Below are 53766 nucleotides of genomic sequence, written 5' to 3' on the forward strand. Positions count from 1 at the left end.
AAGGCTTGCAAGGTCATCGTATTGCTGAACGCGGAAAAGCTTCCGGGCAAGGGCAAGGAAGTCTTCGAAGCCCAGCTCGAGAAGGTTTCGGATATCTCGCTGACCTTCGATCCCTCGCCATCTGAAGCAGCCGAGATCGGCATCAGTCAAAACATTCCCCTCCGCGACCGTTTGGTGCGGCATTGCGTAACGCTGTCGATCGTCAACATCCGCGTCATCAAGAAGATAGAGCGCCACGCCAAAAGACTCGGCGAGATACTTCTCGGCTATGATGAGAGGATCCTTGAGCAAGCGGTATCGTCGATGGCGCTTTACACCTTCTCCAAGTTCCAGCCCGATAGCGCGCCGTCGCTCGAATTTTTGGCAAAATTCAGCCGCTTTACTGGCCCTGCTGGGCATGCTCCCGAGGAATACGAAAAGTGGCGCGATGTATTGGTCGAATATGAATATTCATCGACGGATGAGTTTGACTTGAAAGTCATGGCCGGCGTCGAGCGTGGCTTCTTCGATGAGGCCCTGCTGAAGGCGGCGGCCGACGACCTGGCGTCCAATTTGAAGTTCAATGATCAGGGGGCTTCCGTCCAAGAGGCCTGGGCCAAATATCACGCCTCGTTCGACGACGACGCCGATGAGGTGCTCGACGGCTTGGACACGGCGTTTCGAGCCAACGCTAACGCGATCACGCCGCTTAATGCGAGTGGCGCGGTCCGGCTGTTTAAGGAGTTGGGGCGCGAAGAGCAGGCCAAGGCCTTGGCGCAGCACTATGTCGATAACCGCGACGAGCCGGCAGAGTTTTGGAACCTTGAGGACTACGCGTTCAAAGGCGATGTCACCGACCCGGACTTGATCGCAGCGTTTGCTGAGAAACACGCGTCGTTCGCGCCACCGGCACGGGACGCGGGCGACATCTTGATCCGGATTAGCCGCGAAAGCGGTTGGAACCCCACCGACGTGCAATTCCTCGCCAATATGAGCGCTGAAGACTTCGTGGCGCTTTTCAAGAGATTGAAAGGTGAAGACCTTCGAAGAGCCGTCCGTGAAGCTCTTCGATTCGCTAATCGGGGGGGTGTGGGAAGCCCGGAAGTCATAATCGCAACGCGGGCGAAGGAGGCGCTGAATCTGATCGCAGCGGAATCGCCGATAAATGCGAGGCGGGTTGCGCAACGCTTGGCGGAAGCCAATGGCGGCTAGGCAACAACGGGTCCGAGTTCCGCCCCGCTAATCGACGTCCCACTGGAACGCCGCGTCCAGCCAGTTCCCTAGCCGCCCATCCGGCCGCGCGAGGGCGAAGATGCTGTCCATCTCGGCCTCGGTCAGCTCGAAGTCCAGAATGTCGAAGTTCTCGGCGATGCGGGCCGGGGTCTTGGTGCGCGGGATGGCGATCACGCCCTGCTGGATCAGCCAGCGCAGGGTGACCTGGCCCGGGGTCTTGCCATGGGCCTGGCCTATGGCGATCAGGACGGGGTCTTCGGACACCTTGCCCTGGGCCAGGGGCGACCAGGCGGTGATCGAGGTGCCGTTCGCGTGGGCCGCCGCGATCAGGGTCTTCTGCGACAGATAGGGGTGGTACTCGACCTGGTCGGTGGCCAGGGGCGCGGCCGAAGCGGCCTGGGCCTCCTTTAACACCACCGAAGGGAAGTTGGAGACGCCGATGGCGCGGGTCAGGCCCTTGGCCTTCACCGCGTTGAGGGCTTTCACGGTCTCGGCCAGCGGCGTGTCGGGCTTGGGCCAGTGCAGCAGCAGCAGGTCGACATGGTCGACGCCCAGCTTTTCCAGGCTCTTCTCGGCCGAGCGCTGCAGGTCGCCGTCGGCGAAGTGGTCGATCCAGATCTTGGTGGTCAGGAAGATGTCGTCGCGCTTGATCCCGCTGGCGGCGATGGCCGCGCCGACGTCGCGCTCGTTGCGATAGATTTGGGCGGTGTCGATGTGGCGGTAGCCGATCTCCAGCGCCTGCTCGACCAGGGGCTGGGCCGTGCCGTTGTCCAGCTGCCAGGTGCCGAACCCGATCGCGGGCATCAGGACGTCGCCCGAACGGATGGCGGGAACAAGCTTGGACATAGGGAGAACTCCGAAAAACCGTCAGGCGGATATAGGCGCCGCTGGGCCCGACGCCAATCTGGCGCGGGCCCTGTGCAACGCGGTGAACGCCAGGGCGATCACCAGGAAGCCCAGAAACATCACGGTCATGGTCATCAGCACGGGCGGATAGCCCCGCTTGGCGACGTTCAGGAACGGATAGGGGTAGAAGCCAGTCAGGGCGCCGTGGGCCAGGGTCCAGGCGCCGTAGAGCGCCGGGATGCGCAGGGCCTTCGCCGCCGCGCTCCACCGCGCCTCGCCCACGCCGCCGCGCCACAGCCAGTCGACCAGGAAGAGGGCCGGGGTGAGGGTGTGCAGGATCGTCGAGGAGACGAGCCGCCAGAGCTTGAGGTCCCACAGGTGGGCCAGCATCGTGTGGTAGATCAAGGCGGTGATGGTCAGGTGGACGGCCAGGGCGATGCGCGTGGTCGAGGCCTCCGCCCAGCGCGCCACGCTGGAGGCCGGGGCGACCAGCGGCGCGGTCAGGGCGACGGCGGCCAGCACGTTGCTGACGATGGTGAAGTAGCTGAAGAACTCCACCGACTTCAGCGGCCCGGTGGCCCAGCTCTCGTTATAGATCATCAAGCCGTATTGCAGGGCGGGGCCCGAGCCGGCGACGAGCGCGATCAGGATGCGCCAGGCTTTCATGCGGTCTGTTCCTTCTCGGCGTCCCAGGCCTTCAGGACCTTCTTGGGCGCGGTGGATCGCCAATGGCGCTTGATCAGCCGCTCCACCGTGCCGGGATGAGCATGCGACAGGCGTACAAGAACGTACGGATAATTCCTGTAGTGATCGGTGAGGTAGAAGGTCTCCGGCTCGGCCTGGATCAGCATCTCGCGCTCGTCGAACGATACGCCGGGACAGACCAGGGTGTCGCCGTCCTCCTTCAGACGGGTCAGGAACTTGCCGTGCGCCTTGATCGACGGGTAGCCGTAGCTGGTCCCGTCGGCGACGCCGGGCAGGCTGAAGGCGAAGGCGCGGACCGCCTCGAAGGTCATGGCCATGGGCAAGTCCCCCAAGTGGGAAATGGACGCAAGCAGGACTATAGAAACAGGATGCAGCCCGAGAACACCCTCAAGACGCCGGTCCTGGTGCTGGGCGCGACCAGCCTGATCGGCCGCCACCTGCTGGAGCGGTTGCGGACGGCGGAGGTCGACCCCGTGGCGCTCAGCCGCCGGCCGCCGTCGGGCGACGCGTGCTGGCTGGACGCCGACCTGTCGGATCCGCATCTGGAGGAGGCCCTGCCCGGCGTGGCGACGGTGTTCTCGCTGTCGCCGATCTGGCTTTTGCCGTCGGCCCTGGCGGCCCTGAAGGCCAAGGGCATGGTCCGGCTGGTGGCCTTCTCCTCGACCAGCCGCTTCACCAAGCAGGCCTCCGACGTGCCCGAGGAGCGGGCTGTGGCCGCCAGCCTGGCCGACGCGGAAGCCGAGGTGGAGGCCTTCTGCGCCGAGCACGGGGTGGCCTGGACCCTCCTGCGGCCGACCCTGATCTATGACGAGGGGCGCGACGGCAATGTCAGCCGCCTGGCCGGACTGATCCGCCGGTTCGGGGTGCTGCCGCTGGCGGGCGAGGGCGAGGGCCTGCGCCAGCCGGTCCACGCGGCCGACCTGGCGACCGGAGCCCTGGCCGCCGCCGCCTCGCCCGCCGCCGAGGACAAGGCCTACGACCTGGTCGGCGGCGAGACCCTGCCCTACCGGGTGATGGCGGCGCGGATCTTCGAGGGGCTGGGCCGCCGCCCGGCCGTCCTGACCCTGCCGCCGATGCTGTTCGCGTTCCTGCTGAAACTGGCCTCGCCGTTCCTGCCCGGCGCGACGGCGGCGATGGGGACGCGGATGGGGCAGGATCTGACCTTCGACAGCGGGCCGGCGGTCAGGGACTTTGGGTGGGCGCCACGGGATTTTCGGCCGAGGTTTTGATCGGTTTCAGATCACCAAATTGTTGTCATCCCGGAAGCCTCGCAGAGGCTGTCCGGGACCCAGGGGCGGGCGCACCGCGGTGGCCCCTGGGTCCCGGCTCTCCGCTGCGCTGCGGCCGGGATGACAAGCTTTATGGCGTTGAATTGTCGGTCGCCGGCGTGTCCGCGTCGCTCAGCACCATCGCGAACGGCACCTGCGTCCCATCCCGGTCCACGAACCCGCTGACCACCTTGTGGTCGGTGTCCAGCACGCCCAGATCGATGTCCTCGGACGGGAACATCACCACCCGCCGGTCGCCGACGCAGACCATCAGCTCGAAGCCGTCATAGGCCCGCTGCGACATGCGTTTGAGCCGCGAATAATAGGGCTCGCGCTTCCAGGCCATCGGCTTGCCAGGATCGACCACCACGTTCAGCCGCTTGCCGTCGCGGTGGGTGTACATCAGGAAGCCGGCCTTGTCGGGCCGCCACGAGGCGTCCAGCTTGTCGGAGGTCAGCCACAGGCAGGTGAAGCCCCGGCACGGCGCGGGGCGGGCCTCGTAGTTACCGCAGCCGCCGCCCTTCTTGAAGTGGCCGCACCAAGTCCCAGCGTCCTTCTCCAGCTCGGCGATGTGCAGGACCTTGCAGCACATGCCGCAGTCGCCGCAGGCCTTGGTGATGGTGGTTTCTTCGCTCATGCCGGCATGGCCCGGACTTCGCCCAGGTCCAGGTCGCGATCGGGCAGGATCTCGTAGGCGCGGCGACCGACCAGCACGTTCAGCGCCAGGCCTCCGGCCGCGCCGCGCGCCGCCCAGGTCTTGAAGGTCGAATAGTAGGGCTCCCGCCGCCAGGCCTGGGGCGAGGCCGGGTCGACCTCGACGATCAGGGTCTGGCCTTGATGTTCGCGATGCAGGACGAACCGCGACCGGTCGGGCCGCCAGCGATCGTCCAGCCCCTCGGCCTTCAGCCAATAGCAGGAGAAGTCGGCGCAGGCCCTGGGCCGCTCGTCATAGACGCCGCAGCCGCCGCCCTTGCGGAAATGCTGGCACCAGCTGTGCGGGCGCTTGTCGATCGCCTGCACGCCCAGCAGCTTGCAGCAGAGACCGCAGTCCCCGCACGATCGCTCCGACATTCCGCGCCCCAATTGCTCCGGTGTCGGACGTATAGGCGCGGTCTGTGACGGTTTGATGCGAGGGGGCAAGATCCTCCCCCTTTGGGGGAGGTGGCCCAGAGGGCCGGAGGGGGTCCTCTCCGGTCTAAGCCGTTGAGGACCCCCTCAGTCGCTCCGCGACAGCTCCCCCAAAGGGGGAGCATCTAAAATCTACCCCTCGCTCCAGACCGCCAGCTCGTTCCCCGACGGGTCGGCGAAGTGGAACCGCCGGCCGCCCGGGAAGCTGAAGATCGGCTTGGTGATCACGCCGCCGGCCGCAGTGACCTTGGCTTCCATGGCCTCGATGTCGTGGGCGTACAGCACCACCAGCGGCTTGTCGGTCGAACCGTCCTGCGGGGTGGTGAAGCCGCCGTCCGCGCCCTGGCCTTCGAAGGCGGCGTAGTCGGGGCCGTAGTCGGTGAAGGCCCAGCCGAAGGCCTTCGTATAGAAGCCCTTGGTGGCCGGCAGGTCGGTCGCCGGCCACTCGATATAGTCGATCTTGCCGTCTTCACGCATGGTCGCGATCTCCAGGTCTGTTCTGCTAATGTTCTAGCTTGGCGACTAAGGCAGAGTCCAGACGCAGGTGCGCTTGACGGCCATGTCCTCCAGCTCGCGGGTGGTCTCGACCTGGTATTCGGCCAGTTTGACGAGATCGTCCTTGCGGAAATAGGTCCGGCCCGGATCGCCGATCAGCACCGTCGACCCCGCCGCCCGGCCCTGGCGCAGCCAATCCATCACCGCCTCGGCCATCGGCTTCTCGTAGCAGATGTCGCCCGCCAGCAGCACGTCGGCCATGGGCGGCGGGGCGTTCAGCAGGTTGACGTCGGTGAAGGCGATTTCGACGCCATTGACGCTCGCGTTCAGGCTGACCGCCGCCTGGCAGAAGCTGTCGATGTCGTTGGCCAGCACGCTTTTCGCGCCCGCCTTCATCGCCGCGATGGCGACGATCCCCGAGCCGGTGGCGAAGTCGACCACGGTCTTGCCGGCGACGATCTCGGGATGGTCGAGGATGTAGCGCGCCAGGGCCTGGCCGCCGGCCCAGGCGAAGGCCCAGAAGGGCGGCGGCAGGCCCAGCTCTTCCAGGGCCTCCTCGGTCAGCTTCCAGATCGGGGTGATCTCGTCGGCCAGATGCAAGGCCAGCTCCGGCGCATGCGGCGGCGCCTGGACGCGGGTGTTTTCGAGAATGAAGGCGCGGCGGCCTTCCAGCGTCTGGTCGATCATGGGGGGCTTAGAGCATCGCCGGAGCGGTGAGGCCAGCGGGGGCGGATCCTCCCCCTTTGGGGGAGGTGGCCCAGAGGGCCGGAGGGGGTCCTCAACGGCTTAGGCCGCGAGGGACCCCCTCAGTCGCTCCGCGACAGCTCCCCCAAAGGGGGAGCATCTATTTCCCCGACGCCGCCTTCAGCACCGTCAGATACCCCGGCGCGGTCAGCATCCCCTTCGTCAGGCCCTTCCGCTCCAGCAGCCGGTGCGCCAGGGGCAGATTCCAGCACGGGGTGTGCATGAACATGTGGTGCTCGGCGTGGAAGTTGACGTGGTAGGGCGCGATCAGGGCGCGTTCGAGGACGTTGGCCTTCGTCGTGCGGGCGTGGCGCATCGGGTCGGGCTCGTCCTTGGCCACCAGGGCGTGCTCGGCGATGTTGCGCAGGCGGGTGACCAGCGGGAACCAGGTGGCCATCGGCACGATCCACAGGGCCAGCCATGCCCACCACAGGCCCATCGCCGACAGCACGACCAGCAAGCCGAGATTCCAGAGCAGGAACGGCTTCTGCCGCGCCACCTCGCCGGCGAAGATCGCGCCCTTGGGAGCGTCGCCCTTCATCTTGCCCAGCAGCGGTCCGAACCGCTGCTTGAAGAAGGTCTGCCCCGTCAGGTCGCGGATGATCTTGCGGCGCAGGGAGCTGCGGGTGGTCGGGAACGGCGCCGACAGGACCAGGTCCGGGTCCTCGGCCTGCTGGGCGTATTTGTGGTGGGTCAGGTGATAGGGCCGGTAGCTGGCCAGCGACGCGCCGGTCGGGGCCGCGCACAGCCATTCGCCGACCCAGTCATTGACCTTCAGGTTCGGATGCAGGCCGCCATGGGCCGCCTCGTGCATCAGGATCGCCAGGCCCAGCTGCCGCGCGCCGATCAGCATCACGGCCAGAATGTAGGTCAGCGGATTGGGGAACAGCACGAACAGCGCGCCGGCGGCGACGATCACGGCCCAGGCGTGGGCCACCATCAGGAGGCCGCGCCACGAGGAGCGCGCCGAGATCCGGGTCCATTCTTCTGGCGAGAACAGTTCCTGGGGTTTGACGCGAGATGCGACGGCCATGGAACGATCATCGCACATTCAGATTAGGCCTGACAGGATGACCCGACGTCACAACTTCTGGAGAGCCGCATGCGCCGCCTGATCCCCGTTCTCGCCCTTGGCGTGGTGTTCGTCGCGGGCTCCGCGTCCGCCGCCAGCTTCAACTGCGCCAAGGCCCGCACGCCCGACGAAAAGGCGATCTGCGCCGAACGGGCCCTGAACGACAAGGACGTGCGGATGAACGAGCTCTACGGCATCAACAAGCGCACCCTGGCCATGGGCGGGCGCGGCGCGCTGATGGACTCCCAGCAGCAGTGGCTGAACGATCGCCGCAAGTGCGGGGCCAGCAAGGCTTGTTTGAACCGGGCCTATGACCGGCGGTTGTCGGACCTGGAGCGCAGCATGGAGCGGATCTATCAGAACGCGCCGTTCTGAGCTTATCCGCCAAAATAGCTTGTCATCCCGGCCGCAGCGAAGCGGAGAGCCGGGACCCAGGGGCAGCTGCGTTGCGTTGGCCCCTGGGTCCCGGACAGCCTCTGCGAGGCTTCCGGGATGACAAGAATTTTTGGATTCAGAACCGCGCCTCAGGCTTCCACGCCCCCGCCGCCAGCCCCACGAACAGCAACAACCCCGCGATGTTGTTGGACTTGAACAGCTTCAGCGCCCCGATCGGATCATCCACCCGCACCGCCGCCGCCTGCCGCGACAGGTGCACGGCGAACAGCGCCACCAGGGGCAGGAACAGCGCGCCCAGCCCGCCGACCCAGGCCGAGGCCACGGCCAGCACGAACGCCGCCGCGTAGAAGCTCGCCACGCCGACCTGCACCTTGTCGCCAAGACGCCGCGTCGAGGACTTCACGCCGGCCAGGGCGTCGTCCTCGATGTCTTGGATGGCGTAGATCGTGTCGTAGCCCAGGGTCCAGAAGATGCCCGAGGCATAGAGCAGGGCGGCCGACCAGGTCAGGCCGCCAATCGGGGCGAAGATGGCGACCGAATGTGGCGAGGCCAGCGTCATGAGACCGCCGACGACATGGTAAAGTGTCGGCGCTCCGCCATTGGCGGCCGCAAAGCCCAGCAAGACGCCCCAGTTGAATGTCAGGCCGAGCCACGCCTGGGGCCACCAAGTGATCCGCTTCATGAACGGATAGGCCGCCACCAGACCCAGCGACAGCACGCCTAACAGCAAGCACAGCGGATTTAGGCACAGCAAGATCAGGAAGCTGACAGCGCAGCAGCCGATCACGAAAGCCCAGGCCTCCTTGACGCTGATCAACCCCGCCGGGATCGGGCGCATGGCCGTGCGGCTGACCTGGGCGTCGAAGTCGCGGTCGACGATGTCGTTGAACGCGCAGCCGGCCGCCCGCATCAGGGCCGCGCCGACGAAGAAGGCGATCAGCAGGAACGGGTTGGGCCAGGTCTTCTGCTCGGCCCCGGCCAGGGCGATGCCCTGCCAGCCGGGCAGCATCAGCAGCCAGATCCCCGCCGGCCGATCGAAGCGGCCCAGCTTCAGCCAGGGGCGCAGCGGTTCGGGCGCGTGGCGGTCGACCCAGTTGGTCGCGGCGGCGTCGGGCAGGATGGCGGTCATGGGCGCAGGCTTAGCGCGGCGGCGCCGACGGGAAAATCCCAACTCTTTCGTTCAAGCCTGACCGTGGGCCGATCGCCATGCTGCCGTCGAACGTCGCCGTATAGGCAAATCCGATCTCGATCCGAAAAACGATCAATTGGATTTATCGAAAGGGCGCGGCCAAGGTTGCTTCACCAACGGCGGAGGGATGCCATGACCAAGATTATGACCACCACGGGCGGCGCGCCCATCGCCGACAACCAGAACTCGCTCAGCGCCGGCCCGCGCGGCCCGCTGCTGATGCAGGACTACCAGCTGCTGGAAAAGCTGGCCCACCAGAACCGCGAGCGCGTGCCCGAGCGGGCCGTCCACGCCAAGGGCTCGGCGGCCTATGGGACGCTGAAGATCACCAAGGACATCAGCCGCTGGACCAAGGCCCAGGCCCTGCAGCCCGGCGCCGAGAGCGAGGTGCTGCTGCGTTTCTCCACCGTGGCCGGCGAGCGCGGCGCGGCCGACGCCGAGCGCGACGTGCGCGGTTTCGCCCTGAAGGTCTACACCCAGCAGGGCAACTGGGACCTGGTGGGCAACAACACCCCGGTGTTCTTCCTGCGCGATCCGCTGAAGTTCCCCGACTTCATCCGCACCCAGAAGCGCCACCCGGTGTCGAACCTGCGCTCGCCGACGGCGATGTGGGACTTCTGGAGCCTGTCGCCGGAAAGCCTGCACCAGGTGACGACGCTGTTCAGCGATCGTGGCCTGCCGCAGAGCTATCGCCACATCCACGGCTTCGGCAGCCACACCTACAGCTTCCTGAACGCCGCCAATGAGCGCGTGTGGGTGAAGTTCCACTTCAAGACCCAGCAGGGCATCAGGAACTGGACCAACGCCGAGGGTAACGCGGTCATCGCCAACGACCGCGAGAGCGCGCAACGCGACCTCTTCGAGTCGATCGAGAAGGGCGATTTCCCGCGCTGGACCTTCTACGTCCAGATCATGACCGAGGCCCAGGCCGAGACGTTCCGCTGGAACCCGTTCGACCTGACCAAGGTGTGGCCGCACGCCGAGTATCCGCTGATCGAGGTCGGCGTGCTGGAGCTGAACCGCAACCCGGACAACTACCACGCCGAGGTCGAGCAGAGCTCATTCTCGCCGTCGAACATCGTCCCGGGCATCGGCTTCTCGCCGGACAAGATGCTGCAGGCGCGGATCTTCGCCTATGCCGACGCCCACCGCTATCGCATCGGCACGCACTACGAGGCCCTGCCGGTGAACCGTCCGCGCTGTCCGGTGAATCACTATCACGCCGACGGCGCCATGCGGTTCGACAGCCCGCCGCGCACCGACGCCTGGTATGAGCCGAGCAGCTTCGGCGGGCCGGTCGAGGATCCGTCCGTCGCCGAGCCGCCGCTGCCGATCCAGGGCGACGCCGACCGCTACAGTCATCGCGACGGAAACGATGATTATAGTCAGCCGGGCGACCTCTTCCGGCTTATGAGCACCGATCAGCAGCGCCAGCTGTTCGACAACATCGCCGCGGCCATGCACGGCGTGCCGGTCGAGATCCAGAAGCGCCAGCTGGTCCACTTCCACCGCGCCGATCCGGCCTATGCCGCCGGCGTCGCCCAACGCATCGGGGTCGCGTTCGACCCCGCCGCCCTCGCCGCCGAATAGTCGTCTCCCTCTTAAGACTGTTCGTCGGCGCGGGGAGGACGGCTTCTGCCCAGCCCGCCGTCCTCCCCCTTTGTTTCAGGAGTTTTCGATGTCCGACGCCCGCCCCAACGACCCGATCTCCATCGCCTTCCGCGCCGCCGGCTGGATGCTGCTGATCCTCGGCGCGGCGCTGGGCGTGGTGGCGCCGCATCCCGTCACCACCACGGTCTGGACGGCCGCTACCCGCGCCTTCGCCCGGGGCGGGGACGCCGGCATGGTGCTGCGCCTGATGTCGGCGACCAAGTTCGGCCCGCGCATCCGCCGCCAGCTGGAGCGCCCGGCGGCGAGCCGCATCGGCGGGGTCTGCGAGGCCTGAGCCTGTCCAAGGGCGAGGCTCCCGCGCTCCGCCTGTTCGCGTGACGGTTTCTTCGCACGACGCCCGCGCTCGACCGCGCTTTTCGCGGCTTGATACGACGCACGCGGGATGGCGGAGGAGCCGGTCACTTGAAGACGATCGTCATTACGGGAAGCAGCCGGGGCATCGGCTTTGGCCTGGCCAAGGCGTTTCTGGAGCGCGGCTGCCAGGTCGTGATCTCGGGCCGCAACGTGGCGGCGCTGAACAAGGCCCTGACCGAGCTGTCCCCGCTGGGCGCGGTGACGGGCATCGCCTGCGACGTCAGCAAGACGGCCGACGCCGAGGCGCTGTGGGCCGGGGCGACGGCGAAGTTCGGCAAGGTCGACGTCTGGATCAACAACGCCGGCATGGTCACCCCGCGCCTGCGCCTGGACCAGGTGGACGAGGCCGACATCGACGCTGTGGTCGCCACCAACCTGATGGGCGTCATCAAGACCACCAAGGTGGTCATGAAGCACATGCTGACCCAGGGCGACGGCTGCATCTACAATTTCGAGGGCTTCGGCAGCGACGGCATGAGCTCGCCGGGCCTGACCCTGTACGGCGCCACCAAGCGGGCCGTGACCTACTTCACCAAGTCGATGGTCAAGGAGTTGGCCGACACAAGCGTGCGGATCGGCACGATCAGCCCCGGCATCGTCGCCACCGACCTGCTGCAGTCCGAGATGAAGGACTCCACCGAGGCCGAGCGCGCCAAGTCGATGAAGCTCTACAACATCCTGGGCGACCGGGTGGAGACGGTGGCGCCGTTCATCGCCGACGGAGTGCTGAAGTCGCACGAGACGGGCGCGCCGATCCGCTGGCTGACCATGCCCAAGGCCATGGGCCGGTTCATGACCGCCGGCTTCAACAAGCGCGACATCTTCTCGCCGGCCTGAACGACAGGCTAGGGTGGCGGCGATGAGCGCGCCGCCCCGTCCCGATCGCAAGCCCCGTCGCCGGCGCAAGCTGACGCGCGCCGAGCGCTGGGCCCTGGACGGCCTGGGCGGCGCCTTGGTCGCGACCGGGACGGTGGGGATCGTGGTGCCCGGCATGCCCACGACGGTGTTCTGGATCGGCGCGGTGCTGTGCTTCCTGAAGACCCGGCCCCTGATGGTGCGCCCGCTGCTGCGCACCCCGGTGGTGGGCCCGGCGATCATCGGCTTCCTGCGCTGGCGCCCGTTCGGCGGCGGCGCCAAGCGCTAGCGGGGTCGCCTCCGGGCTTCAAAACACCTATCTAGCGCCCACCATGAGCGACTTCATCGACGACGAGGACGAGGCGGGCAACCGCAAGCGGGCGCTGTCCAACGGGCAGGTGCTGGGCTTCATCGCGCGCTTCTGGCTGCGTCGGAAGGGCCTGTTCCTGATGGGCGTCGGCCTGACCCTGGCGGCCATCTGTTTCGACCTGGCCCTGCCGTGGGCCTCGGGCCGGGTGATCGACACCGTGTCGGGCGGGCCCAAGGCCCTGCCGTCGCCCTGGACCGCCTGGGCCTGGTTCGTCGGCGTCTATCTGGGCTTCTCGCTGATCCGCAACCTCGCCATGCGGTTCTGGATCCCGCTGGCCGCCCGCAACATGGAAGAGATGACCAACGAGGGCTTCGCCAAGGTGCAGGCCTTCTCGTCGGACTGGCACGCCGACAGCTTCGCCGGCGCGACCGTGCGCAAGCTGACCCGGGCCATGTGGGGCTATGACAGCGTCACCGACGCGGTGACCATCTGGCTGGCGCCCAGCCTGGTGGTGCTGGTGGGCCTGTCGATCAACCTGATGATCAGCGAGCCCCTGGCCGGGATCATCGCCCTGGTGGTGGTCGCCGCCTATGTGGTCGTCAACGTGGTGGTGACCACGGCCTATGTGCGGCCGGCCAATCTGCGATCCAACGCCCTGGACTCGAAGATCGGCGGGGCTTTGGCCGACGCCGTGACCTCCAATCCCACCGTCAAGAGCTTCGGGGCCGAGCGCCGCGAGAGCGCCCGCATCGCCAAGGTCACGGCGCAATGGCGGGTGGCGGTGATGGTCACCTGGCACAAGTTCACCAATGTCTGGCTGGGCCAGAACCTGCTGCTGGTGGTGCTGCAGGGCGGAGTGACGGCGGCGATGATCCACGCCTGGACGCAAGGCCGGGCCAGCCCGGGCGACGTCGGCTCGGCGATGATGGCCTTCATGCTGATGAGCGGCTACCTGCGCAACATGGGCGAGAACATCCGCATGCTGCAGAAGGGCCTGGACGACACCGAGGACCTGGCCGCCTGGGAGCGCCTGGCGCCGCAGATCGCCGACGCGCCGAACGCGCCCGACTTCCAGCCCGGCTCCGGCGCCATCGCCTTCGAGGACGTGACCTTCCGCTACAACGTGGCGGGCGCGCCGCTGTACGATCATTTCTCGCTGAAGATCGCGCCCGGCGAGCGGGTGGCCCTGGTCGGCCCGACAGGCTCGGGCAAGTCGACCTTCGTCAAGCTGATCCAGCGGCTACACGACCTGCAGGGCGGCCGGATCGTCATCGACGGCCAGGACGTCTCAGCCGTTGGGCAGGGCTCCCTGCGCCGGGCCATCGCGGTGGTGCCGCAGGATCCGGCCCTGTTCCACCGCTCGTTGCTGGAGAACATCGCCTACGGCAAGCCCGACGCGACGCGCGAAGAGATCGAGGACGCGGCCCGCCGCGCCCACGCCCACGACTTCATCCAGCGCCTGCCCAAGGGCTACGACACCCTGGTCGGCGAGCGTGGCGTGAAGCTGTCGGGCGGCGAGCGCCAGCGCGTGGCCATCGCCCGCGCCTTCCTGGCCGACGCGCCGATCCTGGTGCTGGACGAGGCGACCTCGTCACTGGACGTCGAGACCGAGGCCGAGGTCCAGGTGGCCGCCGAGGCCCTGATGGCCGGCCGCACCACCATCGTCATCGCCCACCGCCTGTCGACGGTGCGCGGCGCGGATCGGATCCTGGTGTTCCAGAAGGGCCGGGTGGTGGAGGAAGGGCGGCATGCGGAGCTGAAGGCGCAGGGCGGGGTGTATGCGCGGTTGAATGCGGTGAGTGAAGGGGTGGGGTAGCTCCTTCCCCTCACGGCAAATCAGCTTGTCATCCCGGCCGCAGCGAAGCGGAGAGCCTCTACGAGGCTTCCGGGATGACAAGATTTGGGTTTGCGAACAGGTCTGGATTACTTCCCCGGCTTCAGCCCGCTCATCAGCCCCGGCGCCTCTACCGCGCACCCGGCCGTGAACGGCGTGAAGGCCAGCCGCAGATCCCCCACCAGGATGTCGCGCCGGGGAACCGGGTCGGCCATGCGCGCGGGGCCCGCCTTCAGCGCCTGCTCCAAGTCCGTGCCGCTGCAGCGGGCCGAGGCCGTGCCGATCTTCTTCCAGCTGTCCTTCGGGAACTGTTTGAGCACGTCGAAGCTGCCGCCGTTCGAGAACAGCACCTCCTCCTTGCCGTCGTCGTCGACGTCCAGCAGCACGGCCGAGCAGACCGTGTCGGGATAGATGCAGACCGAGTCGCCCTCCGACGGCGTCCAGTCCTGGCGCAGCAGGGTGTCGGGCAGGGCGCGGCCGGCTGGATAGACCGTGGTCTTGGTGAAGCGCGGGCGCGCGCTGATCGGCGGGCGGACGCTCCAGGCCAGGGCTTCGGCGGCTTCCTTGGCGATGGCGGGGTCCTGGCCGGCTTTCAGGGTCTCCAACGCCTTACGGCCATAGCGACCGCCGTCGAAGCGCAGGAAGGCGTAGTCGAACGTGTCGGCCCCGACCTTGCCGTGTGTCAGCCGCTTGACCTGGTCGCCCACCGACAACCGGGCCGGATCGGCGATCGGCGTGAAGAGGGCGGTCAGCAGGGCCAGGCTGACGAAGGCCATGATGACGTTGGTGCGTCCCAGGCCCTTCATCCACACGGTCTTGCGGAAGGCGGCGATGGCGTAGCCCACCGCATAGCCCAAAGCGACCAGCACGAAGGCGGCGGCGAACACCCGCTCGGGCGTCAGGCCGTGCTGGCCCACGCGCAGCGAGAGGCCATAGGCGGCCAGCAGGGCGATCGGGATCAGCAGCAGGGCGGCCAGGCGTCCGGCCCAGCGCAGCACGATCGGCGGCGCCTCGTCGCCATCCTGGTAGGCGGCGTTGATCAACACGATCAGGTGGGCGGCGGCCGTCAGCAGCAGGGCGGTGGCGGCGCGGGTCTTCCACAGCGGCTCCAGGCCCGTGAACGGCAGGCTGGCCAGGAAGGCCGCCGCGATCAGGGCCATCAGCGGCAGCAGCCAGGCCAGCAGGGTTAGGGCCACGGTCCGCACGCCGCGCACGAGGCTGGAGCGCACGTCGGTCAGCTGCACGGCGGCGGCGAACATGGTGGTGGTGGCCGGGAAGGCGAAGGCCGGCTCGGCGATCAGCTTCTGAAACGCCTCGATGCCGATCAGCTTGAAGAGGGCCGAGCCCAGGAACAACAGGATCCAGAACACGCCCGTGAAGCCGGCCGACAGGGCCAGCTGCACCCCGTGCATCCAGGCCGCGTCAAAATAGCCGTGATAGCTGGCTAGCCATTTGCGCTCGGTGTCGGCCGGCTGGATCAGGTGGTGGGCGATAAAGAGGCCGCCCGCGATGGCCAGGAACACCGGGGCGTCGGGCATGACGTCCGGCGTCGTGGCTCGCCAGGCGCCGTGGAAGGCCAGATAGGCCGCGAAAGCCGCCGCGCCCAGGCTCCAGGCGATCAGGCTGGTCCGCCGCATCGCGCCCAGGCCCGCCAGGATCACGAACGGCGCGAAGAGGGCGGTCAGAACCAGGGGCGCGAACGCCGTCGGCTGGGTGGCGGGCCAGGCCTTGATGTCCTCGGCGTGGCTCAGCAGGTACAGCGCCACGCCCTGGACCAGGCCGACGGCCAGCCGGACGCCGGTGGTGAAACGGGCCGATTGGCTCGCCGTCTGGTCCATCGCTCGTTCCCCGCGCAAGCTCCGCGCGCTCGGACAGGATCACGCCTGGGCGCCGTTGTGAAGCTGGCGTCTATGCTCTAGCAATTTCCGCCTCATTACGGGGGTGTGCATGCGTAATTCATTCAAGGCCGCGCTGGCCGGCCTGGTCCTGGCGTCCGCCTTGGGCGTTGCGGGCGGCAGTTTCGCCCAGGACGCCAAGGGCGGCGACAAGCCTCCAGCCATCGACCTGCCCGCCTTCCCGGGCGACAAGTCGGTCAAGCAGACCACGACGGTGGGCGGCAAGACCATCGCCTACACCGCCACCGTCGGCGCCCTGCCGGTGCGCGACGAGAAGGGCAAGAAGGTCGCCGAGGTGGTGTTCACCGCCTACACCCTGGACGGCCCGCGCGATCCCAACCGCCCCCTGACCTTCGCCTTCAACGGCGGTCCCGGCGCGGCCTCGGTCTATCTGAACTTCGCCCTGGGCCCCAAGCGCGTGCAGTTCGGCGCCGAGGGCGACAGCCCGTCGGCCAACGTCAAGCTGGAGGACAACCCCGCCAGCTGGATGGACTTCACCGACATCGTTTTCATCGACCCGGTCGGCACCGGCTTCTCGCGGTCGCTGGTCAGCGAGGACGAGACTAAGAAGCGCTTCTATGGCGTGAAACAGGACATCGACTACCTGTCGCGCATCGTCTTCGACTATCTGGTCAAGACCGACCGCCTGGCCTCGCCCAAGTACATCGTCGGCGAAAGCTATGGCGGCTTCCGCGGCCCGCGCCTGGCCTACACGCTACAGACCGATCTCGGCGTGGCCGTGAAGGGCGTCGTGCTGGTCTCGCCGCTGCTGACCAGCGCCGGCCGCCAGGGCCAGGAGGTCTCGCCCCTGCCGTCGATGTGGACCCTGCCGTCGATCGCCGCCGCCAAGCTGGAGCGCGACGGCAAGCTGTCGGCCGACAATATGAAGGCGGTCGAGGACTACACGCGCGGCGAATACATGGTCGACCTGATGAAGGGCTCCGACCCCGCCGCCCTGGAGCGCCTGACCACCAAGGTCTCGGCCATGACGGGCCTGGATCCCAACTATGTGCGCCGCGCCGGCGGCCGGCTGGAGACGCAGTCGTTCCTGCGCGAGGTGTTCCGCGACAAGGGGCGCCTCGGCAGCCGCTACGACAGCAACGTCACCGCCCTGGACCCCTTCCCGAACGCGCCCGAGCAGGAGGTCAACGACCCGATCCTCGACGCGATCATCGCCCCGACCACCAGCGCCATCGTCGACTTCACCACCCGCATCGTCGGCTGGAAGCCGGAAGGCCGCTACGACGCGCTGTCGGACGTCGTGAACCGCAACTGGGATCGCGGCCGAGGTCCGGACACCGAGTCGGTCACCGACCTGCGCAAGATCGTCTCGGTCGATCCGAAGCTGAAGGTGCTGATCGTCCACGGCTACAACGACCTGTCGTGCCCGTTCTTCGCCTCGCGCCTGATCGTCGACGCCATGCCGGCCACCGTCGCCGGTCGCGTGACCCTGTCCAACTATCCCGGCGGCCACATGTTCTACAGCCGCCCCGACAGCGGTCAGGCGTTCCGCAAGGACGTGATGGCGCTTTACGGCGTGAAATAGGCAGCAAACTAAACAGGCTGAACTGTTGCCCAATCGCCTGCCATGCTGACAACATCGGCAGATGCACCGCTCAAGAAAATTCTACGATGCCGTGACTACCCTTGTCACGGGCGGGGTTTTTACGGTCGGAGCGGCCGTGATGGGCACTCTCCAGTATTTTGGAATTGAGCCTCCTCGTTGGGCGTGGGCCATTTGGCTGGCGCTCATGAGCCTTTTGCTTGTTGCTGTCATTTGCACGGGTGCGCATTTGGTCTGGGCATGGCTTCGATCAAAGGGAGTCGGAATGTTCGCGATAGGTCTAATGGCGATAGGCGTGATGGCCTTTGTTGGCGGCCTCATGCTAGCCGCCCGTCAGTGGATACCCGAAAAGCAACCCTCACCTGCGCCAGCCGCCGCCGCTGTTTACACAAAGGCCGCCCCCGCTGCGCCTAATGGCGAGCCTACTGCTGTGATTGCTGCATCGGCCGGTCCACTTGATCGTCCTATCGCCTATGAACCTGCAGGCGTAAGCCTCGCTGAAGGGCAAGTTACTGCGTTCAAGTTCGGCGTCGTAAATAACGCCACAACCCTAATGAGCGTCCGCTTGGTGGGCGGAGAATTGCGAGTTGGAGGTCAGGTGGTCGGCCGCGTAACTGGAGGTCGCCCGGTCATGCTGGGCAATAAGCAAACGGCTTTCTGGCAGATCACCGCATCGGGCCCCAAAACGGTAGTGGAGGAGGCGAAAGAGTATATCGCAGCATCCGTGACCAGCACCTTGGGCAAGCCCGTCCCGCTTCCGCCGGCTTCCACAGGCTCCGCGACTGTCGAGATTTCCTATGACAACGTGCCCGCAAAAGGCGTGCGTCGCTCAAAAATCTCTTATAATTTTCCCACCAATGTTGGCGGTTACAGTACAACTGTAAATGGGCAGGAAGAGTTTTAATCCTCCACGCCAGAGATTGGTTGAGCGCTTGAGAAATCGGCGCGCAAATCCATGTAATATCGGGGAGTGGCGGCTTGTTGCCGCTACCGCGCCAGCCGCCCATCCGTCAGCGCGCCGACCTCGAACGGGAAGATCACCTCCGGATCCGGCTTGGCGATGCCCTTGAGCAGCTTCTTGTCGCCCGAGGCATGCAGCAGCCAGCGGATGACGTTCAGCCGCGCGGCCTTCTTGTGGTCGGCGCGCACGCAGATCCACGGCGCCTCGGGGGTGTGGGTGCGGATCAGCATGTCGTCGCGGGCGGCGGTGTAGTCGTCCCATTTCTCCTGGGCGACCTTGTCGAGCGGGCTGATCTTGAAGGCCTTCAGCGGATCGTCGGCCCGCGCCCTCAGGCGCTCGGCTTGCGTCTCGCGGCCGATATCCAGCCAGAACTTGCCGTAGCGCATGCCGCTGTCGACCAGCATGCGTTCGAACGAGGTCACGTCGTTGAGGAACTGGTCCTGCTGGGCGGCCGTGGAGAAGCCCATGACCTTCTCGACCCCGGCCCGGTTGTACCAGGAGCGGTTGAAGATCACCGCCTCGCCGCAGGCCGGCAGCCATTCGACATAGCGCTGGAAGTACCACTCGCTCTGTTCGCGGTCGGTGGGCTTGGGCAGGGCGACGACGATGGTGTTGCGCTTGTTCAGGTGCTCGGTGATCCGGGCGATCGTGCCGTCCTTGCCGGCGGCGTCGCGGCCCTCGAACACGGTCAGGATCTTCCAGCCGTCCTTGATGGCCTTCTGCTGCAGCTTGATCAGGGCCAGCTGCAGCTGGGCGAGTTCTTCTTCGTACTCGGCGGTTTTCGTCATTCGGGGAGCCTACCGCCAGATCCATCAGTTGCGCTAGAAGAGCCCATGATCCGTCTTTTCGTTCCGCAAGACCTGGCCCCCGGCTACGGCGTCATCCTGACCCTCGAGCAGTCGCGCTACCTGACCTCGGTGATGCGCCAGGCGATCGGCGCCCAGGTAGCGCTGTTCAACGGCCGCGTCGGCGAGTGGACCGCCACCCTGACCGAGACCGGCAAGCGCGGCGCGCTGCTGAAGGTGGATGAGCAGGTGCGGCCCATGAGCCTGGGCCCCGACCTCGACCTGGTCATCGCCCTGGTCAAACGCGGCCGGGTGGAGACCATCGTCGAGAAGGCCGCCGAGCTGGGCGTGCGCCGGGTGCGCCTGACCATCACCCGGCGGACAAACGTCGATTTCGTCAAGCTGGGACGCCTGGACGCCATCGCCATGGAGGCCGCCGAGCAGACCGGCCGGCTGGACGTGCCGTCGGTGGAAGATCCCGAAAAGCTCGACAAGATTCTGGACGGCTGGGACCCGGCCCGCCGGCTGGTGTTCTGCGACGAGGGCGGCGACGCCCTGCCGGCCATCGCGGCGCTGAGCGGATCGTCCGCACCGGCCGCCATCCTGATCGGCCCCGAGGGCGGTTTCGCGCCGGAAGAACGCGAGCGGCTGCGGAGCCTGCCCTTCGTCACGCCGGTGTCGCTGGGCCCCCGCATCCTGCGCGCCGACACCGCCGCCATCTCGGCCCTGACGCTGTGGCAGGCGGCGGCGGGCGACTGGCGCGGGAACGAAAGCTAAGCCTCGCCTCTTGAGGTTCACGCAGAAAGCGCCCAATTGCGCTTCTCGACAGTATGCGGCCGGCGTGGGGAAATGGGCCTCTCCCTGCTCGTAGCGTATCCGATCTTGGGGAGAGACGGCTGATGGCCGACACCGCTAGCCTGCAGGAGCGTCCGCTGACGCTCGACGAACTGACCGCCTATTTCGCCTCGGGCTCCAAGCCCAAGGACGCCTTCCGCGTCGGCGCCGAACACGAGAAGTTCGGCTTCTATCTCGGCTCGCACGCCCCCGTGCCCTACGAGGGCGACAAGGGTGTCCACGCCCTGCTGACGGGGCTTCAGCGCTTCGGCTGGAAGCCGGTCATGGAAGGCCCGACCATCATCGGGCTGGAGCGCAACGGCGCCAATGTCAGCCTGGAGCCGGGCGGCCAGTTCGAGCTTTCCGGCGCGCCGCTGCTGACCATGCATGACATCTGCGAGGAGACCGGCCAGCATCTGGACGAGGTCAAGACCGTCGCCGACGAGCTGGGCCTGGGCTTCGTGGGCCTGGGCTTCTCGCCGGTCTGGACGCGCGAGCAGGTGCCGGTGATGCCCAAGGGGCGCTATGTCATCATGCGCAACTACATGCCCAAGGTCGGCGGCCTGGGTCTCGACATGATGCTGCGCACCTGCACGGTGCAGGCCAATCTCGACTTCTCCAGCGAAGCCGACATGGTCGCAAAGTTCCGCATGAGCCTGGCCCTGCAGCCGATCGCCACGGCGCTGTTCGCCAATTCTCCGTTCACGGAAGGCAAACCCAACGGCTTCCTGTCGGCCCGCGCCAACGTCTGGACCGACACCGACGCCGACCGCACGGGCCTGTTGGATTTCGTGTTCGAGGACGGCTTCGACTTTGAGCGCTACGCCCGCTACGCTCTGGATGTGCCGATGTATTTCGCCAAGCGCGGCGACAAATATATCGACCTGGCCGGCCGCAATTTCCGCGACTTCATCGACGGCAAGATCCCCGAACTGCCGGGCGAGCGCGCCTCGATCAAGGACTGGGCCGACCACACCACGACCCTGTTCCCGGAAGTCCGCCTGAAGACCTATCTGGAGATGCGCGGCGCCGACGCCGGCCCGTGGAGCAGCCTGTGCGCCCTGCCGGCCCTGTGGACCGGCGTGTTCTATGACGACGCCGCCCTGGCCGCCGCCTGGGACCTCTGCAAGGACTGGACGCCGGAAGACCGCGCCGGTCTGCGCCGTGATGTTCCCAAGCTCGGCCTCAAGGCGGTGGTCGCCGGCCGCACCGCCCAGAACGTGGCCAAGGACTTCGTCGCTATCGCCAAGTCGGGCCTGAAGAACCGAGCCCACCTCAACGGCGGCTTTCTGGACGAGACTATCTATCTGGGTGAGCTGGAAGAGATCGCGGCCTCGGGCCGTACGCGGGCGGACAAGCTGCTGGAGCTCTACCACGGTGAGTGGAAGGGCGATGTGAGCCGGGTGTTCACGGACTGCGCTTACTAGCGCTCTTTCGTCCAACAAAGCTTGTCATCCCGGAAGCGCCGCAGGCGCTGTCCGGGACCCAGGGGCCGGCGCATCGCGGTTGCCCCTGGGTCCCGGCTCTCCGCTTCGCTGCGGCCGGGATGACAAGTCAGGTTTGGGCAAGGCTGTCCAAGCCCCCTTGGCCCAAGCGACCTAAGCTGAACTCCCCACCCGGAGCTCCGCGCCATGCCTGCCTACCCCCGCGACCGCACCGCCCTGCTGTTCGTCGATCCGTACAACGACTTCCTGTCCGAAGGCGGCAAGCTGTGGCCCCGCATCGCCGCCACCCAGGGCGCGGCGGGCCTCCACGACCACCTGAAGGCCGTCACCGCCGCCGCCCGCGCGGCCGGCCTGCCGGTGGTGATCGTGCCTCACCATCGCTACGCGCCCGGCGACCTGGACGGCATGCTGCACCCCAACCCCTACATCCAGGGCAGCGCCAGGGCCCTGGTGTTCGAGAAGGGCGGCTGGGGCGGCGAATGGCACCCGGACTTCGCGCCGCAACCGGGCGACATCGTCGTCAAGGAGCACTGGTCCAGCGGCTTCGCCGGCACCGATCTGGACTATCATCTCAAGCAGCGGGGGATCACCCACGTGATCCTGATCGGCCTGGTCGCCAACACCTGCATCGAGGGCACGGGCCGGGCGGCCTCGGAGCTGGGCTATCACGTCACCCTGGTGCGCGACGCGACGGCGGCGTTCTCCGACGCGGCCCTGCACGCGGCCCACGAGATCAACGGCCCGACCTACGCCCACGAAATCCTGACGTCAGAAGCGGTCATCGCCGCCCTGGCCTGAGCGGGAAGGCGGGTTTCGCGGGCGGCCGACTCCGGCTAAGAACGGAGCATGAACTTTTCCGACCCGTTCCTGATCCTCGCCGTCGTTTTTGCCCTGATGGCCGTCGCCGCCGGCCTCTGGGCCTTGGCGGCCAGCAAGCGCGCCAGCGCCGCCGACGCCCGCGCCTGGCAGCTGAACGAGCGCCTGGTCCAAGCCGACGAGCGCGCCCGTCTGCTGGAAGACCAGGCCGCCACCCAGGCCGAGCTGATCCGCGCCCAGGCCGCCCAGCAGGCGACCATGACCGCCAACACCGTCGCCGAGGCGCTGATCAAGCGGGCCGACGAGAACTTCAAGAGCCGCGAGGCCCTGTCCCAGGCGCGGCTGGAGGCCCAGCTGAAGCCGGTGGCCGAGACCCTGGCCAAGTTCGAGGCCCAGGTCACCGCCGTCGAGAAGAGCCGCGCCGAGGAGACCGGTGGGTTGAAGGCCCAGATCGCCGCCCTGATGGAGGCCTCGACCGCCACCCAGTTCGAGGCCCGCAAGCTGTCGGCCGCTCTGCGTCGCGGCGCGGGCGTCCAGGGCCGCTGGGGCGAGCAGACCCTGCGCAACGTTCTCGAGGCCGCCGGCCTCAACAAGCGCTTCGATTTCGAGGAGCAGTTCAGTGTCGACACCGACGAGGGCCGCCGCCGGCCCGACGTCAAGGTGCGCATGCCCGGCGCGGCGGTGTTCGTCATCGACGCCAAGTGCTCGCTGAACGCCTTCCTCGAAGCCCAGGAAATGACCGAGGAGGGCCTGCGCGAGGCCGCCCTGGTCCGCCACGCCGCCAGCGTGCGGGCCCACATGACCAGCCTGTCGGCCAAGACCTACTGGGACCAGTTCGCCGCCGAGGGCTCGCCCGACTTCGTGGCCATGTTCGTACCCGGCGACAGCTTCCTGGCCGCCGCCCTGGAGCGCCTGCCCGACCTGATGACCGAGGCGATGGACAAGCGCGTGCTGCTGGTCACGCCCACCACCCTGTTCGCGCTGTGCAAGGCCGTCGCCTATGGCTGGCGGGTCGAGGACCAGGCCAAGAACGCCGCCAACATCGTTGCGGTGGGCCGCGAGCTCTACAAACGCGTGGCGGTGATGGGCGCGCACGCGGGCGCGGTGGGCAAGGCGCTGGAAAGCGCGGTGGGCAAATACAACCAGTTCGTCGGCTCGCTGGAGAGCCAGGTCCTGACCCAGGCGCGCCGGTTCGAGGACCTTTCCGTCGACCACGAAGGCAAGGAAATCGCCGAACTGGCGCCGGTGGAACAGGGCGTTCGATCCCTGACCAAGCTGGCCCCTCAAGCGGGAATGGGACAATCCCCCACCTTGACGGTCGGAAATGAGACCCTTACCTGACACCTATCATGGCTATCCGTCGCATCCTCACCGTCGATAACGCCGCCGACATGGCGGTTCTCAAGCAAGTCTCCACGCCCGTGGCTGTCGTCGACGACGCCCTGCGCGCGCTGATGGATGATATGCTGGAGACGATGTACGACGCCCCGGGCATTGGCCTGGCCGCCGTGCAGATCGGCGAGCCGATCCGCGTGATCGTCATGGACCTGGCCCGCGAAGGCGAGGAGCCGACCCCGCGCTACTACGTCAATCCCGAGATCCTGTCGGCCTCGGAAGAGACCCAAGGCTACGAAGAGGGCTGCCTGTCGGTCCCCGAATACTACGACGAGGTCGAGCGTCCCTCGAAGGTGACGCTGCGCTATCTGAACTACCAGGGCGAGACCGTCGTCGAGGAGGCCGAGGGCCTGTTCGCCGTCTGCGTCCAGCACGAGATGGACCACCTGGAAGGCGTGCTCTTCATCGACCACCTGTCGCGCCTGCGGCGCGACCGGGCGATCACCAAGGTTAAGAAGTCGCGCCGCGCGGCCTAGCTTGTTTTTTTAGATGCTCCCCTCTTGGGGGAGCTGTCGCGGAGCGACTGAGGGGATCCTCAACGGTCTAGGCCGGAGAGGACCCCCTCCGGCCCTCTGGGCCACCTCCCCCAAAGGGGGAGGATCTGGGCCCTAGCTACCGCGTCGCCTCGTGCACTTCCTTCTTGGTCTTGTCGCCGGCCTTCTCGGCGCCCTGCTTGATGTCGTGACCGGCGTCCTTGGCCGCGTCGCCGGCCTTCTCGCCCGCTTCCTGCATCTTGTCGGTCGCCTCGCCGGCGGCTTCCTTCAGGTCGGCGCCGGCTTCCTTGGTGCTTTCCTTGATGGCCGTGCCGGCTTCCTTGACGTCGGGGTCGTTGGCGATGGTGTGGGCGGCGTCCTTGATCTCGGAGGCGGCCGCCTTGGCGCCTTCCTTGACCTCGGTGGCGTGTTGGTCCGAACAGGCGGCCAGCGACAGGGCGGCGGCGCAGACGGCGAAAATCAGGGTGGAACGCATGGTGATGCTCCTGGAAGATATGTCGGCTGAACAACGGTCGCCCAAGGCCAAGGTTCCGAGTCCGCTTTCCGCTCGCCTTCCCTTGGCGGCTCCGGACCGCTAAACCGCGCCCATGCGCATCGCTTTCCTCGGCACTCCCGATTTCGCCGTCGCCTGCCTGGCCGAACTGGTCGCCTCGGGCCACGAGATCGTCTGTGTCTATTCCCAGCCGCCGGCCCCGCGCGGGCGCGGCCAGGACCTCAAGCCCTCGCCGGTCCACGCCTTCGCCGAAGGCCTGGGCCTGCCGGTCCGCACGCCCGTGTCGATGAAGACCGCCGAGGAGATCGAGGCCTTCAAGGCGCTGGATCTCGACGCGGCCGTGGTGGTCGCTTTCGGCCAGATCCTGGTGCGCGAGGTGCTGGAAGCGCCGCGCGAGGGTTGCTTCAACCTCCACGCCAGCCTGCTGCCCCGTTGGCGCGGCGCGGCCCCGATCCAGCGCGCGATCATGGCCGGCGATGCGGTGACCGGCGTCCAGGTGATGCGGATGAGCGAGGGCCTCGACGAGGGGCCGATCCTGATGTCCGAGCAGGTGCGCATCGACAAGCTCGAGACCGCCGGCAGCCTGCACGACAAGCTGGCGCAGGTGGGCTCGCGAATCCTGCCCGTGGCGCTGGGCGCCATCGAGCGCGGCGGGGCCCGCGAGACGCCCCAGGCCGAGGAGGGCGTAACCTACGCCAAGAAGATCAAGTCGGCCGAGGCCCGCATCGACTGGACCCGTCCGGCCGCCGAGATCGATTGCCACATCCGCGGCCTGTCGCCGTTCCCTGGCGCGTGGTTCGAGGCCCCGTCGGACAAGGGCCCTGTCCGTGTGAAGGCGCTGTTGTCGCGCGTCGAGGACGAGAGCGGCGCGCCGGGCGAGGTGCTCGACGACGCCCTGCTGATCGCCTGCGGAGCCAATGGGGAGGGAGGCGCGATCCGCCTGCTGAAGGCCCAACGCGAGGGCAAGGGCGCCCAGGACGCCAGCGACTTCACGCGGGGCTTTCCGCTGCCCGCCGGCACGATCCTGGCCTGATGCCCCGCTACCGCCTCCTCGTCGAGTATGACGGCCGCGCCTATAACGGCTTCCAGGCCCAGGCGACCTTACCGTCGGTGCAGGGGGCGATCGAGGCGGCGGTGAAGGCGTTCTGTGGCCAGGAGCTGCGGATCGCTGCGGCGGGCCGTACCGACACCGGCGTCCATGCGACGGGCCAAGTCGTACACGTCGATCTCGAGCGCGACTGGCCGACCCAGACGGTTATGAACGCCCTGAACGCCCACCTGACCCGCGAGGCGGTCAGCATCCTCGACTGCGAGATCGCGGAGGGCGACTGGCACGCCCGCTTCTCGGCCAATGAGCGGCGCTATCTCTACCGCATCCTCAACCGACGCGGTCCGCCGGCGCTCGACAAGGGCAAGGTCTGGCATGTGAAGAAGCCGCTGGACGCCGAGGCCATGCACGCGGCGGCGCAGGCGCTGGTGGGGCTCCATGACTTCACGACCTTCCGCGACATGCACTGCCAGGCCAAGTCGCCGCTGAAGACGTTGGACGTCGCGCGGGTGAGCCGGGTGGGTGAGGAGGTGCATCTGTCGTTCGAGGCGCGGTCCTTCCTGCATCGGCAGGTGCGGTCGATGACCGGGACGCTGGTCGAGGTGGGGATCGGGCGGTGGAGCGCGGCGGACGTACGTGAGGCGCTTGAGGCCAAGGACCGCACGGCCTGTGGGCCGGTGGCGCCGGCTGATGGGCTTTATCTGGTGGGTGTGGGGTACTAGCCCCCTCCGCGCTGCGCGCTCCTCCCCCATAGGGGGAAGATGATCTTATCCGCCCCCTATGGGGGCGGACGGCTGCGCAGCAGCCCGGTGGGGGCCAGTGTTCAGCCTAATCCACCAGCTCCGCCGGCGCCTTGCCGCCGTTCTCCGACAGCTTCTTGATCACCTGCTTATGCAGCCAGATGTTCATCGTCGCGCTGTCGCCCTTGTCGCCGGTGAAGCCCAGCTCGTCGGCCAATTCCTTGCGCTCGGCTAGCGAGCTTTCCATCCCGACCAGCTTCATCAGGTCGACGATCGAGTGTCGCCAGTCCAGCTTCTGTGGATTGTTGGCCGCCAGATCGTCCAGCACGGCGGTGACGTCGACCGGCTGAGGCGCGGACTTCGGGGCCGGCGCGGCGGCGGTCGGAGTCGGCGTTTGGGTGGGCGTAGGAGCCGGGGCGGGCGCGGTCTTGGGCTTGTGGCCGAAGATCTTGCTCATGATGTTGCTGAAGATACCCATGTCGCGCTCCTGAAGGTCTGGAGCCGATCAACGCGTCGGAGTCCGCGCGGTTCGAAGCTAGAGCACCGAACAGTTCGTTAGCTGTGCGAAAGCTTCCAGCGCCGATGTTCCGACCACGGAGGTTCCAAACCGGTCCAGCTCCGGCGACCACACGGTGATCACGGCCTTGCCCGGGACCACGGCGACAATGCCGCCGCCAACGCCGCTCTTGGCGGGCAGGCCGACGCGGTAGGCGAAGCTGCCGACGCTGTCATAGATGCCGCAGGTCAGCAGCAGGGCGTTCAGCCGCCGGGTCAGGCGGTCGGGGAAGATGGTCTCCTGGATCACCGGCGAGAAGCCGCCGGCCGCAAGGGGCAGCATGGCGCGGGCCAGCTGCCGGCAACTCATGGTCAGGGCGCACTGGCGGCAATAGGCGGCGACCACGGCCTCGGGGTCGTGGGTGATGGTGCCCTTGCCGCGCATCAGGTTGGCGATGGCGCGGTTCTGGTGGGCGGTGGCGAGCTCCGAGGCGGCGACGGCTTCGTCGATCTCGACCGCTTCGTCAGCGAGGAAGCTGGCGAAGCCCCGCACCAGCGCGGCGGGGTCTTTCACCGTGTCCAGCAGGTGGTCGGTGATCGCCAGGGCCCCGGCGTTGATGAACGGGTTGCGCGGCACCCCGGCCTCGGCCTCGAGCTGGGAGAGATGGTTGAACGGCGTGCCAGACGGCTCCTTGCCGACCCGCGTCCAGACCTCGTCGCCGAAGCGGTTCAGCGCCAGGCCCAGGGCGAAAACCTTGGTGATGCTCTGGACCGAGAAGCCCTCGTCGGCGTCGCCGATCACGTGCTCGCCGCCGTCGATCGTGCGCACGGCCATGCCAAACTTGTGGCCGGGCACGTCGGCCAGTTCGGGGATGTAATCGGCCGGCCGGCCCTTGCCGAAGTGCGGCTTCACCAGCACGGCCACCTCGGCCAGGACGTCGTCGATCGAAAACTCGTCCATTTTCACTCCGTCATCCCCCGACCTGTTCGGGGGACCCAAGCCGGGTTGAGCACGTCACGGAACGCCGCTTGGGTCCCCCGGATGAACCTGGGGATGACGGCGGGGTCTAGGCGAAGGCCTCGAAATAGCGTCGGATCAGGGCGGTGTAGGCGTCGGCCAGGTAGCGGATCTCCTCCACTGGAACGCGCTCGTCGACCTGGTGCATGGTCGAGCCGACCAGGCCGAACTCGACGACAGGACAAAGGCTGCGGATGAAGCGCGCATCGCTGGTGCCGCCGGTGGTGGACAGCTCCGGCACACGGCCGGTGGCCTCGCCCACCGCGCCGACGATGACGTCGGTAAAGGGGCCCGGCTCGGTCAGGAAGGCCTCGCCGCTGATCTTGCACAGGGCCTCGACGCGGCCAGAGAAGCCCTCCGCGGCCTCGCGGCACTCGGCCTCGATCCAGGCGGCCAGGTCCTTGCCCTGGTGGGCCGGGTTGAAGCGGATGTTGACCCGCGCCCGCGCCGTGGCCGGGATGACATTGGTGGCGGTGTTGCCGACGTCGACGGTGGTGACTTCCAGGTTCGAGGGCTGGAAGCCGGTATAGCCGTCGTCGAGCACCCGGCTCTGCAGGCGGCTGAGGATATCGATCAGGACCGGGATCGGATTGGCGGCGCGATGCGGATAGGCGACGTGGCCCTGCACGCCGTCGACGGCGATCCAGGCGTTGATGCTGCCGCGCCGGCCGATCTTGACCATGTCGCCGAGCAGGCTAGCCGACGTGGGCTCGCCGACGATGCAGTGGTCGATGATCTCGCCCTCGGCGGCCAGGGCCTGGACGACCTTGACCGTGCCGTCCTCGGCCACGCCCTCCTCGTCGCCGGTGATCAGGAAGCTGATCGCGCCGGGCGTTTCGGGCATCCGCGAGACGGCGGACACGAAGGCGGCGATGGCGCTCTTCATGTCGACCGCGCCGCGGCCGTAAAGTACGCCGTCCTTGATCTCGGCCTCGAACGGACCGGCCGTCCAGGCGGCGTCGTCGCCGACGGGCACGACATCGGTGTGGCCGGCGAAGCAGAGATTGGGGCGGTCGGTCCCGCGCTTGGCGTAGAGGTTCTCGATCTCGCCGAACTTCATGCGGCGGCAATCGAAGCCCAGGCCTTCCAGCTGGCGCTGCAGCACGTCCATCGCGCCCTCATCGGCCGGTGTCACCGACGGACGGCGGATCAGGGCCTGGGCGAGGTCGACGGGGTCGATGCTGACGGAAACGGGCGCGGGGCTGGTCATGATCCTGCGTTTAGGCTTCCCTCCGCCCTGACGCAAACCAAGCAAGTCTCTTCCCCGGATTCCCATGCCCAAGATCGATATCGACAGCGCGCCCACCCGCTTCGGCACGGCCTATCCGCCGCCGTTCGACGCGCCGTGCCTGGAGCGCCAGCGCTGGAAGCTGGGCGACGCCGCGGGCCTGACCCAGTTCGGCGTCAACCTGATGCGCCTGCCGCCGGGCCAGTGGACCAGCCAGCGTCACTGGCACACCGCCGAGGACGAGTTCACCTGGGTGGTCGAGGGCGAGGTCGTGCTGGTCGAGAACGACGGCGAGACGGTGCTGCGGGCCGGCGACTGCGCGGGCTTCAAGGCCGGGGTCGCCAACGGCCACCACATCCAGAACCGGTCCGACAAGGTGGCGGTGCTGCTGGAAATGGGCACGCGCGCGCCGGAGACTGACGGCTGCGACTATCCCGATATAGACCTTATCCTGCGCGAGGGCGAGGAGACGTATCGGCGTCGGGATGGGACGCCGTATGAGGTCGAGGGCGGGCGGAAGCGCTGAGTCTTCTTAGTTCGAACATCCCCGCGAAGGCGGGGACCCAAACGGGATTGGCCGGCGGCAGCACCATGATCCGAACGTCAGCTTGGGTCCCCGCCTTCGCGGGGATGTTCGATATATAGAGTTCATGATATGTTCTCATGTCGTCGGCGGGAGGCCAGACCGTGAGAGACATGCAGTTCTGCGTTTATCTGCTCGCGAGCGGTCCCTACGGAACGCTCTACTGTGGACATACCGACGATCTCGTTCGTCGTATCTGGCAGCACAAGGAAAAGGTCTACAAGGGCTTCGCCGCCAAGTACGGCGTCGACCGGTTGGTCTGGTATGAGGCGGGCGATACGCGCGAAGGCGCTTTCGTCCGTGAGCGGCAGATCAAGAAATGGAATCGCGCCTGGAAAATCCGCCTGATCGAGGCTGAGAATCCGACTTGGGCGGATCTGTATGAGACGCTGATCGGCTAGCCGCTAGCCGATTGCGCTCATCCCCGCGCTGGCGAGGATGAGCGCGTGCATGAGCCCTAGTCCCGCAGCAGGTCGTTGATGCTCGTCTTCGACCGGGTCTGGGCGTCGACCGTCTTGACGATCACAGCGCAATACAGCCCCGGGCCGCCCTTCGGGTCTGGCAGGTTGCCCGGCACCACGACGCTGTAGGGCGGGACCTTGCCGATGTGGATCTGGCCGGTCTTGCGGTCGACGATCTTGGTCGAGGCGCTGATGAACACGCCCATCGACAGCACCGAGCCTTCGCCGACGACCACGCCCTCGACGACTTCCGAGCGGGCGCCGATGAAGCAGTTGTCCTCGATGATGGTCGGGTTGGCCTGCAGGGGCTCCAGCACGCCGCCGATGCCGACGCCGCCCGACAGGTGGACGTGCTTGCCGATCTGGGCGCACGAGCCGACAGTCACCCAGGTGTCGACCATCGTGCCTTCGTCGACATAGCCGCCGATGTTCACGAACGACGGCATCAGGATGACGTTCTTGCCGACATAGGCGCCGCGACGGACGATGGCGCCGGGTACGGCGCGGAAGCCGCCGGCCTCGAACTGCGGGGCTTCCCAGCCGTCGAACTTGTTGGGGACCTTGTCCCACCACGGGCCGACGCCGCCGCCCATGGCGCCGGCGCGCATGACGGTGTTGGGGTTGAGGCGGAACGACAGCAGCACGGCCTTCTTCAGCCACTGGTGGGTCACCCACTCGCCGTCGATCTTTTCCGAGACCCGGGCCTTGCCGCTGTCGAGCAGCAGCAGCGATTCTTCCACCGCTGTGCGGACGGGGCCGGTGGTGGCGACCGAGACGCCGTCGCGGGCCTCCCAGGCGGCTTCGACTTCGGTTTGCAGGTCGGAAAGGCTGACGGTCGTGGTCATGGCTAGGCTTCCTTCAGGCGCGCCGAGGTCAGGAACCCGGCGAGGTCGTGCGTGCGATGATGGACGAATTCGGAGGTCGAGGCCGCCGCGTGGGCGCCGACCAGGATGGTGGTCATGCCCAGGCGCGCGGCGGGGACGAGGTTCTTCTCGCTGTCTTCGAAGAAGGCCGTGACCGGCGGATCGATGTCGTGGCGCTTGGTGATCTTGTCGAAGGTGGCCAGAGCCGGCTTCGGCACATAGTCGGCCGTCTCGATGGCAAAGACGTCGCTGAAGAGATCGCGCAGGCCCAGATGGGCCAGCACGCGCTCGGCGTGACCTTCGGAGCCGTTGGTGAAGATCAGACGGCGGCCGGGCAGGCGGTCTATGGCGTCGCGCAGGGCGATGTCGGGGACCAGGCGATCCATCGACACGTCGTGCACCTCGTCCAGAAACGCCTTGGGCGCCATGCCGTGGTGGGCCATCAGCCCGGCCAGGGTGGTGCCGTGCTCGGTGTAGTACTTCTTCTGCAGCGCCCGGGCTTCCTCGCGTGGAAGCCCGGTCTCGCGCTCGACGAAGTCGGTCATCCGCCCCTCGATCAGGGCCATGTATTCGCTCTCGGCCGGATAGAGGGTGTTGTCGAGATCGAACAGCCAGGTGTCGACGTGGGTGAGGTCGGCGCTCATTTCGAGATGAGCGTGCCCGCGCCGTGTTCGCTGAAGAGCTCGACGAGCATGGCGTGCGGACGACGGCCATCCAGGATGACCACGGCCTCGACGCCCGACTCGACGGCGTGGATGGCGTTTTCCAGCTTGGGGATCATGCCGCCGCTGGCGACGCCGCTCTCGATCAGGCCGCGGGCCTCCTCGATCGTCATCTGACGAATGAGCTCGCCGTTGCCGTCCAGCACGCCCGCAATGTCGGTCAGCATCAGCATCCGCTTGGCCTTCAGCGCGCCCGCGAGCGCGCCGGCGACGGTGTCGGCGTTGATGTTGAAGGTCTGGCCGGCTTCGGAGACGCCGATCGGGGCGATCACCGGGATGTAGTCGGTTTCCGACGACAGCAGGGCCTGGATGATGTGCGGATCGACCTTGGTCGGCTCGCCCACGAAGCCCAGGTCGACGACCTGTTCGATATTGCTGTCAGGGTCGCGCTTGGTTCGGGTCACCTTCTCGGCGGTGATCAGGCGGGCGTCCTTGCCCGACAGGCCCACGCCCCGGACATCGGCCTCAGCGCCGGCCAGGGTGATCCAGTTGGCGATTTCCTTGTTGATGGCGCCCGACAGCACCATCTCGGCCACTTCCATGGTCGCTTCGTCGGTGACGCGCAGGCCGTCGATGAAGGTCGACTTGACGCCGGCCTTGTCGAGCATGCGGCTGATCTGCGGGCCGCCGCCGTGTACGACCACGGGATGGACGCCCAGCAGCTTGAGCAGCACCGCGTCGGCGGCGAACACCTTGGCGACCTCTTCCTGGCCCATGGCGTGACCGCCGTATTTGATCACCACCGTCTCGCGGTCGTAGATCTGGATGTAGGGCAGGGCCTCGGCCAGGGTCTTGGCTGTGGCCCAGCCGGCTTCCTCGGCGGCGTCGGTCAAGGTGGCTGATCCTGTACGAAAAGGGCGGGTCTCGATAGCGGACCCTGCCCCCCCTGTCATCCTAAAGCAGCGCGCGAAGGCTCAGCTTGGCTTGACGTCGAAGCGCCATTTCATGACCAGCACCGCCGACGACATGGCCAGGCAGGCCAGGTTCGAGGCGACCACCGGCCAGGCCTGGATCATGACGCCATAGGTCGTCCAGCAGGTGAAGCCGGCGACGGTGGCGAGATAGGTGCGCAGGGACACCGAAGAGGCGTCCTTCTCCTTCCAGATCTTGAAGATCTGGGGCGCGAAGCTGGTGATCGAGAGCAGGGCGGCGGCGACGCCGACCGCGACGGCCGCGGGCGAAGCCGCCATGGTCAGCCGGCTTTCGGCATGGCGTCGTTCAGACCCCACAGCTCGGCATAGGCCGGCGACAGGGTCAGGCCGATGGGGACCGGCCCCGGAGCCTGGCCTTGGCGCATGCAGATGGTCAGATATTCCAGAGCCGTCTTCACGCCATGGCTGGAATAGGGCTTGCCGATCACGCCGCAGGCCCCGGCGTAGTCGTCGGGCAGGCGCTTGACGTTGGCGGTCATGAACAGGGCCACCGCACCGCAGTCGTCGTGAATCTTGCGGGCCACCTCGACGCCGGTCGGGCCGTCGCACAGGTGGACGTCGACCAGGGCCAGGTCGGGATGGAGGTCATGGGCCAGGGTGACGGCCTCGTCGGAGCTCATGGCGTGGCCCACCGAGTGGCATCCGGCCTCCTCCAGCAGGAACTCCAGCTCGACGGCGAGGAGAACCTCGTCCTCGACAATCAGAACGCCGAGCGGTTGCTCGTCCATGACTCATCCTCACCCGAGACCTTCAGGGGCGCGCGCCGTTAACGGGCAAGTTGATCACGACGCGCGTACCGGGCTCCGCGTCGGAGGTCTCGGTCTTCGCCTTCAATTGCTGCGACAGCAGCTGGATGATGGTGAGCCCGAAACCCGACGTGTTCGCCGTACTTGTCCTACCAACGCCGTCATCGGTGATTTCGATCCGAAAATCGCCGTTGGCGCGCTTGATGCCCACGAAGATCCGTCCGGCGCGGTTGTCGGGGAAGGCGTGGCGCATGCAGTTGGACAGCAGTTCGCTGATCACGAGAGCCAGCGGCGCGGCCTTGGCGGCGGCCACATCCACCCGCTCCAGGTCCAGGCTGAACTCGATGTTGTCGCGCCCCGAGGAGCCCATCACGTCGGCCACCAGGTCGCGAACGAAGGCCGAGACGTCGAAGCGCTCGACGTCGTCGCTCTGGAACAGGCGGCGGTGGACGGTGGCGATGGCGTTGACCCGGTCCAGCATGCCGCGCATGGCCGCCTTGACCCCGGGATCGGACACGCGGCGGTTCTGAAGCAACAGCAGCGAGGAGATGAGCTGCAGGTTGTTCTTGACCCGGTGGTCGACCTCGTGGAGGAGGGCGGTCTTCTGCTCCAGCGCCTGGGTCAGCGCCTGGGTGCGCTCTGCGACCAGCTTCTCCAGGTCGTGCCGGGTGTCGCTCAGCGCGAACTCGTTGTGCTTCTTGTCGGTGACGTCCAGCTGCGAGCCGAAGAAATATGTGATCGCGCCAGCCGTGTCGCGGACCGGGCTGAGATAGAGTGCGTTCCAGAACGACGAGCCGTCCTTGCGATAGTTCAGCACCTCGCAGGCGATGTCCTCTCCGGCGGCGATCGCGGCGCGGATCATGGCCAGGGCCTCGGGATCGGTGTCGGGGCCCTGCAGGAAGCGGCAGTTGCGCCCGATCACCTCGTCGCGGCCATAGCCCGTCAGGCGCAGGAAGGCGTCGTTGGCGAAGATGATCGGATTGTCGGCCTGGCTGGCGTCGGTGACGATCATCGCCATCCGCGTGGCTCGGATCGCCGCAGCGAAAGGGTCTTCCGCACCGTGGCCGGCGTCGAGAGCGTCGGCGGCGCGGCGCGATTGCAAAAGGTCCGTCATTCGATAGCCCGACCCGGCATGTACATGGCCCCCCAGTTCGCGGCTAACGCGCCATGCCGCGCGTTGTTCCTGCTTGTGTCGGCTTCCCAACATTGACTCCAAAACAGTCGCGGCGTGAACCCCGGTCGGGATTCACGCCGCTTGGGCGAGGCGGAAAGGGGAGCAACCGCCTCGCGAGCCGATCAGGCCGCCGAGGCCTATTTCGGCTGGTAGATCTTGTCGAACAGGCCGCCGTCGGCGAAGTGCGTGGCCTGCGCCTTCTTCCAGCCGCCGAAGGTGTCGTCGATCGTCACCAGCGGGATGCTCTTGAACTTGCTGGCGTATTTCGCCGCCGCCGCCGCGCTGCGCGGGCGGTAGTGGTTCTTGCCGATCAGGTCCTGGGCCAGCGGGCTGTAGAGGAAGTTCAGATAGCCCTCGGCGGCCAGGCGGGTCTTGTGACGGTCGACGTTCTTGTCGACGATCGCCACCGGAGGCTCGGCCAGGATCGAGATCGACGGATAGACGATGTCGAACTTGCCCGGCAGTTCTTCCTGCGCAAGGTAGGCCTCGTTCTCCCAAGACAGCAGGACGTCGCCGATGCCGCGCTGGGTGAAGGTGGTGGTGGCGCCGCGCGCGCCGGTGTCGAGGATCGGCACGTTCTTGAACAGCTGCTCAAGGAAGGCCTGCGCCTTGGCCGGGCTGCCGCCCGGCTGCTTCAACGCCCAAGCCCAGGCGGCCAGATAGTTCCAGCGGGCGCCGCCCGAGGTCTTGGGGTTGGGGGTGATGACATCGATGCCGCCCTTCACCAGGTCGCCCCAGTCCTTGATCTTCCACGGGTTGCCCTTGCGGACCAGGAACACGATCGTGGAGGTGTAGGGCGTGGAGTTGTTGGGCAGACGCGACTGCCAGTTGGCCGGCAGCAGCTTGGCCTTGGCGGCGATCTCGTCGATATCGTAGGCGAGAGCCAGCGTGACGACGTCGGCCTGCAGGCCGTCGATCACCGAGCGGGCCTGCTTGCCCGAACCGCCGTGGCTCTGGTTGATGGTCAGGGTCTGGCCGACCTTGTCCTTCCAGTACTTGGCGTAGGCGGCGTTGATGTCCTTGTAGAGCTCGCGCGTCGGGTCGTAGCTGACGTTCAGCAGGGTCAACGGCTTGGCGCCTTGCGCCTGGGCCTGGCCCGCCAGCAGGGCCGGAGCCGCGAAGGCCGCCGCGCCTGCGCCGGCGGCGCCGATCACGCCGCGGCGCGTGGGGGTCTTGGGGTCGTGGGTCATGACGGATATCTCTGCTGAGAGGTTTGTCTTGGACACTGGAACGCTCAACCAGGCTTGTAGATCTGGTCGAAAACGCCGCCGTCGACGAAGTGCCGGGCCTGGGCCTTGGCCCAGCCGCCGAACTGCTCGTCGATGGTGACCAGCGGGATCTTGGGGAACTTGCCGGCGTACTTGGCCGCCGCCGCGGGATTGCGCGGGCGGTAGTTGTTCTTGCCGATCAGGTCCTGGGCCAGCGGGCTGTAGAGGAAGTTCAGATAGCCTTCCGCCACCAGGCGCGTGCCCTTGCGGGCGGCGACCTTGTCGACCACGGCGACCGAGGGCTCGGCCAGGATCGACATCGACGGATAGACGATGTCGAACTTGTCGGGGCCGAACTCCTGGCGGGCCAGGTGGGCTTCGTTTTCCCAGGTCAGCAGGACGTCGCCGATGCCGCGCTGGGCGAAGGTCGTAGTCGAGCCGCGCGCGCCGCTGTCGAGGATCGGCACCTGCGAATAGAGCTGCTTGACGAAGGCCTGGGCCTTGGCGTCGTTGCCGCCGGGCTGCTTCAGGGCCCAGGCCCAGGCGGCCAGATAGGCCCAGCGCGGGGCGCCGCCGGTCTTGGGATTGGGGGTGATGATGTCGACGCCCGGCTTGATCAGGTCGCCCCAGTCGCGGATCTTCCACGGGTTGCCCTTGCGGACCAGGAAGATGATCGTCGAGGTGTAGGGGGCCGAGTTGTCGGGCAGGCGGCCTTGCCAGTTTTTCGCGGTCAGGCCGCGCTTGGCGATCTGGTCGATGTCGTCGGCCAGGGCCAGTGTGACTACGTCGGCCTGCAGGCCGTCGATCACCGAGCGGGCCTGCTTGCCCGAACCGCCATGGCTCTGGTTGATGGTCAGGTCCTGTCCGACCTTGTCCTTCCAGTACCTGATGTAGGCGGCGTTGATGTCCTTGTAGAGCTCGCGGGTCGGATCATAGCTGACGTTCAGCAGGGTGATCGGCTTGAGCGCCTTGGCGTCGGCGGCCAAGGCTTGCGAGGCCAGGGTCGGCGCGGCGACGGCGGCCGCTCCGGTTGCGCCAAGGACGCCCCGACGCGTCGGCTTGTTGAAACTGCGGGTCATGGGGGCGTCCTTGGGTCAGGCTTACTGGCTTAGAAGGCGTACTGGCTGCGGACGTTGATCACCTTGTAGTCCTGACCGGCCTGGGCGCCGGCGGCGTCACGGCGATCGACGCTGACGTCCAGATAGTCGAGCGAGAACTTGGTCACCGGGTTGGGGAACCAGTTGAGGCCCACCGAGGCGATCGTCTGGTCGCCGCCGCGCACGCGGTCGGCCGCCAGGGTCGAGTACTCGTGGTGGTTCAGGTCAGAGACCGAGTAGCGGCCGGCCAGTTCCCAGGCGCCCCATTGGCCCTTGCGGGGATCGAACGGCTTGTCGACGGCGGGCGCGTCGAAGGCGAAGTTGTTGACGTTGTACTTGCGGGCCTCGCCGGTGATGACCCACGAGCCTTCGACGTACCAGGCCTTGAACTTCGGATCGCTGACGCCGGCGGCCGGGTTGCGGCGGTCCAGCGCGATGTCGAAATATTCGCCCTCGATGAAGAAGTTCTTCTTCTGGGCGGCCAGTTCGAAGCCGTAGTGGCGCGCGCCGGTCGAGTCGATGGCGCCCGAGGAGATCAGCTGGGTGGCGTCGACGCGCAGTTCCGGACGGTCGGTGACGGTGACGCTGTAGGGGCCGCCCGCCACGGACTGGGCCGGGGTGGCCACCAGGCTGGCGTTGGCGCCGACATGGACCAGCCAGTCCAGGCCCTTGAACGGGATGAACGCGACGCGGCCGACATAGCCCAGCTGCTCGTCGGTGGTGGCGGCGTCGCCGGCCTTGGCGCCGGTGATCGCGCCGGAGATCAGGTAGCGCTCGCCCACGGTCTGGACCTGCAGGCCGATGCGCTTGTCGGCGCCGGCCAGGCCGCGCGACAGCTCCGACGGCGACGGACGCTCGGGGAACAGCGAGCCGTTGGTCGAGGCGACGTCGGCCAGGCCGACGTTCGGGGCGAAGGCGCCGACCTTCACCTTGAAGGGCGCATAGTTGTACTGCAGCCACAGCTCCTGCAGCGTGCCGGCGCCGTCGGTGCCCGCGCCGCCGAACTCGAGCAGGACGGAGTAGTCGAAGTTCTTGAAGGCCTTGCCGTCGACGCCCAGGCGGGCGCGGCGGAAGTTGGTGCCGCTGTTGAGGTCGCGGCCGTTGGTGACCGAGGCCGGGACCGGCTTGTCCTGATAGTACTGGGCGGCGTCCAGCTGCATCACCGCGTGGATGTTGGCGCTGAAGGCGCCGTCGCCCGAGGCGATGGTCGGCTTGCCGCCGGCGATGCTGACGGTGGTGGCGCTCTGGGTGGCGCGGACGTCCTTGAGGCTGGCGGCGGTGGCGGCCTTCAGGTCGGCGATCTGGCCCGACAGGGCCGCGAGCTGGGCTTCCAGCGCGGCGATGCGAGCCTCGGCGTCGGTCTGCGACGCGGCGGTCTGGGCGTTGGCGGCCCCCGCCATCGTCATGAACGAAACGCCGGCGACAAGCGCGGTGCGCAGGGCTTTCTTGGTGATGGTCATGGTCTTCCCCTCTCGGCGTCGCGTTGGGCGCCGACCTGTTGCGGATAGGGAAGACGATTATTCCTAGTTATTAAATGGAGATTAGGAAACGCGGCTTTGAGTTTTTCTAGAGGCGTGGCGAAGCGTCGCAGCCCGTGCGCGAATCCCGTTCAATTCCAAAGAGATAAAAGGTTGCCAAAACCTTTAGGCGCTCCGTGTCCGGAGCAAATGGCCCGTTTGGCCAGGGCGGGCGGGCGTCGAAACGCCCGCCGCGCGGGTCGTTAGAACATCGCCCGGCCGGCGAGGCGCAGGTTGTAGCGCTTCTGTTTCTTGGCCGCTTCCACGCCGCCCTCGAGGGCCAGGTACGACATCGGGGTGCCGGCCTTGAGCGAGAAGCCCAGGGTCGCGGCGCCTTGCTTGTCGTCCAGGGCGGCCAGGGTGAAGGGGTTGCCGCCGGTGAAGCGGGCGGTGGTGTCGCCCACCTGTCCGGCCAGGGTCTGGCGATAGCCGACGCGCACTTCTGGACGCCACCAGACGTCCTTGCCGAAGTCGGCGCCGAAGGCGATGCCGAACTCGCCCGACAGGTTGCTGGAGGTGCGCTCCTCGACCGTCAGGTCGAAGCCCGCGCCGCCGCCCTTTTCGGTGCGCTTGCCTTCACGCAGCCAGACATAGTCGATACGGCCTTCCGGACGGGCGTAGTAGCGGCCGAACTTGGCCTCGTAGGCCGCGCCGCCGAACAGGTTGGCGGTCGCGCCGCCCCAGCGGGCGCTGTTCTTAAGCACCAGGTCGGCCACGCCGTCGCCATTGGCGTCCGGGGCGATGAAGCGACGGTCGCCGTCGAACCAGCCGTAACCCGCGCCGCCGCCGGCGTTCATGATCCAGCCGCCGACCGAACGCCGCCAGTAGGCGCCGCCCTGCACGAACGAGGCGGTGGTCTGCTCGCCCACCTTGGCGACGGTGTCGTGTTCCTCGACGTTCACATAGGCCAGGGTCAGGCCCAGGGCCCCGCCCGCGTCGCCCATGGCCTCATAGCCTGCGACGAAGCCGAAGGCCTGGTTGTCGGAACCGGCCGTCTCGCCCTTGTCGCGGCGGACCAGCGAGTTGATTTCCTGGATCCAGATGCTGTCGGGGCCGTAGCGCTCGCCCTTGTCGGGGCGGACGGCGGTGGCGGCCGAGATCATCTGGTTGGCCGACTGCAGCGACGCGAACAGACCCTCGCCCTGGTCGGGCAGCATCTGGTCGTACAGGTTCAGGAACCCGTCCTTGGCGTTCTGGGTCAGGAAGCTGCTGGCCAGACTGCTGTCGGCGCCGAGGGCCGCAAACACCGCGTCATAGGCCGAGGCTTCCGAGCGGTTGAAGCCGATCTCGGCGGCCGTGCGGCGACGCACGTCGATATAGACGTTGTTGGTGTCGGCGCGGCTGGTGGCGACGTAGAGGTAGGGCGAGTCCGCCAGCAGGGCCTGGCCGATCGAGCCGACGGTCAGGGTGCCGGCGCTGATGACCGTGTAGGAGGTCGGCTGCTTGACCAGGCTGGTCAGGCGCACGCCCAGCTCGGCGCCGCTGGCGATGTTGGCCGCGCCCGAGACCACCAGCTTGGTGTTGGTCCCCGCGGCCGCGTCGGCGGTGAACAGGATCTTGCCGCCCGAGCCGACATTGAGGCTGGTGGCGTTGATCGTGGCGGCGTTGGAGAGGCCCAGGCTGCCCTTGCCGACGGTGATGTCCAGCTTGCCGTCGGTGTCGGTCAGGGCGCCGAGGAACAGCGAGCCGCCGTCGACGACGAAGGTGTCCTGGCCGGCGCCGAACGACAGGTCGCCGATCATCGAGCCGTTCATCAGCTTGAAGGTGTCGGCGCCCGAGCCGAAGCGCACCGCGCCGACGATGGCCGGCTCGTCCGCGTCGTCCACGCCGTCGCCGTCGGCGTCCGCGTCGGCGACGCCGTCGGCGAGGTCGTCGCCGTCGTTGAGGCCGGTCTGCACCAGGGTCACGCCCGTGGTGTTGCGGCTGACGTCGATGGCCACGGCCTTGCCGGTCACCGTCTCGTTGGAGGCGAGGAGGTCGGAGTCGTCGGTGTCCAGCTCGTCGTCGGTCGGCACCACCGAGGCGATGATCTTGCCGTTGTTGATCAGGCTGGTCAGGCTGCCCGAATAGTCGATCACGCCGTAGGCGTTGCCCTTTTCGCCAGCCAGCGTGCTCGAGATCGCGCCGTCGTTGCGGAACGTGCTGGCGGTCGCGCCCGCGTCGATCGCGACGCCGCGCGAGTCGAACGCGCCTTCAGAGATCGAATAGGTGGTGACCGAGCCCTGGTTCCACAGCGTCGGGGCGTTGGCGCCTGCGGTCAGGTGGACGCCCGTGGAGTTGGCCTCGTAGGCGGTGGCGGCGATGGTGGCGGTCAAACGCGCGCCGTTGGCCAGGGTGGTGGTCTGGCCGGTCGCGCCGCCGATCTGGATCGCCGAGGCGGCGACCCCGTCATACACGCCGTTGGCGTTGACCGCGCCGCGCACGATCAGGCCGTAGGCGTTGTCGCCCGTGCCGACCGCGCCGATGGTGATGGCCTTGGTGTCCGAGCCGACCAGCAGGGCCGGGGCGCCGCCGAAGACGTTCAGCGACGACGTGCCTTCGCTGGCGTCGGCGACGCCGTCGCCGTCCTCGTCGGTGTTGGCGGTGTCCTTGTCGGCCGGGGGGGTGTCCAGCAGCACGCCGCCGGTGACGCTGGAGGCCACGCGGACGGCCGGGCCGCCCTGCAGCAGGTCGTCGGCGTCGAGCTTGTTGCGGTCGGCCAGCAGGCTGGGCCGCGAGGTGTAGCGATAGCCGGTGGCCGTGACGCCGCCCTGCACCACGAAGGCGCCGGTGATGTCGCCGCCGATGTCGACGCCGACCGCGTTCTTGCCGGTGGCCGAAACGCCGCCGTTGACCGTGACCTTGCCGGTCACCGGGGCGGCGACCTTGATGGCCGTGCTGTTGTCGCCCAGGACAGTGATCGAGCCGCTGGTGGTCAGGTTGCCGATCAGCTGGCTTTCCAGTGAGATGCCGGCCGAGTTGTTGCCCTCGATCGTGATCGCGCCGGCCGCGTCGTTGATGATGTCGCCGGTGAAGGCGCCCGGACCGGTCAGGCGGATGCCGAAGCGGTTCGAGCCCGTGGCGAACGCGCCGTCGATATCGCCGTCCGAGTCGGTGTCGGTGGGGGTGTAGTCCTCGGTCAGCGAAATGACGTTGGAGTTGGTCACCGAGCCGGTCTTGCCGCCCAGGATCAGCACGCCAGTCGAGTCGTTGACGCCGACGGTGGCCAGGGTCCCGAGGTTGGTGACCTTGTTGTTGCTGTCGAGGGTGATCATCGGCCCGGCCGTGGTCGGCTTGATCGAGCCGTCGGCGGTCACCTTGATGTCGTCGGCGGCCGCGCCCGTCGCCGTCGACGTCGAGATCGGCGTCGTACGGGCGGTCGAGACCGAGGTTTCAGCCGAAGCGCCAAACGCCAAAGCCAGGATAGGAGCGGCTGCGACTGTCGCGACCAGGACCTTGCGCTGCATTACGTACGATACCTCGGATAAGAACCCAGACCCTAACTTGCGTCACGTTGCGGCGAAATTGCGGTGAGCGACGCCGGCGACATTCATTAGGGCGCCAACCGTCTATCGCATGGCGTATCAGGGCGCCATATCTGGTTCGTCGAATCCCCCGCGGCGAGAATCGAGGCACGGGTCCATGTCGCCCGCGAAACATTCCCTTCTGACCGCTCCGCGCGCTCTGGCGAGCGCCGCCGCGCCTGTCCTGATCGGGCCTGGCGCGATCCTGGCCCTGGCCGCCGTGGGCGCCGCCCAGCCCGGTCCGGCGGTCGCCGCGGCCCTCGCGGCCGGTGTCGGCGGTCTCTATCTCAGCGCGCGCCATCGCCAGGCCGCGGCCATCGAGGCCCGGCCGACCGCCGCCCTGGCTCCGGTCGCGGCCGCCAACGCGCCGCCCTACGCGACGATTCTCGAGCGCCTGCCCGACCCGCTGATGGTGATCGCCGCCGAGGAGGCCGACGACCTGACCGGCCGCCGCTTCGTGTTCGCCAACGCCGCGGCGCGCGAGCTTTTCCGCATCCAAGGCGACGGCGCGCTGCTGGTCACGGCCGTGCGCAATCCCGGCGTGCTGGAGGCGGTGGACGAGGCCCTGTTCGGCGGCATCGAGCGCGCGGTCGAATACGAGACCGGCGGGGCCCAGGGCCGCGCCTGGATCGCCTACGCCCGGCCGTTGGAGGACAATCCCGCCGGCTCGCGCCAGGCCCTGCTGGTGCTGCGCGACGAGACCGACGCCCGTCGCAGCGAGCGCACCCGCGCCGACTTCCTGGCCAACGCCAGCCATGAGCTGCGCACGCCCCTTGCCTCGCTGTCGGGCTTCATCGAGACCCTGCGCGGCCACGCCAAGGAGGATCCGGTCGTCCGCGACAAATTCTTGGGCATCATGCAGGCCCAGGCCGAGCGGATGTCGCGGCTGATCTCCGACCTGATGAGCCTGTCGCGCATCGAGCTGAACGAACACATCGCGCCGCTGGGCCGGGTGGACCTGGCCATGGCCACCATCGACGTCATCGACGCCCTGGGCCCGCAGGCCAAGGAGAAGGCGGTCGGCTTCGATCCCGTCCTGCCGCCGCGCGGCGCGGCCGTGGTCGAGGGCGACCGCGACCAGATCATCCAGGTGATCCAGAACCTGATCGACAACGCCATCAAGTACACCCCGCGCGACGGCGTGGTGCGGGTCGAGCTCTATCCGGGGCTCAGCGCCGATTCGGCCGCCGCGCCACGCGATCCGGCGGCGGCGCGGATGTCGCTGCTGACCCCCGACCACGCCGCCGGCGAGCGCTACGCCACCCTGCGGGTCACCGACCGTGGGCCGGGCCTGGCGCGCGAGCACCTGCCGCGCCTGACCGAGCGCTTCTACCGCGTCGAGGGCCAGAAGAGCGGCGAGCGCTCGGGCACGGGCCTGGGCCTGGCCATCGTCAAGCACATCATGAACCGCCACCGCGGCGGCCTGACGGTGGAAAGCATCCAGGGCGACGGCGCGACCTTCGGCGTCTACCTGCCGATGGCCAAGGGCGTGGCGGAAGTCGAGACGGTGGCGGTGGCGTCGACCGAGGCGTAGGGGGCCGCCCTAGGGCTCATCGCCATTCAGCCGACCGAGACCACATGACCTGATCTTCCTAGGCACAAGGCCTAAGGAAGAAAGGTTTAAGGAAAGACCGTAACCGCGTCGCGATCCTTAAGGTCGATCCGGCTCTAGGCGAGCCGCGCCGCCAGCCAGATCGTCGAGGCGACCAGGGCCCCGCCGCCCAGGGCCCACCGGACCCTGTCGCCCAGCGGCCGGCCCCGGATGGCGAAGAAGAGCGGGGCCAGGGCGCAGACCAGCGCCACCTGCACCAGCTCGACGCCCAGGTTGAAGCCCAGGGTCGCGGCGATGACCTGGCCGGTAGTCAGTGACAGGGCGCTGATCGCCCCGGCGAAGGCCATGCCGTGCACCAGGCCGAAGCCGCCCGCCACCCAGGCCTCGCGCCGAGGGAAGATCGGTCGCAGCGCGTGCAGCGCCGAGATCCCCACCGACAGGGCGATCAGCACCTCGATTCCCCGGCCCGACGGCGGCAGCCAGCCCAGCGAGGCGGCCAGCAGCGAGGCCGAGTGGCCCGCCGTGAAGGCGCTGACCCGCGTGAAGGTGGCGACCAGGGCGCGCCGGCCGTCGGCGACCGGCCTCCAGCGCCGTTTTTCCGCATGCAGGGGCGCTGTCAGGATCAGGGTGATCAGGAACAGCAGGTGGTCGGCCCCCTCCAGGATGTGGCGGGCGCCCAGCCAGACCATGCTGATCCAGGCCGGCCAGGCCGGCGCGTCGGCCCGGTCGATCCGCAGGCTGCGGGTCTCGGCCCGCAGCGCGCCGACCAGCCGGGGATGCTGGGGAAGCACGTTGCGGTCCCAGTCCTGCTCCAGGCTGACGACCGCCTCGTGAGTGGCGATCTCCCGGACGATCACCTCGTAGTTCAGCACCAGCGCGGCGGGCGGTGGTCCGGCCGGCGGGGTCAACTCGACCTCGACGTTCCATTCGTCGGCGGGCGATCCGGTCTCGCGCAGGTTCAGCACCTTGACGGTCCATGGCGCGCCGTCGGGCGAGCGGGCCCTGACCCTGTCGGCGACATAGGCGCGGACGGCCGGGGCCGACAGCGCGGCGGGCGCGTCGCCCTTCGACGAGGGGATCAGCCCAGCCTGGGCGAACGCGACCTCCAGCCGGTCGGCCGGCAGCTTCAGGTGAAGCCGCCACGATGTGGTCAGCACCCGCACCTGCACGAACGACTTGGGCATTTCGTGGGCCGAGGCCAGGCCGCCCAGCAAGACGGTCCAGGCGGCCAGGGCGAGGATGATCGCCGCCAGCAGCGGCTTGGCGCGCGGCATCCTAGAAGGTGAAATTGCCACCGTAGTCCATCGTCTTGTCGCGCCAGATGCTGTGATAGTGGTTGGGGCTGAAGACGACGCCGCTCTGGACGCTGAACTCGATCCACACGCGGGGGCCGTCGATTCGCACGTACGAGCCGCGCGTCGACAGGTCCGAATAGGAGGCCCAGGCGATATAGGTCGAGGCCAGGGCCGCGTCGGTGGTGTAGGCGGCCGCCTGGCCCGTGCCGTTGGCGTCTCCGGCGTAGCTCTCGATCGCGGCCTTGACTAAGGCCTGCTGGCTGGCGCTGAGGCTCGACACCGCCAGGCCCGACTGGGTGCTGGGGAACTGACCGTCCTTCTGGGGCGGGACCAACAGGTCGTCATAGGCCTGGGACAGCTTGGCGGAGGCCAGCTGGCTGGAGCTCAGCCCATTGAGCATGGCCTGCAAGGCGTCGTGCTCGGCGCCCATGGCCGTGTACGAGGTCCCGCCATAGGTGAAGGTCAGCGGTTCGACCCCGACGAAGTTCGGCGTCATGCTGACGAAGTCGCCTTTCACGCTGGCCAGGAACGTATAGTGGTGGCCGGTGAACTCCAGGATCCAGGGGCTGGTGGTCGACGGCGTTCCCAGGAACGAGATATAGTAGAGGTTCTCGCCATAGCCGGTCGCCGCCGTGGCCAGGTAGCCGTCGGCTGCGCGCAGGCCCTTCATGGTGGTCTGGCCCTGGCTGGTCAGCGCCGCGTTGATCAGGGCCTCGGCCGCCGCCTTCTGGGTGGTGCTCAGCGAACTCAGCGCCAGGCCATGCCGCGTCACGAAGGTGGTCGGGAGGTTCGACCAGTACTTGGTCGCGTTGTCCGAGGTCAGGCTGTAGCTGACCGCCGCCAGCTCGGTGCTGCTGAGCGTGGCGCGGAAGGCGTTCGACAGGCAGACCAGCTGGGCGCCCTGGGTGGTCTCCGCGCAGGCGGACGACGAGGCGCTGCTGCTGGAGCTCGAACTGCTGGAGCTGCTTGAACTGGAACTGCTGCTGCTGGAGCTGCTCGACGACGAGGATGATCCGCCGCCGCCTCCGCAGGCGCTTAGCGTGGCGACCAAGGCTAGGCCGACGACCGCCGCGGTGACGCGATCGGCGCCGGTCCGGGCCGGCGAACGCTCGATGTTCATGTGATCTCCACGGTCACGATTGACGCCCCGTCGTGATCGGTGACCGTTGTTCTTTGCGCTCGGATTGCCGCCCGGTTACGTTCCTAGGCATCTGACGTGACAAACCTTTCGCCCGGTTGAGCTTGCCGTCCCGGCCACTGTCGTCAAACTGTCATCAATCCGTCGCATAAGCACAGCGCCGGGCGGGCATAGCTCGACCGGGGCGGGACGACGCGTTGTGCGCTGTCATCGCAACCCCTCGCGCAAGACCCCGCCGCACGCATGCTGACCTGGCTCTCGCTCCTGTTCTTGGCGCTGTTTTCGAGCATCGCCTACATGCTCGGCCGACGCCGCGCCGTGACCAACGCCGGCGGAGTCGCCCGCGTTCTCCACTCCCTTCCAGGCTATTACGGCAGCTACGCCGCTCTGTGGGCCGGCGCGCCCGCCGCCCTGCTGCTGCTGCTGGGCGCCATGTTCGGCGACCGGGTCGAGGACGCGATGCTGCAGGCCCAACGGCCGGCCATCGTCCAGACCCTGGACGCCGACCGCCAGAACGTCTTCTTCAGCGACGCCCAGGCCATCGCCGAAGGCGTCGCCCCCAGCGAGGTGGCCTATGAGGGCGAACTGAAGGTCGCCCTCGACGCCAAGGTCGTCGAGGCCAAGCGCATCGACAACCTGATCCGCTACAGCGTGCTGGGCCTGGCGGCCGTGGTCGCCCTGGCCGGCTTCCTGCTGGCCTTCCCGCGCCTGTCGGCCGACTTCCGGGCCCGCAACCGGGTCGAGGGCTGGGTCGGCGGCCTGCTGATGGCCTGCTCGATCGCCGCTGTCCTGACCACTCTGGGCATCGTCCTCTCGCTGATCTGGGAAAGCTGGCGCTTCTTCCAGAGCGTGTCGCCGATCTCGTTCCTGCTGGGCACCCAGTGGAGCCCGCAGATCGCCATGCGCGCCGACCAGGTGGCCTCGGAAGGCGCCTTCGGCGCCGTGCCGCTGTTCGCCGGCACCTTCCTGATCATGCTGATCGCCATGGCCGTGGCCGCGCCGGTCGGCCTCTATTCGGCGATCTACCTCTCGGAATACGCCAGCCGCCCGGTGCGCGCGACGATCAAGCCGCTGCTCGAGGTGCTGGCCGGCGTGCCGACCGTCGTCTACGGCTTCTTCGCCGCCCTGACCGTGGGGCCGCTGTTCCGGGCCGGCTTCAACGCCCTGGGCGCGATGCTGGTCGGCACGATGCCGGGCGTCGGCCAGTACCTGATGGAAGTCCAGAACCAGATGGCCCTGGTGGCCGGGGTGGTGATGGGCATCATGCTGATCCCGTTCGTCTCGTCGCTGTCGGACGACATCATCAACGCCGTGCCGCAGAGCTTGCGCGACGGCAGCTACGCGATGGGCGCCACCAAGTCCGAGACGGTCAAGAAGGTGGTCTTGCCCGCCGCCCTGCCGGGCATCATGGCCGCCATGCTGCTGGCCGTGTCCCGCGCCGTCGGCGAGACCATGATCGTCACCATGGCCGCCGGCCTGCAGGCCAAGCTGACCGCCAACCCCCTCGACACGGTCACCACCGTGACGGTGCAGATCGTCACCCTGCTGACCGGGGACCAGGAGTTCGACAGCCCCAAGACCCTCTCGGCCTTCGGCCTGGGCCTGACGCTGTTCGTCGTGACCCTGGGCCTCAACATCATCGCCCTGCGCATCGTCCAGAAGTATCGAGAACAGTATGACTGACGTCACCGCACCCGTCGGTTCCGCCGCTCGCGCGCCGCTGACCGCGATGGAAGCCCGCCTGAAGAAGCGCCACCGCGACGAGAAGATCTTCAAGGCCCAGGGCCTGGCCGCGATCGTCGTGGCGATGATCTTCCTGGTCGTTCTGGTCGGCCGCATCGTCGGCCAGGGCTACACCACCTTCACGACCCACACCCTGAGCGTGCCGGTCTATCTGAACCCCGAGCGCATCGACACCTCCGACCTGGAAGGCGTCAACTATGACTACATCGTCGCCGAGGCGGTGATGAAGAAGCTCAAGGTGCAGGACGACGACCTGGGCACCACCTCGGGCAAGGTCATGGACCTGATCAGCCGCGACTTCGGCTTCCAGCTGCTGAACCAGCTGAAGAAGGACAAGTCGCTGATCGGCAAGACCGTGACCGTGACCGGCCCGTTCAAGGCCGACGCCGACCTCTACTTCAAGGGCGAGATCAAGCGCTCGACGCCGGAAGGCGACCGCAAGCTCGACAACCAGCAGCTGGACTGGCTGGAGCAGCTGCGCGCCGACGGCTCGCTGAAGACCGGCTTCAACACCGCCTTCTTCACCAACTCCGACTCCACCGAGCCCGAACAGGCCGGGGTGCTCGGCGCGGTGGTCGGCTCGGCCATGATGCTGCTGATCACCGCCCTGATCGCCGTGCCGGTGGGCGTGATGGCCGCCGTCTATCTGGAAGAGTTCGCCCCGAAGAACCGCTGGACCGACGTCATCGAGGTCAACATCAACAACCTCGCCGCCGTGCCCTCGATCGTCTACGGCCTGCTGGGCCTGGCCTTGTTCATCAACTGGCTGCACGTGCCGCGCAGCTCGCCGCTGGTCGGCGGCCTGGTGCTGGCCCTGATGGCCCTGCCGACCGTGATCATCGCCACCCGCTCGGCCCTGAAGGCGGTGCCGCCCTCGATCCGCGAAGCCGCCCTGGGCGTCGGCGCGTCCAAGACCCAGACCGTCTTCCACCACGTGCTGCCGTTGGCCATGCCTGGCGTGATGACCGGCGCCATCCTGTCGCTGGCCCACGCCCTGGGCGAGACGGCGCCGCTGCTGATGATCGGCATGGTCTCGTTCGTGCCCGGCGTGCCGGAAGGCTTCACCGGCGCAGCCACCGTCCTGCCCGTGCAGGTGTTCATCTGGGAGAACGCCTCCGAGCGGGCCTTCCATGAGCGCACCGCCGCCGCCATCATCGTCCTCCTGGTCTTCATGATCGTCATGAACGCCGCGGCCGTCATCCTGCGCCGCCGCTTCGAGCGCCGCTGGTGAGCCACATGATCCTGAACCCTTCCGCTTCGCCCCTCGTCCAGGGACACGCCATGCCGACCCAAAGCCCCGACGACACCGCCCACACCCCGGTGCTCCACACCGCCGTGCCGCACGCTCACGCCAGCGCGCCGGTCGGCGAGATCAAGATCCGCGCCAAGGACGTCAACGTCTTCTACGGCGAGAAGCAGGCGCTGTTCGATGTGAACATCGACATCCCCGCCAAGTCGGTCACCGCCTTCATCGGCCCGTCGGGCTGCGGCAAGTCGACCTTCCTGCGCTGCATCAACCGGATGAACGACACGATCCCGACGGCCAAGGTGTCGGGCGCGATCGAGATCGACGGCGCCGACGTCAACGCCAAGAGCGTCGACCCGGTGGTGCTGCGCTCGCGCGTCGGCATGGTGTTCCAGAAGCCCAACCCCTTCCCGAAGACCATCTTCGAGAACGTGGCCTACGGTCCGCGCATCCACGGCCTGGCCACCGCCAAGGCCGACCTGGAAGCCATCGTCGAGAGCAGCCTGAAAAAGGCCGGCCTCTGGAACGAGGTCGCCGATCGCCTGCACCAGCCCGGCACCGGCCTGTCCGGCGGCCAGCAGCAGCGTCTGGTCATCGCCCGCGCCATTGCGGTCAGCCCTCAGGTCATCCTGATGGACGAGCCCTGCTCGGCGCTGGACCCGATCGCCACGGCCAAGATCGAGGAGTTGATCGACGAGCTGCGCAGCCAGTTCTGCATCGTCATCGTCACCCACTCGATGGCCCAGGCCGCCCGCGTGTCGCAGAAGACCGCCTTCTTCCACCTGGGCAAGCTGGTCGAGAGCGGGAACACCGAGGACATGTTCACCAATCCTCGTGACAGCCGCACCCAAGACTACATCACCGGCCGCTTCGGCTAACCGGCAGGATCGAGACATGACCGAGCATACCGTCAAATCCTACGGCGAAGAGCTGAACCATCTGACGGCCGAGGTCACCCGCATGGGCGGCCTGGCCGAGGCGCAGGTCGCCGACGCCGTCGACTGCATCGCCCGCCGCGACGCGCCGCTGGCCCAGCAGGTCGTGGCCCGCGACGAGCGTCTGGACGCCCTGCAGGGCGAGATCGAGCGCAAGGCCTTCCGCCTGATCGCGCTGCGCCAGCCGATGGCCGTGGACCTGCGCCACGCCGTGGCCGCGCTGAAGATCTCGATGAGCCTGGAACGCTGCGGCGACATGGCCAAGAACATCGGCAAGCGCGCCCTGATCCTGACCGACGCCGAGCCGATGACCGCCCTGACCCGCTCGATCGAGCGCATGGGCCGCCTGGTGCAGGGCCGCCTGAAGGACGTGCTGGACGCCTATTCCAGCTCGGACCTCGAGCGCGCCGTGGGCGTGTGGAGCCGCGACGAGGAAGTCGACGAGCACTACAACGCCATCTTCCGTGAGTTGCTGACCTACATGATGGGCGACCCGCGCACGATCAACGCCTGCGCCCACCTGCTGTTCGTGGCCAAGAACCTCGAGCGCATCGGCGACCACGCCACCAACATCGCCGAGATCATCCACTTCGAGATTACGGGCGAGGAGATCGTCTCCAAGCGCCCGAAGCTCGAAACCCCGCGTTAAGGGAGCCCTGGCTTTGACCCCGTATGTTCTTGTGGTCGAGGACGAGGACGCCCTGGCCACCCTGCTGCACTACAATCTCGACAAGGAAGGCTACCAGGTCGGGGTCGCCGGCGACGGCGAGGAAGCCCTGACCATGGCCAGCGAGCGCGCGCCGGACCTGGTGGTGCTGGACTGGATGCTGCCCAAGGTGTCGGGCATCGAGGTCTGCCGCCGCCTGCGCGGCCGGGCCGAGACCCGCAACGTGCCGATCATCATGCTCACCGCCCGCGGCGAGGAGAGCGACCGCATCCGCGGCCTGGACACCGGCGCCGACGACTACGTGGTCAAGCCGTTCTCGATGGTGGAGCTGACCGCCCGCGTCCGCGCCGTGCTTCGCCGGATCCGCCCGGGCCTGGCCGACGACCGCATCACGGTCGGCGACATCATCATCGACCGCGTCGCCCACCGGGTGAAGCGCCAGGGCAAGGAAATCCACCTGGGCCCCACCGAGTTCCGCCTGCTCGACTACCTGATGCAGCATCCGGGCCGGGTGTTCAGCCGCGAACAGCTGCTGGACGCGGTGTGGGGCTCGGACGTCTATGTCGAGGCCCGCACGGTGGACGTGCACATCGGCCGCCTGCGCAAGGCGCTCAATGGCTCGGCGGATGGGGATCCGATCCGGACGGTGCGGTCGGCGGGCTATTCGCTGGACGTCGAGGCGGCTTAGCGGTTAGCGGCCTATCCGTAGATCTCTCGCGCGTATGTTCGCACTTCAGGCGTCGCTTGTTGTGCAAGGCTGTCGAGATATTCTAAGAATGCTTCCCCAGTGTTTAGGGAGAAGATGCGCGCCTTGAGGTTTAGCTCGTCGCACAATGGCTTTTCCGCCAACAAGCCGGCCCATTCCTTGTCGACGAACATTATATCGACATAGGGGCCGTAGGCCGCGATTGCTTTGATATCGTTGAACGTGCCGCGCCCAGGCGCTCTCTTCTGACCAGCGGCCGCCTTACGCGCCAGCGCGGCGAACAAATAGCAGCTTATTCTATGATATGGCTGATGGCGGTTCCCCTGCCATTGCCAGAACGCTGCGACCTTCTCACCGGCCGCCGCTTCATTGAAGCCATGCGCGACCAAGTAGGATCTCAACTGGAAAAACTCTCGCAGATGCGGATTGAGTGCCGCGCTAGTGTAGGCTTCGATGTCGTTTGCAGCCATTGCCGCCGCCGTCTTTAAAAAGGCTGCATTAGCCGCCTGAATCTTAGCGCGGCCATACGCCTCAAGCTCGTTCTCAAGCGCCTGACGGAAGGTCGGTTTCTCCTGTGCCCAGACCTCAGCGAGCGAGGCCAGAGCGTTGCTCGCTGAGTCTCGGTGCTTTCGCGCGTCTGCAGCGAAATGAGAGTAGTTCATGTTCGTGGTGATATGCAGTTCAGGGAGCCAAGCGTTGCGCTCCCCATTCAGTACATCGTCAACATTTGAATCGAGATTGGGCAACTCACTACCGGCTAAGAAGGCCTGGAAGAAGGCCCACGTTTGGCGCCCTTCTATCTCTTCGACCGAGACGAGATCGACATCGCCACCCAACAGTTCGTGAGCAAGTCGTAGTTCATCGGCTTCGGCGAATAGCATCGACTCCTCAGTATGAACGCTTCCGCTCGGAATGAGGGCCTGCTGCAGAAGTAAAACTTCTCGCACCTTCTCGGAGGCAGCATTCCAGAAATCAGCGCTGTTGGCACCAAGCCGTCGTTTACCCGCGCGGGTCTTGTAAATCTCGCTAACGGCGAACTGGTCGAGGTAAATGACAGCCTTGTTTACAGACGGCAGGAGTTCGGAGACGGCATGGCGGCACTTGCGGCACCGGCGAGTCAGAACTTGGCCGCCCACTGACAGCAGGCCCAATTCATCCTGAGCGCATCGTGGACAGCGGCGAAACGGACCCCGTTCAAACATGGCGCAATCATGAAGCACAGGCGCGTTGGGGACTAGAGGCATCCGGGCCTAGCTCAAAACCCGACGCCCCCCGCGTCGCGCCAAGCCTTACATCTCTTGGAGGCTGCAGCGTGCCGGTCTGTCCAGGTTGGTCAAGGACTGGCCTGCGGCCAGCCGCGACGCGGCGGCGCGGAGCGCCGTCCTTGAGCAACCTGGACAGACCGGCGATCATCTCGCCGTGAGATGTAAGGATGGCTACCTTCGCGCGGCCGAAGGCGGACGAAGTAGGGACCCTCATCGATTTCACACCGCCAATAAAACCTCGTCATCCCGGGCCTTGTGCCCGGGACCCCTTTCTCCGTCGCAGGTGAGAATGGGGCGAAGCTCTCACTTCGCTACCGCTTCACGTGCGGACTGAACCAGGGGTCCCGGGCACAAGGCCCGGGATGACGGTGATCGTCACAATGGCAGAGGGCTAAGACCCTCAGCCCTTGATGAACGCCAGCAGGTCCGCGTTGATCGTGTCGGCTTGCGTGGTCGCCATGCCGTGCGGGAACCCCGGATAGGTGATCAGCGTGCCGTTCTTCAGCAGCTTGATCGCCTGGCGGGCCGAGGCGTCGATCGGGACGACCTGGTCGTCTTCGCCGTGCAGCACCAGCACCGGGACGTCGATGGTCTTCAGGTCTTCGGTGAAGTCGGTTTCCGAGAAGGCGGCGACACAGTCGTACAGCGCCTTGACGCCGGCCTGCATGCCCTGACGCCACCAGTTGTCGATCACGCCTTCCGACACCTTCGCGCCCTCGCGGTTGAAGCCGTAGAACGGGCCGGCGGCGACGTCGCGGAAGAACTGGGCGCGGTTGAAGGCCGTGCCGTTGCGGAAGCCGTCGAACACCTCCAGCGGCAGGCCGCCCGGATTGGCGTCGGTCTTCAGCATCAGCGGGGTCACGGCCCCGACCAGCACCGCCTTGGCGACCCGGCCGGCCTCGGCGCGAGCCACGTAGTGGGCGACTTCGCCGCCGCCGGTGGAGTGTCCGATGTGGATGGCGTTCTTCAGGTCCAGGGCGCGGGCCAGTTCGATGACGTCGGCGGCGTAGGTGTCCATCTCGTTGCCGGTGTCGGTCTGGCTGGACCGGCCGTGGCCCCGGCGGTCATGGGCGATGACGCGATAGCCCTGGCCCAGGAAGAACATCATCTGGGCGTCCCAGTC

General features: G+C 67.4%; 56 protein-coding genes and 1 pseudogene (2 of these 57 cut by a window edge). 26 read left to right on the plus strand and 31 right to left on the minus strand.

The genetic code is table 11. The annotated features are described in order from the left end of the window. On the plus strand, window positions 1–1191 hold the 3' portion of the coding sequence (locus AC1RUS_RS14850; protein ID WP_492917354.1) for a hypothetical protein. It extends 477 nt beyond the left edge of the window; only the last 1191 of its 1668 coding nucleotides appear in the window; its start codon lies off the left edge, out of view; it ends in the stop codon at window positions 1189–1191. 27 nt (window positions 1192–1218) lie between these two features. Here the strand turns inward: AC1RUS_RS14850 and AC1RUS_RS14855 are convergent, their stop codons facing one another. Genes AC1RUS_RS14855 through AC1RUS_RS14865 form a run of 3 tightly spaced genes read right to left on the minus strand, consistent with a single transcriptional unit; the run spans window position 1219 to window position 3080 of the window. Next, entirely contained in the window at window positions 1219–2058 is an 840-nt protein-coding gene (locus AC1RUS_RS14855; RefSeq protein WP_492917355.1) for an aldo/keto reductase, read from the minus strand. 21 nt (window positions 2059–2079) lie between these two features. Next, complete coding sequence (locus AC1RUS_RS14860; protein WP_492917356.1) at window positions 2080–2724, minus strand: Pr6Pr family membrane protein; 645 nt, start codon at window positions 2722–2724, stop codon at window positions 2080–2082. After that, the gene (locus AC1RUS_RS14865) at window positions 2721–3080 is read right to left on the minus strand and encodes an MmcQ/YjbR family DNA-binding protein (RefSeq protein ID WP_492917357.1); all 360 of its coding nucleotides are present in this window, start codon (window positions 3078–3080) and stop codon (window positions 2721–2723) included. Before AC1RUS_RS14865 ends, AC1RUS_RS14860 begins: the two co-directional genes overlap by 4 nt. Window positions 3081–3131: 51 nt before the next feature. On the opposite strand from AC1RUS_RS14865, the gene AC1RUS_RS14870 reads away from it, so the two are divergent. Further along, window positions 3132–3992 (plus strand): NAD-dependent epimerase/dehydratase family protein, encoded by an 861-nt coding sequence (locus AC1RUS_RS14870; protein WP_492917358.1) that lies wholly within the window; start codon window positions 3132–3134, stop codon window positions 3990–3992. Window positions 3993–3998: 6 nt separating this feature from the next. On the opposite strand, the gene AC1RUS_RS14875 is transcribed toward AC1RUS_RS14870, so the two are convergent. From AC1RUS_RS14875 to AC1RUS_RS14900, 6 genes are all read right to left on the minus strand, one after another. Beyond that, complete coding sequence (locus tag AC1RUS_RS14875) at window positions 3999–4136, minus strand: hypothetical protein (protein WP_492917576.1); 138 nt, start codon at window positions 4134–4136, stop codon at window positions 3999–4001. Continuing rightward, window positions 4123–4668 (minus strand): YkgJ family cysteine cluster protein, encoded by a 546-nt coding sequence (locus tag AC1RUS_RS14880; protein ID WP_492917359.1) that lies wholly within the window; start codon window positions 4666–4668, stop codon window positions 4123–4125. Before AC1RUS_RS14880 ends, AC1RUS_RS14875 begins: the two co-directional genes overlap by 14 nt. Then, complete coding sequence (locus tag AC1RUS_RS14885; RefSeq protein WP_492917360.1) at window positions 4665–5102, minus strand: YkgJ family cysteine cluster protein; 438 nt, start codon at window positions 5100–5102, stop codon at window positions 4665–4667. The genes AC1RUS_RS14880 and AC1RUS_RS14885 overlap by 4 nt, the downstream gene beginning before the upstream one ends. A gap of 189 nt (window positions 5103–5291) precedes the next feature. Next, on the minus strand, window positions 5292–5636 hold the full coding sequence (locus tag AC1RUS_RS14890; protein ID WP_492917361.1) for a VOC family protein: 345 nt from the start codon (window positions 5634–5636) through the stop codon (window positions 5292–5294). Between the two features lie 45 nt (window positions 5637–5681). After that, window positions 5682–6341 (minus strand): class I SAM-dependent methyltransferase, encoded by a 660-nt coding sequence (locus AC1RUS_RS14895; protein ID WP_492917362.1) that lies wholly within the window; start codon window positions 6339–6341, stop codon window positions 5682–5684. A 157-nt stretch (window positions 6342–6498) separates the two neighbouring features. Continuing rightward, on the minus strand, window positions 6499–7431 hold the full coding sequence (locus AC1RUS_RS14900) for a fatty acid desaturase family protein (RefSeq protein ID WP_492917363.1): 933 nt from the start codon (window positions 7429–7431) through the stop codon (window positions 6499–6501). A gap of 69 nt (window positions 7432–7500) precedes the next feature. On the opposite strand from AC1RUS_RS14900, the gene AC1RUS_RS14905 reads away from it, so the two are divergent. Together AC1RUS_RS14905 and AC1RUS_RS14910 are read left to right on the plus strand one after the other, a co-directional pair. Next, entirely contained in the window at window positions 7501–7845 is a 345-nt protein-coding gene (locus tag AC1RUS_RS14905) for a lysozyme inhibitor LprI family protein (protein ID WP_492917364.1), read from the plus strand. Next, window positions 7842–7979 (plus strand): annotated as a pseudogene (locus AC1RUS_RS14910) (hypothetical protein); the annotation flags it as partial. The gene AC1RUS_RS14905 and the pseudogene AC1RUS_RS14910, both read left to right, overlap by 4 nt. A 2-nt stretch (window positions 7980–7981) precedes the next feature. On the opposite strand, the gene AC1RUS_RS14915 reads toward AC1RUS_RS14910, so the two are convergent. After that, window positions 7982–8995 carry a UbiA family prenyltransferase gene (locus tag AC1RUS_RS14915; RefSeq protein WP_492917365.1) on the minus strand — a complete coding sequence of 338 codons (1014 nt, stop codon included), beginning with the start codon at window positions 8993–8995 and terminating at the stop codon, window positions 7982–7984. Window positions 8996–9187: 192 nt separating this feature from the next. Between AC1RUS_RS14915 and AC1RUS_RS14920 the strand changes: the two genes are divergently transcribed. The 5 genes from AC1RUS_RS14920 (at window position 9188) to AC1RUS_RS14940 (ending at window position 14061) form a co-directional block, all read left to right on the plus strand. After that, a complete protein-coding gene (locus AC1RUS_RS14920) occupies window positions 9188–10645 on the plus strand; it encodes a catalase (RefSeq protein ID WP_492917366.1) in 1458 nt (485 codons plus the stop codon). Window positions 10646–10733: 88 nt separating this feature from the next. Beyond that, window positions 10734–11000, plus strand: a complete 267-nt coding sequence (locus AC1RUS_RS14925; protein ID WP_492917367.1) for a hypothetical protein — start codon at window positions 10734–10736, stop codon at window positions 10998–11000. Window positions 11001–11128: 128 nt separating this feature from the next. After that, window positions 11129–11917, plus strand: coding sequence for an SDR family oxidoreductase (locus AC1RUS_RS14930; RefSeq protein ID WP_492917368.1), 789 nt, complete (start codon window positions 11129–11131; stop codon window positions 11915–11917). Window positions 11918–11939: 22 nt separating this feature from the next. Next, window positions 11940–12224, plus strand: a complete 285-nt coding sequence (locus AC1RUS_RS14935) for a DUF454 family protein (RefSeq protein ID WP_492917369.1) — start codon at window positions 11940–11942, stop codon at window positions 12222–12224. A gap of 43 nt (window positions 12225–12267) precedes the next feature. Then, window positions 12268–14061 (plus strand): ABC transporter ATP-binding protein, encoded by a 1794-nt coding sequence (locus AC1RUS_RS14940; protein ID WP_492917370.1) that lies wholly within the window; start codon window positions 12268–12270, stop codon window positions 14059–14061. A gap of 107 nt (window positions 14062–14168) precedes the next feature. On the opposite strand, the gene AC1RUS_RS14945 is transcribed toward AC1RUS_RS14940, so the two are convergent. Next, on the minus strand, window positions 14169–15917 hold the full coding sequence (locus AC1RUS_RS14945; protein ID WP_492917371.1) for a DUF4153 domain-containing protein: 1749 nt from the start codon (window positions 15915–15917) through the stop codon (window positions 14169–14171). Window positions 15918–16026: 109 nt separating this feature from the next. Between AC1RUS_RS14945 and AC1RUS_RS14950 the strand changes: the two genes are divergently transcribed. Together AC1RUS_RS14950 and AC1RUS_RS14955 are read left to right on the plus strand one after the other, a co-directional pair. Next, window positions 16027–17520 carry a S10 family peptidase gene (locus tag AC1RUS_RS14950; RefSeq protein WP_492917372.1) on the plus strand — a complete coding sequence of 498 codons (1494 nt, stop codon included), beginning with the start codon at window positions 16027–16029 and terminating at the stop codon, window positions 17518–17520. Between the two features lie 139 nt (window positions 17521–17659). Next, entirely contained in the window at window positions 17660–18442 is a 783-nt protein-coding gene (locus AC1RUS_RS14955) for a hypothetical protein (RefSeq protein ID WP_492917373.1), read from the plus strand. An 83-nt stretch (window positions 18443–18525) separates the two neighbouring features. Here AC1RUS_RS14955 and ppk2 read toward each other — a convergent pair whose 3' ends face one another. Beyond that, window positions 18526–19287 carry a polyphosphate kinase 2 gene (ppk2, locus tag AC1RUS_RS14960; protein WP_492917374.1) on the minus strand — a complete coding sequence of 254 codons (762 nt, stop codon included), beginning with the start codon at window positions 19285–19287 and terminating at the stop codon, window positions 18526–18528. A 45-nt stretch (window positions 19288–19332) separates the two neighbouring features. Here ppk2 and AC1RUS_RS14965 point away from each other — a divergent pair, with 45 nt between their 5' ends. The 5 genes from AC1RUS_RS14965 (at window position 19333) to def (ending at window position 24250) form a co-directional block, all read left to right on the plus strand. After that, window positions 19333–20061 carry a 16S rRNA (uracil(1498)-N(3))-methyltransferase gene (locus AC1RUS_RS14965; RefSeq protein ID WP_492917375.1) on the plus strand — a complete coding sequence of 243 codons (729 nt, stop codon included), beginning with the start codon at window positions 19333–19335 and terminating at the stop codon, window positions 20059–20061. A 122-nt stretch (window positions 20062–20183) separates the two neighbouring features. After that, window positions 20184–21545, plus strand: coding sequence for a glutamate--cysteine ligase (locus AC1RUS_RS14970; protein ID WP_492917376.1), 1362 nt, complete (start codon window positions 20184–20186; stop codon window positions 21543–21545). A 204-nt stretch (window positions 21546–21749) separates the two neighbouring features. Further along, window positions 21750–22361 carry a cysteine hydrolase family protein gene (locus AC1RUS_RS14975; protein ID WP_492917377.1) on the plus strand — a complete coding sequence of 204 codons (612 nt, stop codon included), beginning with the start codon at window positions 21750–21752 and terminating at the stop codon, window positions 22359–22361. 48 nt (window positions 22362–22409) lie between these two features. Further along, a complete protein-coding gene (locus AC1RUS_RS14980) occupies window positions 22410–23720 on the plus strand; it encodes a DNA recombination protein RmuC (protein ID WP_492917378.1) in 1311 nt (436 codons plus the stop codon). 8 nt (window positions 23721–23728) lie between these two features. Then, on the plus strand, window positions 23729–24250 hold the full coding sequence (gene def / locus AC1RUS_RS14985) for a peptide deformylase (protein ID WP_492917379.1): 522 nt from the start codon (window positions 23729–23731) through the stop codon (window positions 24248–24250). Between the two features lie 136 nt (window positions 24251–24386). On the opposite strand, the gene AC1RUS_RS14990 is transcribed toward def, so the two are convergent. Beyond that, the gene (locus AC1RUS_RS14990; protein WP_492917380.1) at window positions 24387–24743 is read right to left on the minus strand and encodes a cell surface protein; all 357 of its coding nucleotides are present in this window, start codon (window positions 24741–24743) and stop codon (window positions 24387–24389) included. A 112-nt stretch (window positions 24744–24855) separates the two neighbouring features. On the opposite strand from AC1RUS_RS14990, the gene fmt reads away from it, so the two are divergent. Together fmt and truA are read left to right on the plus strand one after the other, a co-directional pair. Next, entirely contained in the window at window positions 24856–25794 is a 939-nt protein-coding gene (gene fmt / locus AC1RUS_RS14995; RefSeq protein WP_492917381.1) for a methionyl-tRNA formyltransferase, read from the plus strand. After that, window positions 25794–26531 carry a tRNA pseudouridine(38-40) synthase TruA gene (truA, locus tag AC1RUS_RS15000; RefSeq protein ID WP_492917382.1) on the plus strand — a complete coding sequence of 246 codons (738 nt, stop codon included), beginning with the start codon at window positions 25794–25796 and terminating at the stop codon, window positions 26529–26531. The genes fmt and truA overlap by 1 nt, the downstream gene beginning before the upstream one ends. Before the next feature lie 106 nt (window positions 26532–26637). Here the strand turns inward: truA and AC1RUS_RS15005 are convergent, their stop codons facing one another. The 3 genes from AC1RUS_RS15005 to dapE all read right to left on the minus strand — a co-directional run bounded on the left by AC1RUS_RS15005 (window position 26638) and on the right by dapE (window position 29272). Next, the gene (locus AC1RUS_RS15005) at window positions 26638–27027 is read right to left on the minus strand and encodes a DUF3597 domain-containing protein (RefSeq protein ID WP_492917383.1); all 390 of its coding nucleotides are present in this window, start codon (window positions 27025–27027) and stop codon (window positions 26638–26640) included. Window positions 27028–27084: 57 nt separating this feature from the next. Beyond that, the gene (locus tag AC1RUS_RS15010) at window positions 27085–28005 is read right to left on the minus strand and encodes a glutaminase (RefSeq protein WP_492917384.1); all 921 of its coding nucleotides are present in this window, start codon (window positions 28003–28005) and stop codon (window positions 27085–27087) included. 106 nt (window positions 28006–28111) lie between these two features. Next, the gene (dapE, locus tag AC1RUS_RS15015; RefSeq protein WP_492917385.1) at window positions 28112–29272 is read right to left on the minus strand and encodes a succinyl-diaminopimelate desuccinylase; all 1161 of its coding nucleotides are present in this window, start codon (window positions 29270–29272) and stop codon (window positions 28112–28114) included. A 64-nt stretch (window positions 29273–29336) separates the two neighbouring features. Here dapE and AC1RUS_RS15020 point away from each other — a divergent pair, with 64 nt between their 5' ends. Both AC1RUS_RS15020 and AC1RUS_RS15025 read left to right on the plus strand, forming a co-directional pair. Then, on the plus strand, window positions 29337–29816 hold the full coding sequence (locus tag AC1RUS_RS15020) for a cupin domain-containing protein (RefSeq protein WP_492917386.1): 480 nt from the start codon (window positions 29337–29339) through the stop codon (window positions 29814–29816). A 170-nt stretch (window positions 29817–29986) separates the two neighbouring features. Beyond that, on the plus strand, window positions 29987–30274 hold the full coding sequence (locus tag AC1RUS_RS15025; RefSeq protein ID WP_492917577.1) for a GIY-YIG nuclease family protein: 288 nt from the start codon (window positions 29987–29989) through the stop codon (window positions 30272–30274). Window positions 30275–30330: 56 nt separating this feature from the next. Here AC1RUS_RS15025 and dapD read toward each other — a convergent pair whose 3' ends face one another. The 10 genes from dapD to AC1RUS_RS15075 all read right to left on the minus strand — a co-directional run bounded on the left by dapD (window position 30331) and on the right by AC1RUS_RS15075 (window position 42039). Next, window positions 30331–31179, minus strand: coding sequence for a 2,3,4,5-tetrahydropyridine-2,6-dicarboxylate N-succinyltransferase (dapD, locus tag AC1RUS_RS15030; RefSeq protein WP_492917387.1), 849 nt, complete (start codon window positions 31177–31179; stop codon window positions 30331–30333). 2 nt (window positions 31180–31181) lie between these two features. Further along, window positions 31182–31841 carry a pyrimidine 5'-nucleotidase gene (locus AC1RUS_RS15035; protein ID WP_492917388.1) on the minus strand — a complete coding sequence of 220 codons (660 nt, stop codon included), beginning with the start codon at window positions 31839–31841 and terminating at the stop codon, window positions 31182–31184. After that, a complete protein-coding gene (gene argB, locus AC1RUS_RS15040; protein WP_492917389.1) occupies window positions 31838–32752 on the minus strand; it encodes an acetylglutamate kinase in 915 nt (304 codons plus the stop codon). Before argB ends, AC1RUS_RS15035 begins: the two co-directional genes overlap by 4 nt. 81 nt (window positions 32753–32833) lie before the next feature. Further along, complete coding sequence (locus AC1RUS_RS15045) at window positions 32834–33109, minus strand: SemiSWEET family sugar transporter (protein WP_492917390.1); 276 nt, start codon at window positions 33107–33109, stop codon at window positions 32834–32836. 2 nt (window positions 33110–33111) lie between these two features. Next, a complete protein-coding gene (locus AC1RUS_RS15050) occupies window positions 33112–33579 on the minus strand; it encodes a response regulator (RefSeq protein WP_492917391.1) in 468 nt (155 codons plus the stop codon). 22 nt (window positions 33580–33601) lie between these two features. Beyond that, the gene (lovK, locus tag AC1RUS_RS15055) at window positions 33602–34711 is read right to left on the minus strand and encodes a photosensory histidine protein kinase LovK (protein ID WP_492917392.1); all 1110 of its coding nucleotides are present in this window, start codon (window positions 34709–34711) and stop codon (window positions 33602–33604) included. Window positions 34712–34908: 197 nt separating this feature from the next. Then, window positions 34909–35961 carry a sulfate ABC transporter substrate-binding protein gene (locus AC1RUS_RS15060; RefSeq protein ID WP_492917393.1) on the minus strand — a complete coding sequence of 351 codons (1053 nt, stop codon included), beginning with the start codon at window positions 35959–35961 and terminating at the stop codon, window positions 34909–34911. A gap of 44 nt (window positions 35962–36005) precedes the next feature. Further along, window positions 36006–37058: a sulfate ABC transporter substrate-binding protein gene (locus AC1RUS_RS15065; RefSeq protein WP_492917394.1), complete on the minus strand. Its 1053-nt coding sequence runs from the start codon at window positions 37056–37058 to the stop codon at window positions 36006–36008. Between the two features lie 29 nt (window positions 37059–37087). Further along, complete coding sequence (locus AC1RUS_RS15070; protein WP_492917395.1) at window positions 37088–38536, minus strand: OprO/OprP family phosphate-selective porin; 1449 nt, start codon at window positions 38534–38536, stop codon at window positions 37088–37090. A 260-nt stretch (window positions 38537–38796) separates the two neighbouring features. Next, complete coding sequence (locus AC1RUS_RS15075; RefSeq protein WP_492917396.1) at window positions 38797–42039, minus strand: autotransporter outer membrane beta-barrel domain-containing protein; 3243 nt, start codon at window positions 42037–42039, stop codon at window positions 38797–38799. A 175-nt stretch (window positions 42040–42214) separates the two neighbouring features. Between AC1RUS_RS15075 and AC1RUS_RS15080 the strand changes: the two genes are divergently transcribed. Next, window positions 42215–43630: a sensor histidine kinase gene (locus AC1RUS_RS15080; protein WP_492917397.1), complete on the plus strand. Its 1416-nt coding sequence runs from the start codon at window positions 42215–42217 to the stop codon at window positions 43628–43630. 134 nt (window positions 43631–43764) lie between these two features. Here the strand turns inward: AC1RUS_RS15080 and AC1RUS_RS15085 are convergent, their stop codons facing one another. Next, a complete protein-coding gene (locus AC1RUS_RS15085; protein WP_492917398.1) occupies window positions 43765–44922 on the minus strand; it encodes a HupE/UreJ family protein in 1158 nt (385 codons plus the stop codon). A gap of 1 nt (window position 44923) precedes the next feature. Continuing rightward, the gene (locus AC1RUS_RS15090) at window positions 44924–46063 is read right to left on the minus strand and encodes a DUF3500 domain-containing protein (RefSeq protein WP_492917399.1); all 1140 of its coding nucleotides are present in this window, start codon (window positions 46061–46063) and stop codon (window positions 44924–44926) included. A gap of 261 nt (window positions 46064–46324) precedes the next feature. On the opposite strand from AC1RUS_RS15090, the gene pstC reads away from it, so the two are divergent. Genes pstC through phoB form a run of 5 tightly spaced genes read left to right on the plus strand, consistent with a single transcriptional unit; the run spans window position 46325 to window position 51360 of the window. Continuing rightward, entirely contained in the window at window positions 46325–47764 is a 1440-nt protein-coding gene (gene pstC, locus AC1RUS_RS15095) for a phosphate ABC transporter permease subunit PstC (protein WP_492917400.1), read from the plus strand. Further along, window positions 47757–49055 (plus strand): phosphate ABC transporter permease PstA, encoded by a 1299-nt coding sequence (gene pstA, locus AC1RUS_RS15100; protein ID WP_492917401.1) that lies wholly within the window; start codon window positions 47757–47759, stop codon window positions 49053–49055. Before pstC ends, pstA begins: the two co-directional genes overlap by 8 nt. 50 nt (window positions 49056–49105) lie before the next feature. Beyond that, window positions 49106–49948, plus strand: coding sequence for a phosphate ABC transporter ATP-binding protein PstB (gene pstB / locus AC1RUS_RS15105; protein ID WP_492917402.1), 843 nt, complete (start codon window positions 49106–49108; stop codon window positions 49946–49948). A gap of 16 nt (window positions 49949–49964) precedes the next feature. Continuing rightward, on the plus strand, window positions 49965–50654 hold the full coding sequence (gene phoU, locus AC1RUS_RS15110) for a phosphate signaling complex protein PhoU (protein WP_492917403.1): 690 nt from the start codon (window positions 49965–49967) through the stop codon (window positions 50652–50654). Window positions 50655–50667: 13 nt separating this feature from the next. After that, window positions 50668–51360 carry a phosphate regulon transcriptional regulator PhoB gene (gene phoB / locus AC1RUS_RS15115; RefSeq protein WP_492917404.1) on the plus strand — a complete coding sequence of 231 codons (693 nt, stop codon included), beginning with the start codon at window positions 50668–50670 and terminating at the stop codon, window positions 51358–51360. Window positions 51361–51371: 11 nt separating this feature from the next. On the opposite strand, the gene AC1RUS_RS15120 is transcribed toward phoB, so the two are convergent. The 3 genes from AC1RUS_RS15120 to AC1RUS_RS15130 all read right to left on the minus strand — a co-directional run. Beyond that, window positions 51372–52529, minus strand: a complete 1158-nt coding sequence (locus tag AC1RUS_RS15120) for a hypothetical protein (protein WP_492917405.1) — start codon at window positions 52527–52529, stop codon at window positions 51372–51374. A 182-nt stretch (window positions 52530–52711) separates the two neighbouring features. Beyond that, window positions 52712–52804, minus strand: a complete 93-nt coding sequence (locus tag AC1RUS_RS15125; RefSeq protein ID WP_492917578.1) for a hypothetical protein — start codon at window positions 52802–52804, stop codon at window positions 52712–52714. A 239-nt stretch (window positions 52805–53043) separates the two neighbouring features. Next, window positions 53044–53766, minus strand: the 3' portion of a protein-coding gene (locus tag AC1RUS_RS15130; protein ID WP_492917406.1) for an alpha/beta fold hydrolase. 114 nt of this gene lie beyond the right edge of the window; only the last 723 of its 837 coding nucleotides appear in the window; the start codon falls outside the window, past its right edge — the gene reads right to left on this strand; it ends in the stop codon at window positions 53044–53046.

The sequence above is a fragment of the Caulobacter sp. GW821-FHT10F06 genome, from assembly GCF_058809215.1.

What these genes read in the sequence shown, in the direction of transcription:
- AC1RUS_RS14855 (WP_492917355.1), bottom strand. Translation starts at nt 2,058, where the DNA reads ATGTCCAAGCTTGTTCCCGCCATCCGTTCGGGCGACGTCCTGATGCCC.
- AC1RUS_RS14860 (WP_492917356.1), bottom strand. Translation starts at nt 2,724, where the DNA reads ATGAAAGCCTGGCGCATCCTGATCGCGCTCGTCGCCGGCTCGGGCCCC.
- AC1RUS_RS14865 (WP_492917357.1), bottom strand. Translation starts at nt 3,080, where the DNA reads ATGGCCATGACCTTCGAGGCGGTCCGCGCCTTCGCCTTCAGCCTGCCC.
- AC1RUS_RS14870 (WP_492917358.1), top strand. Translation starts at nt 3,132, where the DNA reads ATGCAGCCCGAGAACACCCTCAAGACGCCGGTCCTGGTGCTGGGCGCG.
- AC1RUS_RS14880 (WP_492917359.1), bottom strand. Translation starts at nt 4,668, where the DNA reads ATGAGCGAAGAAACCACCATCACCAAGGCCTGCGGCGACTGCGGCATG.
- AC1RUS_RS14885 (WP_492917360.1), bottom strand. Translation starts at nt 5,102, where the DNA reads ATGTCGGAGCGATCGTGCGGGGACTGCGGTCTCTGCTGCAAGCTGCTG.
- AC1RUS_RS14890 (WP_492917361.1), bottom strand. Translation starts at nt 5,636, where the DNA reads ATGCGTGAAGACGGCAAGATCGACTATATCGAGTGGCCGGCGACCGAC.
- AC1RUS_RS14895 (WP_492917362.1), bottom strand. Translation starts at nt 6,341, where the DNA reads ATGATCGACCAGACGCTGGAAGGCCGCCGCGCCTTCATTCTCGAAAAC.
- AC1RUS_RS14900 (WP_492917363.1), bottom strand. Translation starts at nt 7,431, where the DNA reads ATGGCCGTCGCATCTCGCGTCAAACCCCAGGAACTGTTCTCGCCAGAA.
- AC1RUS_RS14905 (WP_492917364.1), top strand. Translation starts at nt 7,501, where the DNA reads ATGCGCCGCCTGATCCCCGTTCTCGCCCTTGGCGTGGTGTTCGTCGCG.
- AC1RUS_RS14915 (WP_492917365.1), bottom strand. Translation starts at nt 8,995, where the DNA reads ATGACCGCCATCCTGCCCGACGCCGCCGCGACCAACTGGGTCGACCGC.
- AC1RUS_RS14920 (WP_492917366.1), top strand. Translation starts at nt 9,188, where the DNA reads ATGACCAAGATTATGACCACCACGGGCGGCGCGCCCATCGCCGACAAC.
- AC1RUS_RS14925 (WP_492917367.1), top strand. Translation starts at nt 10,734, where the DNA reads ATGTCCGACGCCCGCCCCAACGACCCGATCTCCATCGCCTTCCGCGCC.
- AC1RUS_RS14935 (WP_492917369.1), top strand. Translation starts at nt 11,940, where the DNA reads ATGAGCGCGCCGCCCCGTCCCGATCGCAAGCCCCGTCGCCGGCGCAAG.
- AC1RUS_RS14940 (WP_492917370.1), top strand. Translation starts at nt 12,268, where the DNA reads ATGAGCGACTTCATCGACGACGAGGACGAGGCGGGCAACCGCAAGCGG.
- AC1RUS_RS14945 (WP_492917371.1), bottom strand. Translation starts at nt 15,917, where the DNA reads ATGGACCAGACGGCGAGCCAATCGGCCCGTTTCACCACCGGCGTCCGG.
- AC1RUS_RS14950 (WP_492917372.1), top strand. Translation starts at nt 16,027, where the DNA reads ATGCGTAATTCATTCAAGGCCGCGCTGGCCGGCCTGGTCCTGGCGTCC.
- AC1RUS_RS14955 (WP_492917373.1), top strand. Translation starts at nt 17,660, where the DNA reads ATGGGCACTCTCCAGTATTTTGGAATTGAGCCTCCTCGTTGGGCGTGG.
- ppk2 (WP_492917374.1), bottom strand. Translation starts at nt 19,287, where the DNA reads ATGACGAAAACCGCCGAGTACGAAGAAGAACTCGCCCAGCTGCAGCTG.
- AC1RUS_RS14965 (WP_492917375.1), top strand. Translation starts at nt 19,333, where the DNA reads ATGATCCGTCTTTTCGTTCCGCAAGACCTGGCCCCCGGCTACGGCGTC.
- AC1RUS_RS14970 (WP_492917376.1), top strand. Translation starts at nt 20,184, where the DNA reads ATGGCCGACACCGCTAGCCTGCAGGAGCGTCCGCTGACGCTCGACGAA.
- AC1RUS_RS14975 (WP_492917377.1), top strand. Translation starts at nt 21,750, where the DNA reads ATGCCTGCCTACCCCCGCGACCGCACCGCCCTGCTGTTCGTCGATCCG.
- AC1RUS_RS14980 (WP_492917378.1), top strand. Translation starts at nt 22,410, where the DNA reads ATGAACTTTTCCGACCCGTTCCTGATCCTCGCCGTCGTTTTTGCCCTG.
- def (WP_492917379.1), top strand. Translation starts at nt 23,729, where the DNA reads ATGGCTATCCGTCGCATCCTCACCGTCGATAACGCCGCCGACATGGCG.
- AC1RUS_RS14990 (WP_492917380.1), bottom strand. Translation starts at nt 24,743, where the DNA reads ATGCGTTCCACCCTGATTTTCGCCGTCTGCGCCGCCGCCCTGTCGCTG.
- fmt (WP_492917381.1), top strand. Translation starts at nt 24,856, where the DNA reads ATGCGCATCGCTTTCCTCGGCACTCCCGATTTCGCCGTCGCCTGCCTG.
- truA (WP_492917382.1), top strand. Translation starts at nt 25,794, where the DNA reads ATGCCCCGCTACCGCCTCCTCGTCGAGTATGACGGCCGCGCCTATAAC.
- AC1RUS_RS15005 (WP_492917383.1), bottom strand. Translation starts at nt 27,027, where the DNA reads ATGGGTATCTTCAGCAACATCATGAGCAAGATCTTCGGCCACAAGCCC.
- AC1RUS_RS15010 (WP_492917384.1), bottom strand. Translation starts at nt 28,005, where the DNA reads ATGGACGAGTTTTCGATCGACGACGTCCTGGCCGAGGTGGCCGTGCTG.
- dapE (WP_492917385.1), bottom strand. Translation starts at nt 29,272, where the DNA reads ATGACCAGCCCCGCGCCCGTTTCCGTCAGCATCGACCCCGTCGACCTC.
- AC1RUS_RS15020 (WP_492917386.1), top strand. Translation starts at nt 29,337, where the DNA reads ATGCCCAAGATCGATATCGACAGCGCGCCCACCCGCTTCGGCACGGCC.
- AC1RUS_RS15025 (WP_492917577.1), top strand. Translation starts at nt 29,987, where the DNA reads ATGCAGTTCTGCGTTTATCTGCTCGCGAGCGGTCCCTACGGAACGCTC.
- dapD (WP_492917387.1), bottom strand. Translation starts at nt 31,179, where the DNA reads ATGACCACGACCGTCAGCCTTTCCGACCTGCAAACCGAAGTCGAAGCC.
- AC1RUS_RS15035 (WP_492917388.1), bottom strand. Translation starts at nt 31,841, where the DNA reads ATGAGCGCCGACCTCACCCACGTCGACACCTGGCTGTTCGATCTCGAC.
- AC1RUS_RS15045 (WP_492917390.1), bottom strand. Translation starts at nt 33,109, where the DNA reads ATGGCGGCTTCGCCCGCGGCCGTCGCGGTCGGCGTCGCCGCCGCCCTG.
- AC1RUS_RS15050 (WP_492917391.1), bottom strand. Translation starts at nt 33,579, where the DNA reads ATGGACGAGCAACCGCTCGGCGTTCTGATTGTCGAGGACGAGGTTCTC.
- lovK (WP_492917392.1), bottom strand. Translation starts at nt 34,711, where the DNA reads ATGACGGACCTTTTGCAATCGCGCCGCGCCGCCGACGCTCTCGACGCC.
- AC1RUS_RS15060 (WP_492917393.1), bottom strand. Translation starts at nt 35,961, where the DNA reads ATGACCCACGACCCCAAGACCCCCACGCGCCGCGGCGTGATCGGCGCC.
- AC1RUS_RS15065 (WP_492917394.1), bottom strand. Translation starts at nt 37,058, where the DNA reads ATGACCCGCAGTTTCAACAAGCCGACGCGTCGGGGCGTCCTTGGCGCA.
- AC1RUS_RS15070 (WP_492917395.1), bottom strand. Translation starts at nt 38,536, where the DNA reads ATGACCATCACCAAGAAAGCCCTGCGCACCGCGCTTGTCGCCGGCGTT.
- AC1RUS_RS15075 (WP_492917396.1), bottom strand. Translation starts at nt 42,039, where the DNA reads ATGCAGCGCAAGGTCCTGGTCGCGACAGTCGCAGCCGCTCCTATCCTG.
- AC1RUS_RS15080 (WP_492917397.1), top strand. Translation starts at nt 42,215, where the DNA reads ATGTCGCCCGCGAAACATTCCCTTCTGACCGCTCCGCGCGCTCTGGCG.
- AC1RUS_RS15085 (WP_492917398.1), bottom strand. Translation starts at nt 44,922, where the DNA reads ATGCCGCGCGCCAAGCCGCTGCTGGCGGCGATCATCCTCGCCCTGGCC.
- AC1RUS_RS15090 (WP_492917399.1), bottom strand. Translation starts at nt 46,063, where the DNA reads ATGAACATCGAGCGTTCGCCGGCCCGGACCGGCGCCGATCGCGTCACC.
- pstC (WP_492917400.1), top strand. Translation starts at nt 46,325, where the DNA reads ATGCTGACCTGGCTCTCGCTCCTGTTCTTGGCGCTGTTTTCGAGCATC.
- pstA (WP_492917401.1), top strand. Translation starts at nt 47,757, where the DNA reads ATGACTGACGTCACCGCACCCGTCGGTTCCGCCGCTCGCGCGCCGCTG.
- pstB (WP_492917402.1), top strand. Translation starts at nt 49,106, where the DNA reads ATGCCGACCCAAAGCCCCGACGACACCGCCCACACCCCGGTGCTCCAC.
- phoU (WP_492917403.1), top strand. Translation starts at nt 49,965, where the DNA reads ATGACCGAGCATACCGTCAAATCCTACGGCGAAGAGCTGAACCATCTG.